Source organism: Okeania sp. (assembly GCF_035285525.1).
GTDB lineage: Bacteria > Cyanobacteriota > Cyanobacteriia > Cyanobacteriales > Microcoleaceae > Trichodesmium.
The window spans coordinates 1-57,671 of sequence record NZ_JAYKGW010000005.1 but is presented as its reverse complement, the minus strand read 5'-3'; the positions used below and the strand labels follow the sequence as shown (position 1 = coordinate 57,671).

The window sequence follows — 57,671 nt, the reverse complement described above, 5'->3', positions numbered from 1 at the left end:
GGAATTTTGAGTTTTTCGTGTTTATTAATGAGACCTTTTTTATAGCGTCTTAGAGAGTAATTCCAAAATAATTCCAGACCAGAAATTTGATTGTATAACCAGTCCCCAAAAGTATTAGTTAAATTAGTTGCCCAACCTTGTATAGCTTCTTTAAAAATAAACAGTATCAAAAATACTATTGCAGCAAACCAAGACAACCCATAAAATAAATCATCCTTTATTCTTTCCCAGAGATTACTATCTTTTGCCTCTTTGAGTTTTGTGTATTCTTCCTCATAAATTTTAGTAATTTCTGGAGTACTTAAACCCACAGAATTTTTCTCATATAAATCAATCATTAACCTACTATCCATTGCCTTATCATTTTCAACATGACGTTCAGCATAATCTTTAATTTCTTGAATTAAACTTTCCCGACTTTGAACATTAGGTGTAGGTGTCTGAGTGTAACTAGGTAATATCCAACTCCAAGACAATATAATAGTTAAAGTTAGTAAAAACAAACTAATCGAAACCAGTCGGTTAAATTTGTGTCTAAAAAGTTGAATGTAAGAGAAATTAGATTTAGACATATTAAATTAAAATCAGAACTTAGAAATCATAAATCAGAAGTTTAATTTTTACTTTTTTGTTCTGCTAAAGCTAGAAAAAATATTTAACTGATAACTGTCAATGCAGTTACTTTGTCAGAATTTAACTAATTAAAAAGCATGATTTTATAGCTAATTATGTTGATAATAAATTTAACAATTATGATTATAGAAAATTTGTAGCAAAATACCTAATTATTTAATTATTAATTCTTCGGTAAAAACCTGTTAACTATCAACTATTGCTTTTAGTAAGTTTAGTAAGTGATAAAAGCTTTATTGACTGAGAAACGAAAAATCTTACTACAAAAATCAACTCTAAAGTCTATATTCATTTAAACCCCATCTTTGATCAAAAGATTTTATCGCTGTTTCCATAGCATTCCGCAGGAATAGCTGATGGCTAATACCATTTCTCATGCATGAATGCTATATATGATTGGATGGAGAAGTGTGGGAGATGTGGGGAGAGAAAAAGCCGGAAAAATAATTACTAACCGACTAATAATTCTCAAAAAAAACTTTTAATCTTAGTAACTATTAACTGTTGAAGTATTGCTGAAGTATAGCATTATTTTTGGTAATTGGTATAATAGCTGTTTGCCCAGCATTCCCCAGGAAATGCTGATAATATTATCTTGAAGTCAGAAATTATTATTGATATATTTCAGATAATTTTTTAAGATAAATAAATAGCTTTTCAATTAATATAGTAATCTTAAAATAGCTTGTAATATTTTATCGTAGGGGTTTACTCTCCAAACCCAATCATAGAGAACAAACCCATACAGTTTTTATCACAAATCGTTGAGGATTATTATATGAATTTTCTTAAACAAATTTTGAATTAACTCATCAAAAAGCTGATAGCTGATTGCTAATAGCTAAAAGCTTTATTCAAACACAGGAGGCCAAAGTTCAACAATAGATAATTCCCACTCACCAAATAATTCAGGAATAGTCAAAATATCTCCATTTTTTAACTCTATTTCTTCACTATTAGGACGATAAATAATAACTATTTCTTTGTCAGGATCGATCAATATTCCTACTTCTACTCCTAACTCTAAATACTTCTTTATTTTCTGTTTTAAAGGTTTAATTCTATCACTTTGAGACTTAATTTCTACTACTAAATCTGGCACCAACTCCCCAAAATAACGAACACTTTTTTTCAAACGTTGGGCACGAACAAAAGAAACATCAGGAACCTTTAAATTAGTATCTGGAAGAATAAAAGCACCACTAGAATCAAACACACGTCCGAGACGACGCGGGTAAACCCAATTACCTAATAATCTAATTAATTGAACGCCAACTTCACTAGAAATAATATCCGACGGACTCATAACTAATATCTTTCCTTCATCTAATTCTAATTGATAATCTAAATCTAATTTATTAAGATTATCTTGCAGTATTTCTAAATCTTTAACTGTGAGATTTGACATATAATAATCCTATCTAAGTTGTAATATTTTGTGGGAAATCAGGAGTTAGAATTTTAAAAATTTTCACCTCAGATTAACTGTTATAAAAATTGTTAAAACCAATTTAGGAATGCTGTAAACATTCAGCTATTAGCTTTGAGCAATTTTATTCAAACCTAAAGGAGGAAGTTTAAGTTAATATATTTGAAGTCTACTTTTTTCGTCAAGATTAATTTTGATTTAATTAATAAAGCTTTGATATAAAACTAAAAAGTAAACATTCAGCAGTCAGCTATTGCTTTTAGTTTGAGATAAAAGCTTTATGATAACATTCCCGAAAAATCAGAAATTTTTCTGACTACAAAATTTAGCTTTTAAGCCTATATTCGTTTAAATTTCCTCCTTTAGGATTGAGGTTTTTCTTGCTAATAGCTGAATGCTTACACTAAAAAATAACTGATAGCTGTTACTTTTAGTTGTTAAACTTAGTTATTAAAAATTAAATCTTACTTAATAAAAAAGCCAACTTTCCAGTCTATATTCATTATAAACCTCCTCCTAAAAATTGAGGTTTTATTGCTGATAGCTGAATGCTTACTATAAAAGGGAATAGAAAACAAGTCTCTATTCCCTAATTAATAATTATAATTCCTCAGAGCTAATAGCTAATAGCTGATAGCTGATAGCTGATAGCTGAATACTTAATTAATTTGCAATTCTCAATAATTCCACATCAAAAATCAGAGTAGCATTAGGAGGTATTACCCCACCCGCACCGCTAGCACCATATCCTAATTCTGGTGGAATAGTCAACTTACGACGCTCACCAACCTTCATACTACCTACACCTTCATCCCAACCTTTAATAACTTGGCCGACACCAACTTTAAAAGAGAAAGGTTGATTGCGATCGCGAGAACTATCAAACTTAGTACCATTTTCTAAAGTACCAGTATAGTGAACCACAACTGTGTTACCTTTTTGAGGAGTAGCGCCATCTCCTTCTTGCAAAACTACATATTTAAGACCAGATTCAGTAGTAACTTCTTCGTTATTTTGAGCCATAATATTTTCCGTTGTTGTTGTTGAATTTAGTTTAGTATTTTCTGCTATTTGCTCTTGAGTTCCTGATGTATTTTGAGTAGCAACTACACCTTTTTCAGAACCTGTAATTTGAGCAATAAGCAAAATTAAACCACAGATTATTACTACTACCAAACTAATAATAATTGCTCGCAAAATTAATCCTCCTAATTTAAGTCAAAATTTAAAAGTGAAAATTCAAAAGTTATCAGCCGATCACTGAATACTTAAGATTATAGCTAGTATATTCTAGAGCTACAGTTTAGTAAAAGTATAGCCAAATATAGGCATAGTAAATTCCACATTTCACACCTCTCAATTTTAGTTCTCTGCTGAAAATCTAACTTTTAAATTTTGAATTTTGAATTAATCTAACGCCAGTTACGATTTTCCAAATCTCGTATTTGACGCTCCAAACGGTCTAAACGGCCTCGTAGTTCGTCTAATTCTGATTGACGAGGCACTCCTATATCCTGCATAACATTTCGCATTTGTCGCTGCATTTGAGCTTCCCAGTTTCCCTGTTCTGACTTAAGTTGTTCCATAATATCATCAACAAAAGTCTTAGCTTGTTCTGAATTGATAGTACCATCTTTAACCCATTGATTAGTTACTTCCTGTATTTTTTCTGCTACTAGGGAAGTTGTACCAATGCCTATCATTAAAAGTTGTTGAAGTAAATTTTCTGTATTATTCATATTTTTTTACCTGTTTTAATCTTGATTATAGTAATTATACTCTTTATCTAGGAAATAGGAAATAGGAAATAGGAAATAGGGAGTAGGGAGTAGGGATTAGTAAATTTTGAAGCAAAAAATATAGGATTGCTATATTACGAGTAAAAATATTTCTCTTTGACAACAAAGATAATTTATCGCCTAAAATCAAAAATGTTATTAAGCTATTTACTCTTAGTATGTAGGTAAAAAAAATACAACTACGTTATTGCTACTGGAGCGGAGTGGAAGGAAGCAATCTTAAAGGTTTTAATTACTTTAATATTTCCTTATATAGTGGTGTTTATTCGCACCTATATACTTAACTCCTGAGCTAATAACTAATAAATAAATCCAGATACTTTATCAACTAAAATCAAAAATGTTATTCAGTTATTTACTCTAAATATTAAGCTGATAACTGATAAATAAATCCAGATAATTTATCAACTAAAATCAAAAATGTTATTCAGTTATTTACTCTAAATCCTAAGCTGATAAATGAAGAATCCAGGGATTTTAATCCCTGGATCAAAGCTGAACTCCAAGGGACTTGAAGCTCTGAGCTGTGAAATTTATTTCAGGGCTTCTAATAACTTATTTTCTTCTGATACTGACTTTTCTTCAAATACTGCCAAATCAAACCAGAAAGTTGTACCAACACCAACTTCACTTACTAAATTAACCTTACTATGATGCTTATCAATAATATTCCTAACAATAGACAAACCTAAACCCGTTCCTTCCAAAGTATGAACCCGATTTTCTACTCGGAAAAACCTCTCAAAAATAGCTTCTTGGTCTTCAGGATCGATACCACTTCCCGTGTCAGAAATTTCAATTCTAACAAACCGATGAGAATTATTTTTAGGTTGTAAATGTAGTTCTATTGGTCGAGGTGGAGGAGGAGAAACTATCCATCCTCCTTCTTCAATTTGTTGAGCTTCAATATTAGTATTTTCTAACTCAGATTCTAACAAATAAGCCCTAATAACTATTCGACCTCCTGGTTCCGTAAACTTCATAGCATTGCCTACTAAATTAGCAAATACTTGTAACAATAAATCATAATGACCAACCACAAAAGGTAAATTAGGTTCTATATCATAATTTAACTCTATTCCTTTATCTTTAGCATTAAGTTGATAAGTTCTTAAAGTTTGTTCTATTGGTTGAGAAATATCAACAGCATTGAGATGATAAATCAAACAAGATTCTAAACGACTTAAATCTAATACATCATTAACCAAACGAGTCAAACGATCTGTTTCGTGATTAGCAGTTTCCAGAAATTCTCGTCTTTCCACTTCACTTAAATCTTCCCCATATTCATACAAAGTTTCAATAAAAGACTTAATATTAAATAGAGGAGTTCTTAACTCATGGGAGACATTACTAATAAACTGACTTTTAGCTTCATTTAATTCTACTTCCCTAGTAATATCTTGCACAGTCATCGCAATTCCTTTCAGACTGTTTCGGTATGGAGAAAAATGATCTTTTCCTAATTTATTTTCATAAAGTGTACATTCATTAACCACAGGAAAATCGTCAGAATTACAACCATTATAACCATCATAAATACAATTTTCACAAAGAGATTCTTTACCTGATGCTTTATGTAAAATAACAGTTGTTAATAAAATTCTAATAGTACGTTTATTCGGTTCATCTAAAGTACAACGATACTCACCTCCTTCTATTTTTCCTGTAGCTATTTGCTCAAGTGGTCTATTTAATTCTATTTGTGCAGTTACAGGCAAAATATCCGTTATTTTTCCACCAATAACATTTTTTTCTTCCCAACTAAAAATGCGTCGAGCAGTTGGATTAACTAAAATTAATTGTAAATTAGCATCTAATAATAAAGCACCATCAGCAATAGTCGAAACTAAAGTTTCCAATTTAGCTTTTTCGGCTGTTAATTGTTCAATATTTTGCTTCTTATAACTTTCTAATTGTTCCCCCATTTCATTAAAGCTAAAAATCAGTTCCCCTAATTCTCCTCCAAAGGGTAAATCTATCCTTTGTTTAAAATTTCCCTGAGCAATATTTTTCACACCTTCCGATAATTCCTTAATTGGTTTAGTAATAATCAAAGCATTAAATACTGCCCCTAAAATTACCATTGCCCAGATAGAAACAAATACTGCTAAAGTTACATCTCTAGTCAGATTTGAAGAAACAACAACCGTAGGATTAGGATTAATTCCAACTGCCAAAACTCCTAAATATTTACCATCATTAATTAAAGGAACAAAAACATCAGTTAATTGAGCATTAGGAGTCAAATGTTGTCGAATCAAAGGTAAAGCAGAAAAATTTTTGGCTTCTATATTGGCCATAAAATCTTCTGGCAGTTGAATCCGACGACGTAGAGTAAGGGACGTTTTTACCTCAGATTCTGAGAAGGGAAGACCCAAGAAAATTTTTCCTTCTTCATCGGCGTAAAGCATATAACGTACACTAGAGGTACTCTTGTAGAAAAGTTTGGAAAAACGGGCCACTTCGTTACGGTTGCCTTCTGCTAGAAGTGGAGCGATATTAGCTGCTAATAATAGACCCAGGTCTCGACCATAACGGGTATCATTGAGGCGAGCATCTTCTTGAATGGTATTTACTGCCCAGAAACTGAAGCTACTCATTAGCAAAGATACCATTAGGGTGATAACTGCCATGAGTTTAGTTTGGAGGGTAAACTCTGCCCACCAGTTAGCAATTATTTCTCCGATTTTTTTGAGGAGGGGAAGCATTTTTTTCAGTTATCAGTTATCAGTTATCAGCTTTTTTCAGTTAACAGCTTTTTTCAGTTAACAGCTTTAACAGTTAACAGCTTTAACAGTTAACAGTTGTCAGTTATCAGCTTTTTTCAGTTAACAACTTTAGCAATTAACAGTTTTTTTCAGTTAACAGCTTTTTTCAGTTAACAGCTTTTTTCAGTTAACAGCTTTAACAGTTAACAGTTGTCAGTTATCAGCTTTTTTCAGTTAACAGTTTTTTCAGTTATCAGTTATCAGCTTTTTTCAATTAACAACTTTAACAATTAATAGTTTTTTTCAGTTTAAGCTATCAAAAACAATATACTTTTCTATAAATTTCATTTTTTCTTGCAAAAAAATAAACCAAAACTTAAGCATAACTTGTATATTTTGTCAAGCTTTATCTTAAACAATATCTAAGTAATAGATAGCTTTCCAAGGGGAATTTAGGGATACTCCTAAATTAGTTATCCACTATCTATTATTAATTATCTATTATTCATTATTCAAAATATAGAAAAAGTGAAATGTCTGACCAAAACAAGACACCAATAGTTGATACTCTGAAAAATCTCACCCAAAAATCTCACGCTCCTTTCTATGCACCAGGACATAAACAAGGAAAAGCCATTCCCCGATCACTCACTAAATTATTAGGTAAAAAAGTCTTTTCAGCAGACTTACCAGAATTACCAGAATTAGATAACCTATTCGCACCAGAAGGTATAATTCAAGAAGCTCAAGAATTAGCAGCAGAAACCTTCGGCGCATTACACACCAGATTTCTAGTTAACGGTTCCACTACAGGAATTATCGCCTCAATTCTAGCTACTTGTGGAAATGGACAAAAAATCATCTTACCTCGGAATATTCATCAATCTGTAATTTCCGGCTTAATTCTATCTGGAGCAATGCCAATTTTTATCCATCCAGAATATAATCCTGATTGGGATATACCTCTTAACATTACTCCCCAATCTATAGGCCAAACTTTAGCCAAACATCCCGATGCCAAAGCAGTAATGATAGTGTATCCTACTTATCATGGTATTTGTGGAGATATTGTAGCGATCGCCCAAGAAGTCCATAAATATAACATTCCTTTATTAGTAGATGAAGCTCATGGACCTCACTTTGCCTTTCATCCAGAATTACCAATACCAGCATTATTTGGTGGAGCAGACTTAACAGTACAGTCAACTCATAAAACTCTAGGAGCAATGACTCAAGCATCCATGCTTCATATTGGTAGTAATCGTATCGATCTTTACCGACTTGAACAAGCATTACAGATATTACAATCTAGTAGTCCAAGTTATTTACTTCTAGCTTCCCTGGATGCTGCTCGACAACAAATGGCATTATTTGGAGAGGAACTAATGAGTCAAACTCTAGAATTAGCTAAAAATGCTAGAAATAGAATTAGTCAACTCTCGAATTATTCAATATTTGATTTAAAAGGAAGGAAAAAAAAGAAAGAAGAAATAAATTTAACTTGCTTATCAGGAGATTCTAATTTATTAGAAAATGAGGTGAAAGAAAAGATTGAAAAATCAGGAGAAATCTTTCCAAATTCTAACTTTTCAAGTGATAATTATTTTCACAAAGAATTTATTGCTCTTGACCAAACAAGATTAACTATTAAAGTCTCTGATATTGGATTAAGTGGCTATGAAGCTGATGAAATTTTGCATCAAGAATTAGGTGTAACCTGTGAGTTACCCAGCTTCCAAAATCTGACATTTATTATTTCTCTAGGAAATACAAAAACAGATATCAATCAATTAGTAACTGGTTTAATTAGTTTAAGAAATAAAAGTCAGATTAACTTACCTAATAAACAGAAAACAAAACTTAACTTTGAGGTGACAGATTTTTCCATACCAGTCTCTCCTAGAGATGCTTTTTTTGCCCAGAAAGATTGTTTGCCCATAGAAAAATCTGTAGGAAATATTAGTGCCGAATTAATTGCTCCCTATCCACCAGGAATTCCAGTATTAATACCTGGAGAAATTATTAGAGAAAAACATCTTCAAATACTTGAAAAAGTGCAGACATTAGGTGGGATAATAACAGGATGTAGTGACCCTAATCTGACAACTATCAAAGTCTCTAAATTTTAGTTTTAACTATAATAAATTATCAATTAATAGACATATTAGCAAATCAGAAATTAGAAGTCAGAAGTTATAAAGTTTGTTTTCTTAACTAATCACAGAAAAAATATGCCCTTTAAATGCAAATGCACAACGGCTTAACTACTTGAAAATTTCTAGGGCTTCCTGAATAAAGTCTTTTTGCTAAAGTTATAAGTCAGAAGTTATAAAGTTTGTCTTCTTAACTAATCACAGAAAAAATATCCCATTTAAATGCACAAACCCTTAATTATTTATTATTAATTACTAATTATTAATTATTAATTATCTATGCCTTCCCAATTTTGGCCTTATGTTACCCCAGGTATCCCAGATGACTTATTTGAACGTTTACCTGGCATTCCCATGAGTAAGCGAGAAGTCCGCTTACTGATAATATCTTATTTACGATTACAATCAGATTCAGTAGTATGGGACATTGGTGCAGGAACAGGAACCATACCAGTAGAAATTGGCTTGATGTGTCCTCAAGGTCGAGTTATTGCTATAGAAAGAGACCAAGAAGTAGCAAATTTAATTAGGAGAAATTGTTATCACTTTGAAGTAGAAAATGTCTCAGTAGTTGAGGGTAATGCTCCCGAATGTCTTGATAGTTTGACTGATTCACCTAACCGTGTCTGTGTAGAAGGAGGTCGTTATATCAAACTTATATTACAAGAAGTTTGGCAAAGATTATTACCCCAGGGTCGAATTATTGCTACTGCTGCTAATCTAGAAAGTCTTTATGCTATTTCGGAAAGTTTTGCTAATTTACAAGTTAGGAATGTAGAGGTAGTACAGTCAGCAGTAAATCGTCTAGAGACTAGGGGTATAAATCAAACTTTGGCGGCGATTGATCCTATATTTATTTTGAGTGGAGAAAAAATAAATTAATTTCTTCATCAACTTCAAGTTAAACAAAAATTAACTAAACTAATAAGATGGATAAAAATTTTTTGGGGGAATCAATCAGACCAAAAGTAGTTTGTTGTAGTAATGATTCAGTTCAAGAAACAATTCCGACTGATAACTGATAACTGAAATGACCCCAAGAAAATCTACAAATAGAAAAAAATTGAAGCGGTATTTCTGAAGTAACATTCACACTAAAAACAGCTATAGCTATCAAGTTTAGTTAAGTCTATAGCTGTTAATTTATGAGGATATTAAATTCGACACCACAATTTTTGATCAAACAAGTTTATAATATAAGGTTTAAGTTAGTAAAATTATGTCTTGGGCTAGAATAATTAGTGGATTGGTAGCGATCGCCCTAGCTTTGGGAATGATTATTTTTGGAGGTTGGTGGTTTACAGTAGGCATAGGGGTCATAGTTTGCCTAGGCCAGCTCGAATATTTTCAACTAGCTCGTGCTAAAGGTATTGCACCAGCAGCCAAAACTACTCTAGCACTAAGTCAAGTAATGATATTAGTAGCAGCCGTAAATCCGAATCTAGTAGATGCCACATTTACATTAGCAGGAACTATAATTTGTTTTTATCTATTATTTCAACCAAAGTTAGCAACTATAGCTGACATAGCATCATCAATCTTAGGTTTATTTTATGGTGGATATTTACCAAGTTATTGGATTAGACTCAGAGTTGGACTGGAAGCTCAATTACAAACATCCCAAATAACTTTAGAAAATTACAAGTATATTTCATGGATAGACCCTTTGAGTTGGCCTTCGAGTTTAACATTTACTCTACTAGGTTTTTGTTGTATCTGGGCTGCTGATATAGGTGCTTATTTTGTCGGCAAGTTTTTTGGTAAAATTAGACTTTCGGAAATTAGCCCGAAAAAGACTGTGGAGGGTGCAGTATTTGGAGTTTTAGGTAGTGTAGTAGTTGCTACAATAGGTTCTTGGTACTTAGATTGGCCGATTTATCCTTGGACAGGTACTTTCCTGGGTTTAGTAGTAGGTATTGCTAGTCTACTGGGAGACTTAACTGAATCTATGATGAAACGAGATGCGGGTGTTAAAGATTCTGGACAACTGATACCTGGACATGGAGGGATTCTTGACCGCACTGACAGTTATGTTTTTACTGCACCTCTTGTCTATTATTTTATTACTTTACTTTTACCACTTCTGAAAGTTTTAAATTAAGAGAAAGGCAAAGGACAGAAGGCAGAGGGCGGAAGGCGGAAGGCAGAAGGGAAATAAAGGTTTAAAGGAAGATGTTTTTTTATTAGTGATTATCTGGATATGATATTATAGATAGTCTGTCTATTTTGTCAAACTTTATCTTAAGAAAGATGTGGTTCATTAATTGATAATGAATAATAAATAGCTTTGAAATGGGGCGGTTTTATTATACTTTAGTGTTTTGCCAGAAAGTTGACTGAAAAACCCGCCCCTACGCTGTTGGTTTTCTGTTGACTGGAAATGGGGCGGTTTTATTATACTTTAGTGTTTTGCCAGAAAGTTGACTGAAAAACCCGCCCCTACGGTGTTGGTTTTCTGTTGACTGGAAATGGGGCGGGTTTATTATACTTTAGTATTTTGCCAGAAAGTTGACTGAAAAACCCGCCCCTACAATCTTTCTTTTGATATTTAAAAAATACTGAAATCACATTTTAGTTGAATTTATTTAGGGCTTGCTGATTAAATATAGAAGCATTAATATATAAAGGTTTCAGGGTTTTTAGGTGTCAAAAAGTGCCAATTTTTAGGCTATTGAAGTACGGTACGGTTCCCGATAAATCGGTGAAAAATCAAAAATTGAGCATTTTTGGCTGACTATGATAGAAAAATCACTCTTCCCCCACATTCCGACCAACTCCTCTGTAACTCCTATCCCTCTTAACTCCTAACTACTCCCTACTCCCTACTCCCTACTCCCTACCTCCACAAAAAAAACTTTCCATACGGAAACCCTATTTAGGGATTAACTATTAATTTACCTACACAAACAAGTTGACCAGAATCTAATTTTAATTCCTGTAATTCAACATCGGAACCTAAATCAACTTTAATATTATCAGAAAAGGAATTACTAGACTTTTGTGAAACTAAGAGATTAAAATTTTCTAGTAACAATTCACAGCTACTAGCAAGTTTCAAATCTGTATGTAAACTTAAGGGAATTTTAGCATTAAATTGAGACAAAAGATTAGCAAAAAAATTTAGATGACCTCTAGATATTTCAGCTTTCTGATCGTGTAAAGTAATAGGTGTTTCTAAAACTTCTATAAAATCAGGCACTAATAGTGGGGTTAAAAACTCCATAATAGCCTCAACTAAAAGATGAGATTTCAAACTAGCATTAAAGTCCGATTCTAGCAATTTAATATGACAAAATATCGGAAAAGACTTTAATATTTTTAATGGTTTACCTTTGATAACTTGACCAATATTAATCCTAATGTCAGTAGCAGACAAATTCACTTCAGTTAAATGTAATCCTTGAAAAATAACATGAGAAGCAACAACAGAAACTAGAGGAATTTTACCAGTCAGAATTTGGCGATCGCCACCTTCGATATTAACCTTTAATTTTTCTACCTGTTCTAGTTGAGACTTTAACCAAAATTTGCAGGCAGGAGAGAGAAATTTACTAACAATTCTACTTTTTATTTTAGTTGATATTTTATCTTGACTTTCAACAACATTAAAATTATGATTTTGATGCAATTCTGGTGATTTTTTATTCATCAAATAAACTATTAAATTAGTAATTAAAAAGTTGATACAGCCGACTCCACTAGAGATGAGGTAGACCTCCATAAGGGCTTTCCGGCCTGCATAAAAACATTTAATTCTGAATATCTGTACTTCATATACCTGGCATCTGTTGTAACTAATAGCTAATAGCTTTTTACACAGAATTTCCCAGGAAATGCTGACTTAAATTTTTACCAAATAATTAATAATTATTGCTTTGCTGATTAAATATGAAAGCATTAACATACTAATGGTTTTAGCAACTTTAGATAGATCGGGAAAAAGTAACAGCTTTTAGGTCAAAAAGGTTAAAAAAGTTAGCAATAAATGCCTCACCTTTGACAGAAAAATTAAAAGACAATTCTTCTGTACGGACGTTTCACTGCGCGATACGTTTGCGGAGCATTCCGGAACGGAAAACGCATTTTTGTTATGCAACGTCCTTACTATTCTATAACTCTGATTCATCCTAACTCTGTACGGACGTTTCACTGCGCGACATGTTTGCGGAGCATTCCGGAACGGAAAACGCATTTTTGTTATGCAACGTCCTTACGACTCCCTACTTCTATTGGTTGATTGGATGTGGTTAGGGAACCCATCCATCCCAGTATTCGGGAAACTCCGCTTTTTAGCGCAGGGTTTAATGTCGGATCAAGCGCCGAAAACGACCACTACTCCCTACTCCCTACCTTAAAATTATATAAAACTAATATCAAATAATACTCCTATTGCCTAAATATATAGACTATCATTTTAAACAGGCAGATTATTTTGAGATTTTCTCTGTTCCCTAAAATAGGAAATTACTTTTATTATGAACTCAGAATAACTTTTGGCGCTATCAGAAGAATATGGGTGAAAGATTACAAAAAATATTATCTCAGTGGGGGATAGCCTCCCGACGTCAAGCTGAACAAATGATTATAGCTGGACGAGTCAAGGTTAATGATCAAGTTGTCCAACTAGGTGCAAGAGCTATACCAAACTTGGACAAAATCGAAGTAGATGGTTTGTCTGTGAAACCGGAAGATCGGCCAGAACATATATACTTATTGCTAAATAAACCTATAGGAGTAATTTCGACTTGTGCAGAACCTAGCAAACGTAGTAAAGTTTTAGATATCTTAAGTATAGAACTGCGAAATGGAAAAGGTATTCATCCCGTAGGACGTTTAGATGCAGATTCTACAGGGGCATTACTTCTCACCAATGATGGCCGCGTAACTTATGCTTTAACTCATCCTAAACATTGTCTTCCCAAAACCTATCAAGTATTGGTAGAAGGTCATCCCCAAGAGTCAGTATTAGAATTGTGGCGTCAAGGTATTATTTTATCTGGTAAAAAAACTTTACCAGCTCAGGTTAAAGTTTTAAAAGAATATAATGGCACTCAAACTTTTTTGGAAGTAATTATTTCCGAAGGCAGAAATCGCCAAATTCGTAGAATTGCAGAAAGATTAGGATATCCTGTACTTAAACTACACCGTACTGCAATTGGCCAAATTAAGTTACAGCTACCAGGAGAATCAGTTTTACCTACTGGCCATTATCGACCCTTACAGCATTTTGAAGTTGACTTTTTGAATGCTCAAATTATCAAATCTCAATTCTGCTAAAAGTTCTCTTGATCACCATTCAGTTCCTCCCTATTAGCTATTAATTTATTGAGTTTAGAGCAGGGATTAGTATAGAGAGAATAAAAAGAAAAAAACTGATCTTGACCACGAGAAGTGTATATTTATTATTTATTTATACAATAGCTAAAAACTAACTACGAGCTAGCTAAAGGCTCTTACTTTTATATAAATTAATGAATATATGAAGGAGTCAATAAATGTCCATAGACAAAAAACAAACCATAAACGTTTAGATGCTGTATTTTCGGAATTATCAATCCTAAATAATAACTCTAACGTAATTTGGTAACCATTTCCTGAGGAATGCTGCGCCAACAGCTATTAGCAGTTAGCCATCAGCTCAAGTGCAATAAAATGAATGGCAAGCACTCCTTTAAATTCTACTTTTCAACCATATATATGGCTGGAAAATTATAGATTTACTTCAAAATATAATAGCTGATAGCTGACGGCTGAATGCTTAAGTAATTTGTAGCTAACTTTTTTCCAAAAAAGATAACTTTTACAACCAGACAAACTATAGTTTATATACAATTAAGTTAAAGCGATGGTGAATTTGACAGGAATCAAAAACTTGAAAAAAAGCTTTTCTTTACCCTTAAAACAAGATATTAATCAAACACCAGAATTATCTTTTGAAGAAGAACAAATTCAGGCATTAAAAGATATAGGGAATAAATTAAAAATGTTTAGAGATAAACATTCAATCAGTTTAGAAAAAGTCGCAATAATGACAATGATTAGAATCAATTTATTAGAAGCGATAGAAGAAGGTAATTTAGAACCACTGCCAGAGCCGGTTTATATCCAAGGTATGATTAAGCGATATGCTGATGCTATAGGGTTAGATGGAGAGGAGCTAGCTAATTTATTTCCGACTGTCAAAACTCAGGAAATTGCGAAAAAATCTATTCCGAATTTATCAAGACTTCACCTACGGCCATATCATCTTTACTTACTGTATATATTGCTTATTGTTTTGTCGGTTCGTTCCTTATCTTATGTAATTAATAATACTAATATATTAGTGAAAGAAGAGGAAGTTAATAATACTAATATATTAGTGAAAGAAGAGGAAATTATTAACACTAATGTATTAGTGAAAGAAGAGAAAATTATTAATACTAAGAAACAACAATCTGAACCAGAAAATCAAAAAGATTTGTTAGATAAAACTACAGCACAAAAGCCTGAAAAAACAGAGGAAAAACAACCTGTTTTGGTAAATATAGTTGCCAAAGAGGAATCTTGGGTATCTATAGAGATAGATGGAAAACTAGCATTTGAAGGAACTTTAACTCAAGGTACTCAGAAAACTTGGTCTGCTCAAAAACAACTGGTTTTCTTTACTGGTAATGCTGGAGGAATACTAATATCTGATAGTAAAGAAAAAAATATCCAACTGGGAAAAGTGGGTGAAATTAAAGAAGTTGTTTTTACTCCTCAATAATGCTTAAATTTCCCAGTCTAAATAGGATATTGTTGATTTTTGCAGATGTCTATTAATATGTAAGCGTTCAGCTATTAACTGTCAGCTCAAGCGCAATAAAAATCTTAAGCTTAAGTAAGGAGACTACTTAAACAAATATAAGCCTAAAAACTGGCTTTTGTAGTAATTTTTCGTTCTAAAATGAAAAAGCTTTGATCATAAACTCAAACCAATAGCTAATAGCTGACGGCTGTTTGCGCAGCATTCCGGAGGAAATGCGAAAATTAGTATACAAGGCTACTGAAAATTAAACAGTATTATGTATCTTTACTTTCATCTTGATTTTTGGGGGTACGGCCATAAATGTCTGTAACCTCTCTGAGGCGATCGCTTATCTCTGAGGTTAAAGCTCCTGCTTGGTAGCGCCAACACCAGTTACCATCAGGAATACCAGGCTGATTCATAATAGCCTCTTCTCCTAACCCTAAAATATCTTGTAGAGGAAAAATTGCCATACAAGCGACAGAAGACATAGCTAAACGAATTAAATCCCAATGAATGCCATTACCCCAAGTACCACCGAGAAAACGATGAACTCTTTCTTGTTCTTCAGCAGAACGCTTATTGAACCAGCCCACAGTAGTATTATTATCGTGAGTTCCAGTATAAACCACCCAATTAGGAGAATTATAGTTAAAGGGTAAATAGGGATTATCGCTATCTGAGTCAAAAGCAAAATGGAGAATCTTCATACCGGGAAATTCAAACTTATCCCGTAACTCTTCCACATCAGGAGTAATAACTCCTAAATCTTCAGCAATAATTGGTAGTGTACCCAACTTTTCTTTAATAGCAGTAAAGAAAGCCTCACCTGGAGCTGTAACCCATTCACCATTTCTAGCTGTAGTTTCACCTTGGGGTACTGCCCAATAAGCAGCCAAACCTCGAAAATGGTCAATTCTAATCAGATCAACCATATCTAACATAGACTGAATGCGTTGTACCCACCAAAGAAAATGGTCCTCTTCTAATTTTTCCCATTCATAAACTGGATTACCCCATAGTTGACCATCCTCACTAAAATAATCTGGGGGAACGCCAGCCATCAAATATACTTCGTATGTTTCTGGATCTAAAGAGAATATTTCTGGATGCGCCCAAACATCAGAACTATCATGGGAAACATATATAGGAATGTCGCCAAAAATTTCAATTCCTTGTTCATTAGCATAACTTTTTAATTTATCCCATTGCTGAAAGAATAGAAATTGTAGAAATTTATGGTATAGAATTTCATCAGCTAGACGTTCTTGCCATTCTGCTAATGCTGCTGGTTGACGATGGGCAATATTTTTATCCCAAGTATGCCAACTAGCTCCTTCGTGAGCTTCTTTCAAAGCCATAAAAAAAGCATAATCATCTAACCAAAAAGCTTTACTGGTGTAAAATTCTTTAAATGCCTCTTGCTGTTCTTCAGAAGCGTCTTTTTGAAAGTTTTGGTAAGCAGTTTTCAGCAAAGTTCCCTTAAATTGGACAACTGAATCAAAATCTACCCGATCGCTGGGAAACTCCGGTATGTTAGAGATGTCCTCCTCAGAAAGCAATCCTTGGTCTTTTAACTTATCTGGACTAATAAGTAGAGGGTTTCCTGCGATGGCTGAATAACACTGATAGGGAGAATTTCCAAAACCTGTTGGCCCTAGAGGGAGAACTTGCCAAATTTTTTGTCCACTGTCTTGCAAAAAACCGACAAAATTGTATGCTTCTTGGCCTAAGTCACCAATTCCAAAGGGACTGGGGAAAGAAGTTGGATGAAGTAAAATACCGCTAGCTCTTGAAAATGGCATAGTTAAACCTAGAAAATACTAATCAAAAAAAAATTGCTGACACTAGAGGCCAGCTTAGAATTAATTTTACGATGTGGAGAGTATTTTTTGATGGTTAAAATTTTTAGGACTTACACGGGAGGAACCCGGTTTCTGCGATAAAGCGGGTTTCTGGGTTCCTAATTTGAAGGAGAATTTTCTACATCGACTGAATATTTTTTACAAGAGTCAGAAGTAAATAATTCTTTTATATCTAACAATAATTTATCGCACATCTGATCTAAAGGTAAATCATTAGGGTCGTAACCAAAAGGATTTTCTATTTCTATTCCTATTTCTTCAATTCCTAATAGAGTAAAACTAATTACTCCTACAGCAGGAATAGTCATCCAAGATAACTGAGCTACTAATTGAAAAGGTAAAGCAAAGCAATAAAGAAATAATAAATGTTTTAAGTGTATTGCATAAGCTGGTGGGATAGGTGTCTTTAAAATTCTTTCACAAACACCCAAATCTTTTACCATAGAATCTAAGGTTTGGTTATAGGTAGAAAGCTGAATACTATCTATATAATTTTGGTCATATAGTTTAGAGAAATAATCTCCAATCCATTTAGCTATTCTCAAAGGAATATGATTAACTTCTTTCAGTTCTAAATATTGATGTTCGCTAATAACTGATTGAAGTTTTTCATCTAGAGCTTCACTTCTCAAGTGTAGTTTTGTACCGATTAAAAATCCTACTAGAAGTTGAATTACTGCTTTTTTTTCCTCTGTATCTGTTGGATTTTTTTCAGGAATATTTACCCATATTTGTCTTGACAAAGAGCGACTTGAAGTTATGGTGCTACCAACTACTTTTCGACCTTCCCAAAATCTGTCATAAGATGTATTAGTTCTAAAAACTAACAATAAACCCAATACGACACTAGGAATTAAAATACCTAAAGCTGATTGATTTATCCAAGTAAATCCATTTTTATAAAAGATAGTTATTATTGCAGAAAAAATCATTGCAATTACTACTCTTTGCCAAATTTGAGGTATAACGGAGCCTTTTAAGGTTAACAGTGATTGGAGCCAATTTTTTTGATCGACAGTCATTTTATTTATCAGTTATTAGTTATTAGTTATTAGTATAGCAATGTTCGCACCTAATATTTATAGGACTTACGCATAAAAGCTATTGGTAGGGTGTGTTAGTGGCAGCGCCACGCACCAATACTCTATATATAGTGGCTCCCGTCCAAGTCCTGATTTACACATAATTTTTTGTACATCTTTTCTAGACTGTACTTTGAGCTGGACATTATAAATACCTGAGCGCTCATTGCTATAGCTCTTCTTGAAGTCAGAGGCTAGAAATACTGAAGTTTATTTTCTCTTTTGAAGTAGTTGATTTTTCTTAAACTGTAAGCATTCTGGATCGTCAGCATTTAGCCAGCTATTTATTTTAGTTTGAGATAAAAGCTTGATTAGTTTAGTTAAATTTAATCTTACTATCAAAGCCGACTTTAAAGCTTATATTCATTTAAAAACATTTGTATAGATAAAAGCTATGAGTTATTAACTTATCCTGTTTGGAAGGATAAATTAATATCCAAAAAGTGAAATCTAAAGAAAAAGATCGTCTAATAGCTGAATGCTTACCTCTCATATTAATGAAAACTGCTATAAATATTCTTTGGGAGATTTAGAAATCAATAATTCTTCAATATCAAACAATAGTTTATCACACATCTTGTCTAATGGTAAATCATTAGGATCGTAACCAAAAGGATTTTCTATTTCTAATCCTATTGCTTCAATTCCTAATAGGGCAAAACTAATTACTCCCACAGCGGGAATAGTAGTCCAAGATAACTGAGCTACTACTTGAAAGGGTAAAGCAAAACAGTAAAGAAATAATAAATGTTTTAAGTGAATTGCATAGGCTAGTGGTATAGGTGTATTTAAAATTCTTTCACAGGCAGTTTCATCTTTTACCATTGAGTCTAAAATTTGATTGTAGGTAGAAAGCTGAATACTGTCTATATAATTAAGGTTATATAACTGATGGAAATAATCACCAATCCATTTAGTTATTCTCAGAGGAATATGATTAACTTCTGTCAGTTCTAGATATTGATTTTCGCTAATAATTGACTGAAGTTTTTGATCTATATTTTCATTTCTCAAGTGTAGTTTTGTACCAATTAAAAATCCTGCTAAAAGTCGAATTACTGCTTTTTTTTCTTCTGTATCTGCTGGAGTTTTTTCAGGAACATTTACCCATATTTGCCTTGACAAAGAGCGACATGAAACTATGATGCCACCAACAACTTTTCGTCCTTCCCAAAATCTGTCATAAGATGTATTAGTTCTAAAAACTAATAATAAACCTAAGACGACACTAGGAATTAAACTAACTAAAGTTGGCTGATGTATCCAAGTTAATCCACTCTTATAAATGATAGTAATTATTAAGGCAAAAATCATTGTAATTAATACTTTTGGCCAGATTTGAGGTATGACAGAACCTTTTATAGTGAGCAGTAGTTGAACCCAGTTTTTTTGACGAAAAATCATAGTTATTTGATTTAGTGCAATGGAATAAAGAATAAAAAAATATGTAAGCATTTCCTACGGAATGCTACGCAAGCAGCTATTAGCTGTCAGCTATCAGCAATTAGTGATTATTTAGTGGAAAGAAGCAATTTACTTCTTACTTCTTACTTTTGAATTCTTACTTCTTACTTTTGAATTTATTTAACCAGGGCTGAAGCAAGTGTATTTCTGATTATTTGATTCAACTACTTGTTTGACTTGAATAATATGTTTATTAATCACTTTCTTTACCTCATTTTTGACATTATCGGACATTGAAGATAACCATTGATCAATATCAACATCCATCCATTTTTCATCGGAGTTATTGGTAACAACAAAGTCAAGAAAACGACTCATATTTGCTGCACCTGCTGTTTCACTAACTTCTTTCATCATCAAGTAACTTAAACCATAAAAAGGTTCGTAACCTTGTTGAAAATATTGTTCCCATCCATTCCAATTTAAGTTATTACGGGTTAACATTTTCTCAGCAAAAACAGTAGCTAAACCTTCTGCATAACAATCAAGTAATTCTGCATTTAATAGGTGAAATATTTCGTGAGCTAATTGACCGTGGAAAGCATATTCAGATGGTTTACGACTTAAATATATAGTAAATTTTGCTTGATTTGGATCATCAAGTGAAGTTAAAGCAGTTGTATTTAAGTTTAAATTAACCTTTTTTACTGGTATTTTGGGTTGACCGTAAAGTTCCTGACTATAATTAAATCCTGATTGGACAAAAGAATAAATTTTAGGATTATCAAAAATAGGATCTAATGCTGTTATTTCGGGTGAGGAAATAAGTTGAGCATAAACTTTGGAAAATGTGAAATTAGGAAAGTATAGAAAAATTATGAGGGAAAAAGTTAATATTAATAAAAATTTGATCCGGGAAATAATTAACATAGTTTTTATTAAATATTTTTGTGCTGTAATACTGAACTGGAAGAGAACTTAATTCCTCTGTCGGAGCTGGTGCTGCTAAATCTCCTGGTAAAAATATACGAGCGCTGACTGCAACCATAGCTAGTAAAAATATGATTACTACGATTAATGGAGCAATATATTGACGAAAAATTTGCATGGTTATTTTTGACCCATATTGAATATTTCAAAATTAATTAAACATTCTACTATAAATCTCCAATCTTATCCATAAATTATCAATTATTTCTCCCTATTCCCACCTTCTGTGTTCCCTGTTCCTTATTTCAATAAAAACAGGACTTACGCACGCGCAAGGTATTTTTATCATGGCGCGACTCGCAGTGCAAGCGACAGCGTTATGCGGAGTGCAAAACCCACGTTAACGGTCCGCGACATGTTTGCGGAACATGACCTCATGAAAGCAATCCCAAATGGCTAAAACTCCTCGATCATGGGTAAGTCCTGAAGAAATTAATTTGGCAAGATTATCGCAATGTGCGCACTTAATATTTACAAATTGCCGGAGGTGTCCAATAGCTAAAAACCTTATATTATTAAGCTATTCATTCTTCCTCCATACCTGTTCCCTGTTCCATGCGCGCAGCGCTATACTGAGTGGATTGAGATTTGGAGACTAAACCCTATGATAAAATGTTAAAACCAATTTAAGATTGCTATAGTTTAAGAGGAAGAAAATAATCAATGGCAGGTGCTAATCTGAATACAAGTTTGTATTTTGTTGAACAAATTACACCCTGGGATGTGTATAAACATGGTATCGACAAAATGCTTGTTCATCAAAAAACAAAATATCAGGAAATGTTTATAGTCGAAGGTGTTTATGGCAAAGCTTTAATATTAGATGGTAAGTGGCAGTCTTGCACTGAAGATGAATTTCTTTACCATGAATGTTTAGTGCATCCACCTATGATTTTTCATGGTTCTCCACGGAAAGTCTTAGTGTTTGGAGGAGCAGAAGGAGCAACAGTACGAGAGGTTTTACGCTGGAAAACTGTTGAGCAAGTAGTTATGGTTGACATAGATGGGGAAGTTGTAGAAGCTTGCAAAAAGTATTTTCCGGAAATGCACCAAAATGTTTTTGAAGATCCCCGTTTAGAATTAATCATTGATGATGCTCAGAATTTTTTAGAGTCTTCTTTAGAAACTTGGGATGTAATTATTTCCGATCTGACAGATCCTATTGAAGAAGGTCTTTCTTTTCCTTTATTTACTCAGGAATACTTTCAAAAAATTCGCAACATTTTGTCTGCTGACGGCTTATTTATAATACAAGCAGGTTCAATATCTCCTCCTGAAATGTATCTTCATGTCCGTGTAGTCAAGACTTTACAAACTGTGTTTAATTATGTTCATTCGGTAGCGCCTTACGCTACAAGTTATGGTTGTCCACTGGGGTTTGTGGTTAGTTCTGATCGAGAATTTTCTCTTCAAGTAAACCCAGAAAAAGTAGACAGTTTATTGTTAGAAAAAACTACAGGTGGTTTTAAGCTGATGGATGGTATTTCTTTATTGGGTATGTCACGAATACCTTTGAATTTACGACAAGCGATCGCCGCAGAAACTCAGATATACACTTTGAAAAATCCACCGCAAGATATTAAGGTTTGAGATAGAACCGAATTTGGGAGACGGGGAGATGGAGAGATGGAGAGATGGGGGGATGGGGGGATGGGGAGATGGGGAGATGGGGGGATGGGGGGATGGGGAGATGGGGAGATGGGGAGATAAAGAAACCCGGTTTCTTTAAGAAACCGGGTTTCTAGACCTAGTTTCTAGACCTATATCCATCTATCTCTGTGTCACCGTGTCTCCCCTTCCCTGCGTCCTCATTTGCTATTTCCTAAAAAAATAGATAACACTCAGGATGAATTAACTGTGGACTAACCGAATTAACATTATTTGGAGTAGATGTCAGAGTTACTTGACCAGATTCATTTATCACCCAACCCATTGCCTGACGAATCTCTGGTAACTGCTGATTTTCTTGCCGACGGTAAACCACCACTGGTTTTTGATAATGAGAGATGCCAATGTCTTCTGGTGTATTAGTTTCCCATTCGACAATTCCCCTCAATATTGTCAATGGTTGAGTAGGATCTGGGGGTAGACCTCCTTTACCTGTAATCACAAAAGAACTTCCTTCGGTTGTTGCTCTACATAAATTATTTGCCACTAATGACTCAACATCTATCACCGTCGTCGATAATTTTACTATTCCTTGAGTCGGATCTACCTGGGTATTTAATTCTACTGAACCATCAATACCTAAATCTGAAGTGGCAGTAATTTGACTACTGTTATCAAGAAACACTCCTTCTCCACTAATAAAAATATTACCACCTTGACCTTCTATCGCATTAGCACTAATATTGCTACCGTCTGAACTAATTAAAAATTTACTCTCAATCTGAATATTTCCACCTGTCGCCGTATTCGTAGCATTAGTGGTAATTTGACTTTGATTTTGCAGATTAATTTTTGACCCTTGGATGCTAATGTTGCCTCGGTTTCCAGCAGTGGTTTCTGCACTCAGAGTACCGTTATTGAGTTCAATAGATGAAGCATTAATAGAAAGGGCACCTGCTGCTTCACTACCAGAACTGCTGACAGTAATGACAGCATCATTACTAAGACTGAGAGTCGGGGTACTAATATTGATATTTCCTCCTGCTCCCGTAGCTCCTAACTCACTGCTAGCAGTAATAGCACTCTTGTTACCAAAAACAGAATTAACTCCAGAAAGGGTAACGTTATCAGTGGCATTAATAGTAAGATTACCAGCTCTACCACTGCCTTCAGTAGTTGTACTAACTTTAGCTCCATCTAAAATTGTTAAGCGTTCTGTTTGAATCAGAGTATTACCCCCATCTGCTTGACCTTGACCTATAGAGAATATGGTTAAATCCTCGACACCAGCAAGTATACTCGTTGAGAGAACCCCACGATCATCACCACCATCCAGCTCAATATCTTTAGCTATTATAGTCAAGTTTCCACCTTTACCTTTACCTGATGTACCTGCTCTAATTTGGGCACCGTTGCTCAGATGGAGGCGTCCAGTTTCAATGTTTAAGTTACCACCATTGCCACTACTAACAGACTCAGGAAATAGATTAAATAAATCTTCTACAGATACTTGAATACTACTAGGAAATGGTCGATTACCAGAACTTCCTTGTAAATTAATTTCTGTTGCTGTGATTTTTATATTCCCACTGTTTCCTACTCCAGATGTTCCAGCTCTGATTTGTCCTCCGTTTTCTAGGTTCAGACTTTGGGTCTCAATTATGAGATCTCCTCCTTTACCTCCAGTTCCAAAAACAGAAGTAAAAAAACTACTGGGTCCATCTTCAAAGGTTCCTTTTATTGTTATGTCTGTGGCTTTGATTTTCAGTTCTCCACTATTTCCTAGACCAAATGTTCCTGTTCCTATTTGCGCTCCATCTTCTAAAAGAATGCGATCGCTATCGATAGTTAGTTTCCCACTATTTCCTGTTGCATCTGGTACGACGATAGCTAAAATTGCACTGGGATATTGATCGTTTAAAATTTGCAGTATTAGTTGTTGTTCTGGTATCGGTGAGCTTCCTGGTATTGTACCTCTGGCTTCTATTTCTTCAGCATTTACTGTCAGATTTCCTCCTTGTCCTGCACCTGATACATTTGCTCCTATTTGTCCTCCGTTGAATAGTTGCAGTTTTTGAGTATTGATGGTGACATCTCCTCCTTTCCCTTTTGCTCCTGGTAAAACGTCTGTAAATAAACCACTTAGGTTTTGACCGTCTGATGATGCTCCGATTATTACTATTTCCTTGGCGTTTACTGTGAGTTCTCCACTTGTTCCTGCATAAAATGTTGCTGTACTGATTTGTCCTCCGTTTGTGAGTGTTAAAGTTGGAGTTTCGATTGTGATCGTTGCTCCATTGCCTGTTGCACCTGGTTCAACATTGGCATCTACTAGGCTATCATTTACTTCTATTGATTCGGTGGCAGTTAATGAGACATTGTTTCCTGGTTGAGTTCCTAATGTGTTAGCGAGGATTGTTGATTTTTCTGTGATTTGTATTTGTTTTGCTTGTATTTGTATTGTGCCGCTTCCTTCTCCACTGGCATCAACTATTGCATTATTTTTGAGTTGAATATTATTAAATTTTTTTACTTCTGAATAGTCAAAAATATAATTATTTTCTGTATTTTCTAGTTGAATTAAACTCTGATTATCGACGCTACCGATTTCGATTCTGCCTTGTTCTGCGCTTAGTTTTCCACCATCAATTATGACGTTATTTCCTACTAAACCTAGAGTTTTTCCTGTGGGAATTTCTAGCCCTGTTACTGCGGATTGGTTAGTAATATTTCCTCTATAATTTGTTATTTGATTAAAAAATAAAGCTGATGGTGCTACAGATAATAGGTTAGTATTTTGAGGGTTGGTTGAACTGAATCTACCATTTTCTCCTAATTGAATTTCATCGGCTGTTGTGGCGATAAATGAACCTCGAATATCTAGGGTAGAATTAGGTCCGAAAAAGATACCATTGGGATTGACTAAAAATAAATTTGCTACTCCATCTACTCCTAATTTTCCTAAAATATTGCTAGGATTATTACCTGTAATTCTAGTTAATATATTTTCAATTCCAATTGGGTTAGTGAAATAGACACTTTGATTTTTTTGTATGTTAAATTCTTGCAAACTGTGGAATAAATTCGAGCCTCTAATCGCGCCACCTTCTATTTGTTTTTTGAATCGTTCGACATTTCTGATTTTGGTGTTTTCTTGACCTAATGTTTGGTCTGGTATTATTTGAGAATTAACTGGTTTTTGAAGCCAAAAAGTTGATACAATTAACCAGATTCCAGATGTAAAACTAATTTGTGTGAATAAAGATTTTAATTTCATGGTTATCAGTTATTATACATAGGACTTACACAAAGAAACCCGGTTTCTAAGACAGGACTTACGCAGCGACCCTAGATATAGTGCCTAAAACTATTGCGCAATAGTTTTTTAACTCTACATATAGCACCTTTGCATAAGTCCTGTAAGATAAATCGTTGTTTTGAGCAGTAATAATCTACCCTCGTACCGGGTTTCTGGATTCAGATGGCTTTAGCCCTGATACAGTTTTACAGCGATTTTCATTTCAGTAAACCACAGTAGGGACGCCCTGATGCAACGTCCCTACAAGATTTTGGTTATGGTGATGTGGTTCATCGAGAGTGAAAAGCGCTGTAAAAAAATCAATAGTTACGCAAAGCGACCAAGAAACCGGGTTTATTGCCGCGATCTTGTTGCTCCAACCAAAAACTTCGTTAATAAACCCGGTTTCTGTGTAATTCCTAATTCTATCAAATTTGTTGGCAATAGAAGTCTTATAATACAGCGGTTTTGATATCGGCAAACCACAGTAGGGACGCCCTTATGCAAAATCCCTACTGGATTTTGGTTATGGCTCCGGTGGTTCATCAAGAGTGAAAAACAACGAGAATCAAAACCAATAGCTGACGGCTGAATGCCTACATATTTATGCACCCTAAATATAGTATTTTAAAAGTAGAAAAGCTCTAATATTTTAATGTAGTAGATGTTGGTAATATAAAAGATTAGGAATTGCTTAATTAACTAATTATTGAAATTAATCTACTAACTTGATCGAGTTTTTTTCACATCAATTTTCCAGAAAATTTAACTCTTTTTCTTATCTTTGACTAGACTGTATTTCTTCTGAAAAATCAAATATTTGGCTATCTGCAATTTCTCCTAATCCTATTGACTGAAAAAGTTTTTTCCAAGCCTGAGGATAAGCTGAACGAGATTTTTCTAAAGTAGTTATTGTTTCACTCCAGACCGATAATTCAGCATATAGTTTAGCTTTTTCTAATGGGTTTTCTTCAAGCTTTTGTAGTTTAACTTTAACTTCAGAAGTTAAAGAAGTACGTTGTAACCATCCTTGAATATAGTAATCTAAGCTAGGTTTGTCTGGATCGCAAGTTATACCAAAATACCAAACATAAGTATTGTCAGGTTGTAGCTCAACAGTTTTTGGCAAATTTACTTTGATAATTCCAGCAGATTGGGGCAAAGATATATTAGTTTCATATATTGGATCTATGTTTTCATTTGTCAAATCATACAGAACAAATTCTGCGTTTTGTTTATTAGTTTTGGGAACATATAGATAAACAGTTGGGTGAGAACTAACTGTTGTACCTATATTATTTTCTGGCATTACAGCAGTTAAACCTATTCCTAATTTTTCTGTGATTATAGGACTACATGGACCCCGAGACCCACCAGCTCTCTTTCTAGCTGGCGCCCTTTTTCGACTTGGGGGGGTTGGAAATTCTACTGCAAGCAATTTCTCATTTAATTTCACCTGAGTTTTTAATGTAGGTTGCTGGAGATTAACTGGAGGAGATAATACCAGAAAACTTAGGAAGGAAAGTCCGAAAAAGCATTGTAAAAACATTGCAAGAAATCACTACCTTATTAATTAAAATTATATAAATCTTAGCATTTCCCTAAGTAATTCTAATTAGGGCTTGCTGAAAAAGTCTTTTAGTAGTGAGGAGGATCCAGAATCCAGCAATCCTGCAATCCAGGAGGAATAGGAATCATAGAAGAAGTAGCCAGAAGAATTTTTAGAGTGATTTTCTACCCCTCGAAATGCCCAAAATGCTCTCCTGAATTTAACTTGAGACACCTAAAAGCTGATACTTTATTAGTACCTGAAAATGCTACAACCTTTACCTATCAAAACTTTGATATTTTTATACGAAAACCTTAGCTATAGCATATAGTTTTTTACTAGACCCAGAAACCTGGTTTCTTATAGAAGCAAATAAATAGTCTGTCGGCGCTGAAAAAGTCAAAAATTATCACGAAATAACCCTAGTTTTCTTTATGCATTATCACCCTCATCTTCTCCCTGTTTTAATGCAGTTATGACTGCTTGTTGACTAATATTTTGATAAATTTTCTGGAAATAATCCATAACAATATCAGTCGATGCACCTAAAGAAATTTTTCCTAAAACATCTAAAATTGTTTCATTACTTGGAGATGGTGTAATTACTATTAAGGAAGAATCTAATTGTTGATTATATTCCCATATTTGCTCAAGTTTTATATTTTCTGGAATAACTGAAGTTGCATATATTGAGTTAGTAACTGATTGCTGTTCTTGAGTTTTTTCAGATTTTATTTGTTCCGTTTCTGTGGCTTTTTCATATTCACTTTGACCACGTTTTTGACGAAGTTCTGCTAATATTTTTTCTTGGGTACGACCCCGTAATTGAAATAATAAAAATGGGTCGTCACTGAAGCGATCGCCTAATAAATAATATACTGCTGCGATATGTTTACAAACTCTAGCTTTGTCTGGGCAATCACATCGAGAATGAATTTCTTCTAAGGTAAAAGGAAATAATCTTAAACCATTAGCAGCAAAAACTTCTTCTATATTTTGAGGCATTTCTCCTGCTAATAATTTGGCAGTAAAAATTGCTCTTTCTGACAAAGTTTGAATGATATAATTCCAATCTTCATCAGAGAAAGTATCTAACCATAAAGATAGTTTGTATGGTTCGGGTGCTGTTCCTTGAACTTGAGCAATAATTCTTTGTTCTTTAAATTTTAGACTCAAAACATTACCTTGTCTGGCATAATTTCTGGCTCTTTCTAATCGTTTTTTAAAGCGATAAGAATTTAACAAGTCTATCCATTGTTGAGTCCACCATTCTTTGTCACTTTGTAAGTTCATTTCCGTTATTAGTTAAAAAGCTATATTTTCTGGTAGGGGTTTGGTCTCCAAACCCCTACTCTTCTTCAATTACTTTATTTCTATCAAATATTAATAAATTTCTCAACTGTTCTGTATCTAGTTCAGTTAACCATTGTTCACCTGTACCAACAACTTGCTCTGCCAACTCTTTTTTACTTTCAATTATATCGTGTATTTTCTCTTCTAAAGTTCCGGTACAAACAAATTTATGTACCTGAACATTCCGAGTTTGACCAATTCTAAATACCCGATCTGTTGCCTGATTTTCTACTGCCGGATTCCACCATCTATCAAAGTGAAAAACATGATTTGCACGAGTCAAATTTAAACCTGTTCCTCCAGCTTTTAATGATAAAATCATTATCGGCGGACCTTGAGGATCTAATTGAAATTGGTCTACCATTTCTTCTCTTTTATTTTTGCGGGTAGCTCCATATAAATACAATATTTCTCTACCTAAAATTTTCTGTAAATAAGGTTGTAAAATTTTTCCCCATTCAGCAAATTGAGTAAAGATAATTGCTCGTTCTCCTTGAGACATTATTTCTTCTAACATTGCTCCTATTCGTTGTAATTTTCCAGAATTTTCATCACTTATTTCTACTTTTTTCTTACTGCCTTTTTTAATTTGTAAAAGTACAGGATGATTACAGAGTTGTTTCAGTTTTACTAATAAGGCTAAAATTTTTCCTTTTCGTTGAATACCATCAGCAGCTTCAATTTCTGCTAAAGAATTTTCCACTATATTTTGATATAGTTTTGCTTGTTCATTTGCTAAAGGGCAAAAGATAGTATTTTCTTGTTTTTCTGGTAAATCTTGAATAATATCTTTGTCAGTTTTGAGACGACGCAAAATGAAAGGTTGAACTAAAGAACGCAAAGTTTGTAATGAATTTGTATCTCCATATTTTTCGATAGGAATAGCAAACCGACGCTGGAAAAATTGCTTTTGACCTAAATATCCAGGATTCAAAAAATCTAAAATTGACCAAAGTTCTGAAAGACGATTTTCTACGGGAGTTCCTGTTAAAGCCATTCTAAAAGATGCGTCTAATTTTCTAACTGCTTGAGATTGTTTTGCATCTGGATTTTTAATATTTTGCGCTTCATCAACTATTACTGACTGCCATTTTATTGTCTGTAATATTTTCTCATCTCGATGCAATAAAGCATAACTGGTTATAACTAAATGTTTGTCTTTTACTGCTTTAGCAAATTCTTTACCTTTAGCACGTTTATCACCATGATGAACTATTAATTTTAAAGTAGGTCCGAATTTTTTTACTTCTCTTTCCCAGTTACCTAATACGGAGGTAGGGCAAACTAATAATGTGGGTGATTCGAGTGCTTCTTTTTCTTGTTGATTGAGCAAAAATGCTATAGTTTGAATAGTGTTATGACAAAGAATATTATTTGCTACAAAGTTATGATGTTTACTTATTTCAAAGTCATAAACCCATCCCTCATATTCTATATCTTCGATAGATTCTATCTGACAATAATAGACTTCTTGATTGAGTAATTTTTGTAGGCGAGTTTTCTGAATTTCTAGTTCCAAAATATTCAATAAAGAATAAGCTTCTAAAGTTTTAGTCGTCCATTTAGAAGGTTTAAGTTGACGATATTCTTCTTCCGCAGTTCCACTAATAATATGTTCGATACTGTTAATAACTTTCTCTAAACTAGCAGGAGAAAATTCTTGGGAACCGTCAATATAAATTTTACTATGTATTCCTAAATGTAGCAGTGGTAGTTTAGTTTTATTGGCTACTTCGGCGACTATATCCGAAGCAGGGATTCCTTCAACATTTGAGTTAGCTTTTTTATCACAGATTGACTTAAGTTTTTCTTGTTTTTCTAGTTGATTAAATCCTATTTCTTGTAAAAAACGACGTGCTGAGTTACCGCTAAATGTACCAATATAATAAGTACGAAAAATTCCAGTACCATTAGTAGCTCGTTTTTGTTTAGGAGATATTGTCATCCAAATTCCAAAACGTCTAAGTAGGATAGATAATTGTTGAATAAGTAGAGATGATGCTGTAGAAATTTCAACATTTCCTATAGTTTTATTTGCCGAACCTTCCGCATCAAAATAATTCCTGAGAAAAATTCTAATACTTTCTAAGTCAGCTTGCATAATAAATGAAGGAATAGTTTTATCAAGCGATCGCTTCCCCCACTTATATCCTTTTCCTTCTAAAAATTTCCGATATTCTACACTATGTATGATAAGTTGGTAACAATCTTTTTTATCACTATAGGGACGAATAGCAGGACGATTTATTTTAATACCATATCTTTTACTTAAGTTTTCAAGAGTCTTTAGTAATTCTGCCAAAAGTGGTTTATTTTTTTGGGAGATAACTACTCCTCTCATATCAGGTGCTTCATATCCTTCAGCTATTTGCCAAGCAAGAAATTTGACTAAATCTTTATCCTGTGCTTTCCCATCCCAAACCAATTTTGCAGGTACACAAACATAATCTCCCACCTGAAAATCATTTTTCCAACTATCGCGAATAAATAATTTATGACTTTTCGTAATAACAATACTGCTCTTATCTTTCAACCTCACCCTTCGTAACTTTTCTCGTACCTGCTGCCTATATAACCGCCGAATAGGAGCCACCACAATTTTTCCTGTTGTCTCATCCAGAGAATTTACCAATAATTCCCGATTTGGTTTTGCCCAAAACCCTTCCCCATCAAATTCGGCCTCACCCGCATAAACTTGCCAAATTTCCTCCGCTTGCAATACCATACTATTTATATTTAATTCTGTATCATGCGATACGCATTTTCCCAATCCCATGCTATCCGCCAAACAAGCACCTAAACCCCAACGTTCCAGAAAAGTTAGCCAACTAACACCCCGTGCTTGATATTCCCGCAGTTCGCCCTGAAAATTCTCAGGTGTAGGAATCTCTTCCAAGGAACGATTATTAGTCAAAGTATCCAAAAGTTCCTGAAGTTGTCCCCCAGTTTCAAAATTAACAACAGGCAACTTTTCCACAGTCTGAGTATCCCCAGTCGCTAACCGTAAAGCATCTTCCAAAGATAAAGCCATTTGGTCTTGACGAGTAGCAAAGAAATTTTGTGCTGCTCGGACATCTTGAGGTTGCAGTTCCACCCATTCCCCATTAACTTCTACCAAAGGACTATCCTTAGCCACTAATTTGTCAAATTCAGCCTTAGTTAATTTCTGGCCTCCAATAGATAATTGCCACTGAAAATTGAGAAGACTTTTCAACCCCAGTCTTTCAGTTTTTTTCGTTTTTGGAGCAGTGGCCTGAATACTGAGGCCCAAACGAGACGCCCATCCTTCTCGGTTCGCCAAACTAGGCGGTAAAATTACCCCCAGTCCACTGTCAGTAAACCGCGAACTTCCACTTTTAATAAATTCATAAGCTTGTTGTGGAGTTAGTAGACAATATTGGGGAGTTGCTTCTTGTAAACTAGGTTCAATAATTGGATAAATTCTTGATGCTAAACCTAAACCTTTTAGCAGAGTTTCTTGAGGAAGTTCAATTGTTTTTCCTTGATAATTTAAACTTGCTACAGGATTTTCCCAAATAGTTTTCGCATCAACAAAAAATTCTGGGTTATCGACTGCTTGGAGACAATATTCGAGTTGCCATTTTTGGGAATTATTAGATGGAGAGTAGAGACGGAAACAAGTAATAAATTTCTTTTCTGTAGTTTGAAATTCTTGTAAAGGAGATTTCCAATTATCAAGTATTCTGCTAATTTGTTGTGTTTCTTTGGTAGCAGGTAATTTTAAACTAGATTTTCCTAATAAGGATTTCAACCATTGTCTAATTGAGGGATGTAATGAAGTAGTTTTTATTAGAGATATTTCGGTTGATAGTTGTCGAATTTGTGTGTCTATTATATTTTTTAAGAAATCTTGAATAATTTCTTGACTAGATTGAACTAAGGGAAATTTTGCAGAATTATTTTCAGTAATTATTTGTAAATTTTGGAGATTTTCTAGAGAAAGATGTGATTGCCAATCAAGGTTATATGTACGACAAACCAGAGGCATTTGTAGAGTAAAATTTTTCAGTCTAGTTTGGTCTTTAGAACTATCAAGTAAAGGTTGCCAAGTTGCAATAAATTCTTGATTTAATGTTTGTTCAATAGAAGGTAAAAATTTACATCTTGCTAATAAATCGAGACTCCATCGAGCCACATGAGACCAAAACTTTAAATCTCCACCAATGAAAGATTCAGTAGTTTTTCCCAAAGGAATAGATTGTAAAAATTTGATTGCTTCTAGAGGTTCTAGACAAATTCCTTCTATTTGCCAGGGATAAAAATATAACTTTTCGGAAATTTCTGATAAATTAGTGCCAGAATGAATAGGATATATTTTTTGGTTAGATTCTGATAATTTTGTAGGAATAGCTAAAGTTTTAATTGTAGATTTTTTATCCTTTTTCAAAGAGAAATTGGTATTTTCCTCAGATAATTTCAACAGTTCATCCAAAGTTATTGCATAAGGATTATTAGTAATATTTTCTATTTCACCAGCATCATCTTCTGTGATTTTTTGCCAAGCTTCTCCCCAAACAAATAAAGAACTAGGTTGTTGATTTTCGGTCAGCCAAAAACTATGTAAAATTGCCATCTTAAAAATTTGTAAAAAAGGTTATATTCTGAATTTATGCAAAGAAACCCGGTTTGTACAATAAATCATTGTTTTTAACAATAAACACTTAGGAGAAACCGGGTTTCTGGGTTCGCCTCCGTCAGCCCTAAGTGTAAATCTTTGAAAATAAAAAACGGCATCCAAGTTAAAATAACTAGATGCAAAATTCATCATTGGCGATGAACAGTAAGTAGGATTATTATAGCGGTTTATTTTTGTAGCAGAGGCATCTTGCCTGTAATAGCTGATTTGAGGCGCTCACAGGGATTATGCCATGGATACACGGATTAATAGGCATAACGAAACTAAACAACAATCTTTCTCCCCTACTTCTGACTTCGGCAATATTACTTAAGTAGGATTTTTAATGCCATGAAAATCCATCCACATTTCTGTGGATGGCCTCCTGGGTTTATTTTTCTTCTATATGGGTTTAAGATTCAGACGATTCAAGAATAAGCGCCTGTATCTCTTCTTCTAAAAACCGTATTTCTTTCTTGATCTTGGTTTTATGTTCATGATTTTCGGCTAACAGCTTTTCTAGTCTTTTGCCCTGAGTTCCCACATAATCCAAGTGTGATTTTTCTAGTGCTTTTAAGCGCTCAAGAATTTTCCCAGTAGTTTTTGGTTCGCTTGATTTGCGAGCTTCCGCAGCCCACGTCTCCACAAGTTCGCTTTGACTCATTCCCAACGACTTCCCTATCTGTTTTAAAGTTCGTTTCGTTGTAGGAGTTACTGTCAAGTGCAGACCTGTCTTTTTCTCATCTCTTAAAGGTTTTCCAGCCATTATTCTGTCCTATGTTGTCCATTTGTACGTTCGTAGAATTATTTTAATCGAACCCCTTGACATATTCATAAAACGCCTGTAAGATATAAAAATCAAATAACAAGCGTTTAATTAAAAAGGGGGTGAGGCCAAAGACAGTCATTACTATATTTTGTAGATTCCAAATCTTGATAAAAGCCATTTTGAACTGAAAAATTTCTTACCAGCAGTCTAGATTTTTAGTCCCAACTCTCTGAGTGCGGATATACTGCACACCGGGATTGGAACGGCGCTCGTAAAATTATGCTACGAGCTTTGCAGGCAACAGCCATCACTTTAACTGGTGATGCTTACAGATTCAAGGTGAATAGCTTTGAGTAGGTTAAATGTTGCACATAGACTGTTTTCCTTGAAGCTTATGTGTTATGAACAAAAATTTAGTTAAACCAAATTCCATCTACTTTCCAGATCCAGGAAAAGAAACTCTCGATCGCTTTCCTACCTGGACTAAATCGCTGGTTGATATTTACCGAAAAACAAATACACCTAGTTTTTCTTTAAAGGATAGTTTCCAGGACATTCAGTCCATGATGTTTGCTGCTGCCCACTCTTATCTTATTGAGGGGTATTTGCTTGCACAACTTCAACTTGATACTCGTTTTGAAGAAACTAAGGGCAAAAAATGGAATTTTCGGACTTACTGCAGAGAACATTATCCTAAGAGTTGGAGGTATGTTCAGCACGTCATTAAAGCTGCTAGGATTGGTTGGGAACTACTATGTCATGGGTTTAAAAACATCCCATCTAACGTTAGTCAATGTTCTGCTTTAGCTTCAACTTTCAAGAAAACTAAAGAAGGTCTTCCAGACATTATAGGAAGTTGGGAGTGGGTCATAGATTATGCCAAAGCAACTAAGAAGAAAATCACGACTGAGATAATAGATTCTTTGGTGAATCCTAATCACGAGAAGAAAACTACAAAGGTTCCATTGCCTTGGGATTTATGGAATAAGTTCGCTGAGAAGGCAGCTATTGAAGAACATAATGGAGTAAAACTGCTAGAAAGTTTAGTAAGAGAGTATGTAGAAAGTTCTCCAGCTACAACAGCAGAAGAAATAGATTCAGAGACTAAAGACGAGAAGAAGAAGGTTTATCGAACTCTTCAAACTCCAGAAGAATATGTCAAATGGGAACGGGAAGTCATAAACCGTATAGAAAAAGCTAACGAAGAAGCTAATGATTACTACCACTACAACACAACCTAGAACACTTCAGGACTTTAAGCAAGCTAGCGATCGCTTCTCCTCCTAGAAAGGGTTAGGGGTGGGTTGACTCCTGACTCCTCCCTAACTATTCAATTCATGCTACATTAAAAGATGAAAACCTAAAATGGGCGGCTAAAAATGATTACAGAAACATCTCCCAAAGCCGAGTCACTCACCGAGGTCACTCCAGAGTGGGAACCACCGATGCCACCTACAGACTTAATCTTTGATGATGGAGAAACCTTGGAAAGCAACCGTCACCGTATTGCCATGAATCTTCTGATAGATTCATTATATCAACATTGGTCAGACCGTAACGATTTTTTTGCGGGTGGCAATATGTTTATTTATTACAGTAGCACTCAAGCCAAAAATCGTGACTTCAAAGGCCCTGATTTCTTTGTGGTCTTGGATGTTGATGGCAAAACAGATCGTCAAGGATGGGTAGTTTGGCAAGAACAAGGGCGTTATCCAGATGTGATAGTTGAACTCACGTCTCCTTCGACTGCTAGTGTAGATATTGGCGAAAAAAAGGATATTTATGAGCGAACATTCCATACCCAAAATTATTTTATCTTTAATCCATTTGAACCGAGTTCGTTACAGGGATGGCATCTGCAAAATAAGCAATATCAAGATTTACAACCTAATGAACGAGGATGGTTGTGGTGCGATCAATTAGGGTTATGGTTAGGTACTTGGGAAGGAAATATTCTGCAAGAGTCAGGAGTATGGTTAAGATTTTATGATTCCCAAGGAAACTTAGTATTAACCGCTGCCGAACGAGAGCATCAACGGGCTGACCAACAACAGCAACTTGCTCAACAAGAGCGTCAACGAGCTGACCAACAACAGCAAATTGCTCAACAAGAGCGTCAACTTGCCGAACGTCTGGCTGCTAAACTAAAAGAGTTAGGATTAGATCCGGATTCTGTTTAATTCCAGAAAACATGGGTAATATCAAATCCGGTAGTATCGCTATAATTCGCTCGCAGTAGGGGTTTGGTCTCCAAAGCCTCTACATACTGGGCTTTTCGATCTTTTCTGATGCTATAATTTTATTCTCCAAAGCCAGCGGATTTGATATAACGACTAGCTCGATGGAGACCTACGCAGAAACCGGGTTGATTAAGGAAATTTGTTGGTTTGAATACCAAAAATTATGATGATCAACCCGGTTTCTTATTTGGTTGGCATAATTTTGGTAATGAGAATCTAAAAGTAGAAATAAATACCCGATGACTCCTCAAGGATTAAAATCCTTGGCTCATAGCTGAAGTCATCTGAAGATGACTAAATTATCAGAAATTATGCACAACATGAAACTATGCACAATTTATGAATTTATGTAAATTTTTGAGATGGTACTTGACAGCGGAGAAAACATTAGCTAGATTTAACGATATCTACTACCTGCAAAATATACAATCTTAAATCTCTAATGTTTAACGGAAAATTAGTCTGCGTCACGGGTTTGCCCCGCGCAGGCTCAACTTTAACCTGTCAACTCCTGGCAGAACACCCAGAAATCTACTGTGATGGTATGAGTTCACCCCTGTTGCCGACTCTGCAAGCTATTAGGGCGCATTTGAGTGATAACAATTTTTTTCTGGCTCAGTTAGATGGGGAATTTGAAACTGTATATGCAAGATTACAATGTGCTTGTCGTGCTTTTGCTAAAGCATGGTGGTCGGAAATCGACTCTCAGATGGTAGTAGACAAACATCGGGGTTGGTTAAATCAAGTAGAATTAGCTTTAGAATTAGACCCAGATGTAAAAATGGTGGTGTGTGTCCGGGAGTTAGGACAAATTTTAGCATCTATTGAAACCCAACATCAAAAAACAGTATGGTTGGATTTCCCAGATGACTTGGCTTCTCTGTCTCCCTACGGACGTGCTGATGCTTTACTGGGGAAAAAAGGGGTGGTGGGCGGACCATTGCGATCGCTGCAAGGGATACAAGATATGAACCAATCTTGCCAACAACGAATGTATTTTCTGGTATTCGAGCATTTAATGTCCGAACCAGTAGCAACAATGAAAGATTTGTTTACTTGGTTGGGGGTGGGAAATTATGAACTCGATCCGAATAACTTGGTAGTACAACCAGGGGAGGCGGATAGTTTCTATCGGTTTAAATATCTTCATCGTACTTATACTCAGGTCAAAGCACCAGAACGTCATTGGGTGTCACCGCGGATTGAAGCGGAGCTAAGGAGTAATTACCGATGGTATTATGAGTTGTTCTATCCGGGATTACTTCAGAGTTAACCTCCCAACCCTACAACTATTCCCCCCAACCCCACAACCCCACAACTATCCCCCCCAACCCCCCTTTGAAAGGGGGGAGTTAGGGAAGGGAGAAGAGAAGATTGCTCCCCTCTCAAAAGTAGGAGAGGGGTTGGGGGAGAGGTCTTCCCTAGCATCAGTAAAATTTCAGAACGTAAACGTAGGGTTGGGAAACCAAACCCCTAGAGACGTTACCTTCAACGTCCCCCTAAGTACAACAATTAATTACTCAGGAGAATTAACACAAATGGCTATATTTCAAGTAACAAAAGCCAAAGATAATGGTACAGGAAAAACTAAAGGAACTCTCAGTAAAGCAATTTTGGATGCCAATAACAGCCCAGGGGACGATACTATCGTTATCAAGAAGAATGTCACATTATCTGGTGAAATGATTCAACTCATTGATAGTAATATTGCCATAACAGGGGACGATCCAAAGACAGGTAAGGTGGAAACAGCTACTATTAGTGGTGACAATAAATACCGTCCATTGTTCGTCAAGTCAGGAACAGTGGATATTAACAACTTAACTCTAACTAAAGGTAAAGCACAGGGGGGAAACAGTAAGCTAGGAGGCGGTGGCGCCGGAATGGGTGGTGCCCTATTTATCTATGATGGTAATGTTTCTGTAGATAATGTTAAATTTAGTAAAAATCAGGCAATAGGTGGAAATTCTGGTGATGAGACTGCTAGCAATGTAGGTGGCGGTATATTTACTACGAGGTTGTCTGAGAATAATGGTGCTGATGATATAAGTGATTACGGTGATGGCTATGGTGGCGACGGTGGCTTCCTTGGCAACGGTGGTAAGGGTGTAGGTAGCAGCTACGGCGGCTACTACGGCTTGGCTGGCAGTGGCTTCGGTGGTTCCGGTGGCTTCGGAGGCGACGGTGGCGACGGTACGGGTGGCATCGGCGACGGTGGCTACACCTACGGTGGCAGTGGCTACGGTGGCGACGGTGGCTTTGGTGGTGGCGGAGGCCGTGGCTTTGGTGGCTACGGTGGCTACGACTTCGGCTATTACGGCGGCTATTACAGCTATTACGGTTACTACTACTACGGCTATTACTACGGTGAATACAGTGGCTACGGTGGCAGTGGTTCCGGTGGCGACGGTGGCTTTGGTGGTGGCGGAGGCGGTGGCTTCGGAGGCTCAGGTAGCTACGATGGTGTTGGCGTTGGAGGCTATGGTGGCTACGGCGGTGGCAATGGTGGTAACTCCAGTGGCTACACTACCTATGGTGGCTCCGGTGGCGATGGACTGGGTGGAGCTGTATTCATCCGTTCCGGCAGTCTAAATATTTCCCAAAGTACCTTGAGTAATAATAAGGCAAATGGTGGCTCTGGTGTAAGCAATGGAGAAGGTCTCGGTGGTGCAATATTTGCTATGAAACTCACTGATGAAAACCCGGATGGTAGCGACCAAGGAATGCCAACTTCTCTGCCTACTGTTACTATTGATGAGGCTACTACATTCTCTTCTAATAATGCTGTTGATGCTGACAAAAATGGTTCTGCTCCAGACAACATTGCATCAGGGGATGACCAAGACAACGATGACTTATTTGGCAGCACAATAACTCGCGGTAACGGTGTCAGTAACGAACCAGTCCGTTTTGATTTTAATGATGATGGAGTAGCAGACATTCTCTGGCGGAATGGAAAAACCGGAGGTAACGAGATTTGGTTCCTGGATGATGGCGAAACCAGCGATACAGCTAATCCAGGAAAGCAAAGTAAAGCTTGGGATGTCGCTGGAGTTGATGATTTTAATAATGATGGAGTAGCAGACATTCTCTGGCGCAATGGCAAGAAAGGAACTAACCAAATTTGGTTCATGGATGATGACGGGAAAAAGAGCTATACAGCTAATCCAGGAAAACAAAGTAAAGCTTGGGATGTCGCTGGAGTTGATGATTTTAATGATGATGGAGTAGCAGACATTCTCTGGCGTAATGGCAAGAAAGGAACTAACCAGATTTGGTTCATGGATGATGACGGGAAAAAGAGCTATACAGCTAATCCAGGAAAACAAAGTAAAGCTTGGGATGTCGCTGGAGTAGAGGATTTTAATAATGATGGAGTACCAGATATTCTCTGGCGAAATGGCAAGAAAGGAGCTAATCAAATTTGGTTCATGGATGATGATGGCAAAAAGAGCTATACAGCTAATCCAGGAAAGCAAAGTAAAGCTTGGGATGTCGCTGGAGTAGAGGATTTTAATGATGATGGAGTAGCAGACATTCTCTGGCGCAATGGAAAAACCGGAGCTAACGAGATTTGGTTCATGGATGATGACGGGAAAACAAGCTATACAGCTAATCCAGGAAAGCAAACTAAAGCTTGGGATGTCGCTGGAGTTGCCGATTACAATAATGATGGAATAGCAGATATATTGTGGCGCAATGGAAACAATGGAGCTAACCAAATTTGGTTCATGGATGATGACGGTACATTAGACAGTAGTGTTGATCTGGCAAATCTAGGTACAGCTTGGGATGCAGTCGGAATGTAATTGACATTTGACTTCTGAACTTTGACAGTGGTTTTCTGACACGGTAAACCACAGTAGGGACGTTCCATGGAACGTCCCTACAATATTTTGGTCATGGCTCCGGTGGTTCATCAAGAAAGAAAAGCGCTGTAATGAAAATTGCGATATGGAAATTACCAAATCAGAGCTTATATCAAATCCCTTGGCTTTTGAGAAATGGTATTATACCATCAATGTTGGCGAAAACTCATAGGTTGTAGAGGGTACGGTTCCCGAAAAATTGGAGACTAAACCCCTACGGAGAGCGAATTTTACCGATACTACCATACCTGATTTTTGACATTTGACATTTTATTTGTGATATTTGACTTCTGATTTATAATTGCCCCATTAAGAATCCCCAAGAATGCTACGATTTCCTAAAGAAGCGAAAGAATAAGGAAAAAAAATTGGATGGAAGAGATAAACAAATCCATATCCTTTGATGGAAGGGACATTCGACTAAAAGTCGGTGTATTTGCGCCTCAAGCTGGTGGTGCTGTGATGATAGAATCAGGAGATACAGCAGTATTAGTCACAGCTACTACAGCCAAAGCCAGAGAAGGAATAGACTTTCTACCTCTTTTGGTGGACTACGAAGAAAGACTCTACGCTGGAGGGAAAATTCCGGGCGGCTTTTTGCGTCGGGAAGGTCGTCCTCCAGAAAAGGTGACTCTTACAGGTCGTTTAATTGATAGACCTCTACGCCCCCTATTTCCTAGTTGGTTGCGGGATGATATTCAAATTGTGGCCACAACATTGTCTATGGACGAGGAAGTACCACCAGATGTCCTAGCTGTTACAGGTAGTTCGGTGGCCGTATTGTTGGCCAGATTACCATTTTATGGCCCAATGGCTGCGGTACGGGTAGGTTTAGTGGGAGACGATTTTATCATAAATCCTACTTATCGTGAAGTAAAAAATGGTGATTTAGATTTGGTGGTTGCTGGTTCTCCCCACGGAGTAATAATGGTAGAAGCAGGGGCAAATCAATTGCCAGAACAAGACATCATTGAAGCAATTGATTTTGGTTATGAAGCAGTTTGTGACCTGATTCAAGCTCAACGAGAAATTATTGCGGAAATGGGTATTGAACTAGCATCACTAGAAGCACCCAAAGTAGTAGACCCCACTTTAGAAGACTATATTAAGGAAAAAGCAACAGAATCTATTAAACAGATTTTGTCTGAATACGATTTGGATAAAAATCAGCGGGATGAGAAACTTGATGCAATTAAAGAAACTCTGGCAGAAGCGATCGCTGAACTTCCGGAAGAAGAAGCACTCAGAGTAATGGTTGAATCTGACAATATGGCTTTAGGTAATACTTTTAAGGGTGTTACTAAAAAGCTGATGCGTAAACAAATTATTGACGAAGGTATCCGAGTTGATGGTCGGAAATTAGATGAAGTTCGTCCGGTTTCTTGTCGGGTAGGAGTCTTACCACCAAGAGTTCACGGTAGTTCTCTATTTAATCGCGGTTTGACTCAAGTAATGTCTGCTGTGACTTTGGGAACTCCTGGTGATGCTCAAGAATTAGCAGATGACTTACATCCCCAAGACGAAAAACGTTATTTGCACCATTATAACTTCCCTCCTTTTTCCGTCGGAGAAACTAAACCATTGCGATCGCCTGGTCGTCGGGAAATAGGTCACGGTGCTTTAGCAGAACGTGCATTATTTCCTGTCATACCTGCAAGCGATATTTTTCCTTATGTGATTCGGGTGGTTTCCGAAGTTCTGTCTTCCAATGGTTCAACTTCTATGGGTTCTGTTTGTGCTTCCACTCTTGGTTTAATGGATGCAGGAGTTCCTATTATTAAACCTGTGAGTGGAGCTGCAATGGGTTTAATTAAAGAAGATGAGGAAGTTCGTATCCTGACAGATATCCAAGGTATAGAAGACTTTTTGGGTGATATGGATTTCAAAGTTGCTGGTACTGATAGTGGAATTACAGCATTACAAATGGATATGAAAATCACAGGTTTATCCATACAAATTATTGCTGAAGCTATTCATCAAGCTAAACCAGCACGGATACATATTCTAGAAAAAATGTTGAGTGTTATCAACGAACCTCGTCCGGATATGTCACCTTATGCACCGCGACTTTTAACTTTCAAGATAGATCCAGAAATGATCGGTTTAGTCATCGGACCTGGTGGTAAGACTATTAAAGGTATTACTGAGGAAACCGGAGTCAAAATTGATATTGATGATGATGGTACCGTAACTATTGCAGCAGCGGATGGTGAAAAAGCTAAACAAGCGTGCAATATTATTCAAGGAATGACCAAGAAACTGAATCCTGGAGATGTTTATGTTGGTCGCGTGACTCGAATTATTCCTATCGGTGCTTTTGTGGAAGTATTTGCTGGCAAAGAAGGAATGGTTCACATATCTCAAATTGCAGATTATCGCGTGGGTAAAGTAGAAGATGAATTAGCAATCGGAGATGAAGTCATTGTTAAAGTCCGAGAAATAGATGCTAAGGGTCGAGTAAATTTAACTCGCTTGAATATTCACCCCGATGAAGCTGCTGCTGCTCGTGCTAATGCAATGAATTTATAGTTAACAAGTCATTTTAGTTATCAGTTATCAGTACCTCATATCATGTCCGGTAGCATCGGTATTGTATAGAGAAGGTCTTTTCAGTTATCAGTTATTCTCCTAGGTCGGTGCTGCGCTTTTCATGTCGCGCAGCGAAACAGTAGAGAGTGAACCTCCGACCAAAGTCGGAGGCTTGAAATACTGATTTCTCGGCAACCGTGTTAAAATTTTTTCATCCCCAAACAAGGGGAGGCTTTATACCTCTTTTTTGATTAAGAAGGAAGGAAGAAGGAAGAACCTTTAAGAGAAGAAAAAACTTGATCAGGACTTACGCAAGGCAACGCAATTTTATCATTGCGTCAGCGCAGCTTTGCGATAACAAGCGACAGGGTTTTGCGCTTCCCATTACCTCAGAAAATGGGGGGCATTCTGGACTGAAAGCAATCTCAAATGCCTAAAACTTCTTGATCATGGGTAAGTCCTGCTTATATGACGGTAGATATTTTTCCAACTTTTACACGCACGGTGCGTGTATAAAATCAAGGTAGAAATGGCATAAAAGCTTCTTTCTGCTTTCCTTCCACCAAAGTCTAATTATTTAACTGGACATGATATAACCCACCCCTAACCCCTCTCAGGAGGGGAAAAGGTAAAGCTTTTTTTTGATTACACATGTAATATTATTGAAATATAGCAATTATAAATTAATTGTGATAGGTTTTAATGATGATTAAATTGAACTAAAGATTTTATAATTTCTGTAAACTGCCAATCTAACGGCGTTCCTACCCCAATCTCAGACTCTGATAGCTCCTATCTCTAACTCCTTTCATTTGGTGGCGTCCCTACCTAAATACCACCAAATTAATATAACTAAAATCTAAGCTGCAGAAGTAAACTGAATAATATAATATAACATTCACTTAGTTTGGAAAATTAGGATTCTACCATTAGTATTAACAAAAACTCTCAGCTTGGTGGAGGCTTAGAGACCAAACTTCTACGGTATGGAATTAAATAGTACCGATACTAGATGGATTTGATATAATTAATTAAACCTACTATATACTCGTTACATTTACTTATGATCACCTACTTAGGAGAAATATTATGCCATCAGAACAAGATGAACGAATTAAGCAATTATTTATAATGGAAGCAGAAGAACATTTAGTAACTTTAGAAAATGGGTTGGTAGATTTGAAGTCTACTATGACAGATTCTGAAACTATTAATGATATGTTTAGAGCTGCTCACTCTGTCAAAGGTGGAGCTGCTATGTTGGGAATGCACAGTGTACAAAAAGTAGCTCATCGTTTAGAAGATTGTTTCAAAATAATTCGAGAAAATCCGGTTGATATTGACCAAACAATAGAATCTCAATTTTTAAAAGGATATGATACTCTTAAAGATTTAGTAGAACGCCTCCAAGGTCCTTATGGTTTAAGAGAAGAAGAAGGAGAAAAAATAGTAGAAAATGCTTTACCTATTTTTACAGAGTTAGAAACTAATTTGAATAGTCTCGTTAATGGTAGAAATATTCCTAAATCTACTACTACTTCTATTGGAAATAAAAATATACCAGCTAATTTTGCTCATCAGGTCAAAGAGAAATTAAAGGAAATGTTGGAGTTGTTTAAGAAAGGTGATACTCCAGAGACCAGAGAACAATTAAAAGAGGGTTGTAATGGTTTGTTGAAGTTGAATGAAAATACAGAAATTTGGCGGACTTTGGTTACTGCTTCTCAAGCAGCTCTGACTAATTCTAAGTTATCTTACCTGGTGTTAGCACCTATAATTATTAAAGAGCTGAATACTGCTGGTGAGTTAATTGCAGCCAGAAAGGTTGAAGAAATAGTTTTAAGTAAAGATTTAAAAGAAATTGCAACTTGTCCAGAAGAGACAACTTTTGAAGAGGAAAAAATAATATTACCACAAGACCCGAAAGAGGTAGTGAAGTTAATTATTAAAAATTTTGATAGTAAGCAACAGGAAGCGATCGCTAGAATATTAGTTAAGCACGTTAAGTCGTCTAAAAAGAATGGTTAATGATCATAAGTTTTAGGTAAGCAAACAGCCGTCAGCTATTAGCTAACAGCTATTTTTTTTAGTTTGTAATAAAAGCTTTATTATTCAGAATAAAATATTCTCAAATTGAGGTATTGATAACTGATAACTGTTAAATGAAATGACCTTTTTATTATTGTCAAAAATTACCAAAAAAAGAGGTATAAAGCCTCCCCCTTTTTCGGGGATGAAAAAATTTTAACACGGTTCCCGAGAAATCAGTATTCCGATAAATTCGGAGGTTCACTTTCTACTGATAACTGATAACTGAAATGACTGTTCCTGTACTAATAACTCTAACAATAATGGTGGATATGCCGATTTTTAACCACTGATGATTTTTAGCTGACATTCCGCACGTCAAAATGTACTACGAATCCAGAATCCAGGAGTCAGAATCCAGGAGTCAGAATTTCCTACTCCATGAAGAGCAAACAGGAGAAAGTTATATTAGTCAACAATTAAGTAGGGTTGGCTGAATTATTTATCAAAGTTTTTACGGGCATTGGTTTCAGCCTTTGCAGATACTAATAAAGTACCAACTTTTAGGTAATTCTAGTTCCAAAATGTAGGATTTTGGGCATTTCGAGAGGTAGAAAATAAAGGGAAGATTCTTCTGGCTACCTCTTTTATGATTCTTCTTCACATACGGATTCTGGATTCTGGATTCTAACTCCTAATTTGATACTACATCTTGTCGTGCGGGATATGGGTTTTAGGGTAAGATTTTGATACACAAATAAAATAGGATTGCTATATATATGTCTGAAAATCAACTTTTATTAGCACCGGGTACTCTCTGGGAAAGACTCAAACAACAAACTGAATATGCTCTGGAATGTGGCGCACTCCAACCGATACCCACAGAATATGAATTTGTAGAACAAGATAATATTCGTTTCTTGGTGCGTATTTTATCTAATTTATCCCGTAAAGATGAAGCTAAAAAACAGCAGGAAAAAAAGAAGGTTGTCACTGGCAAAAATTTTAATCCTTTTAAACCTTATGAGGAGGATTTATTTGTTGCAGATATTTCTCAAACTCATCTGTGTCTGCTGAATAAATATAATGTTGTTGATTATCATTTGCTCATTGTTACTAGAGAATTTGAAGAACAGGAAAATTTACTTAATTTGTCAGATTTTCAAGCTTTGGGTTCCTGTATGGGGGAGTTTGAAGGTTTAGCTTTTTATAACTCTGGGAAAACTGCGGGTGCGAGTCAACGTCATAAACATTTGCAAATGGTTCCTCTTCCTTTGGTATCAGATGAAGAAAAAGTGCCGATAGATAAAGCGATCGCTACTGCTAAATTTAATAACGGAATAGGTGTTACGTCTTATTTTCCTTTTCGACACGCTATAGCAAAGTTAGATCCTGGTTGGGTAAATTCTCCGTTTGAATCTGCTGCCAAAATATTAGAATTTTATTTCTGTTTACTTAAAGCAGTCGGGATAGAAGGTAGTGATGGGATGAGTGGAAAACAGTCTAGTGATTATAATCTTTTAGTGACACGAGAATGGATGTTTGTTGTGCCGCGCTCATATCCAGATTTTCAGTCTATTTCTGTGAATAGTTTAGGTTTTTCTGGTGCTTTGTTAGTAAAAAATCAAGAACAAATGAAAATTCTTAAGGAGCAAAAACCTTTAACTATTTTGCGTCATGTTGCTCCTTTGTAAAAATACAGTGTTTTCTGTTGTTATGAGCATACATTCTAAATAAGGTTCTATGACATCTTTAATATTTTCTATAGGACTTACGCAAAGGGACTATATATAGCGTACCGATGGGTGACAATGACGTTAACTCACCCTACTAATAGCGTTTATGCGTAAGTCTTGTTCTATTAATATTGTCATGGCGAGGTGGTCAGAAATTAGTTAAACGGTTCAGGAAAATATTAAGTTAGCCGCAGCTATCTCTTTCCTGATATTATCAATGACAAAATAGAGGCAATTTATTCCTAGAAATTTAGGGTATTGAGATGGCTTCAGGGGGATGCTTGAAAAAACAACTCAAACAACTTTTTCCACTCTCCCTTCGCCATCACAAATTGGTAAATCAACATTACATTTTTTTCGACCCACCTCCCAATGACGAATATAGATGAAAAAATCCATTCAAAATTTTGTTAATAACTGATAAATGAAATAACTTTTTTTCAATTATTCATGTACCACCACAGGAGTTCCTACAGACGCCCATTCAAATAACCATTTTGCATGATTGACTGCTACATTTGTGCAACCGTGACTAACTGGAGTACCGAACTTATTATGCCAGTAAGCACCATGAATAGCCATTCCCCCATCATAATACATAGTATAGGGAACGTCAGGCACATCGTAACCTGGTCCTGTCATTCTCGTAGTGCGATATTTTGTTTGTACTTTAAAAGTACCCAACCGTGTAGGGGTTGACGCTTTACCTGTGGAAACTATGACTGCATAAACCGCTTTATTTCCTTCCCAAGCTATTAATCTTTGGTTAGATAAATCAATTGAAATCCAACGTTTGTCAGATTCTTGTAACTCTAACATTCTGGTGGCAATTAAATTTTCCCATTGACTAGCTTCTGTTGTTATTGAGTAGGAAAAAAAACTTGTAATAGTTAGTGCTGCACTAACAAAGACTTTAATTATTAGTCTGGAAGTAAGTAAATTTTTCATGTTTATACCTCTCTTAAAAAAGAAAAATTTTGGTCTAATTTTGATTAATATTATTTTAATTAGTGTTCTCGACTAATTTCAGCAGTCAGCTCATCCTTGGGAATGCTATGCAAACAGCTTTTTAATGAATTACAGCAATTTCGGAGGCGCGTGAGGTACAAAATTTTATTATTTGTTAAAGACTTCCAGTCTCCTAGTAACTCTGGTAACACAACCTTCCAGGTTGTTACAGCCTTCAAGGCTGTGTTACCAAGACTGTTAATTCTACTAAATTTTTAACTAAAGAGTTGAAACCAGAAACACAAGTTTGAGTTGTCAACTCAAGGTAATTAAGCTAAGAGCTGAATGCTAAATGCTTACCAACTAATTATTTTTTGAAAGTTGTTTAACTAGAAGTTTCGCTTGTTGAGCGATCGCTTCCCAATCTTCAGTAATTATTAAATTTTTCGGAAATAGCTTCCCTGATAAACCTACAGCAATTGCACCAGCATCAATAAATTCTTTAGCATTTTCTAAAGTTACTCCACCAGTAGGAATTAAGGGAATATTTCCTAAAGGGCCTTGTAAACTTTTAATATAATTGGCGTATCCAACTGCTGAAATTGGATATACTTTAACACAAGTAGCTCCAGTTTGCCAAGCAGTAACTATTTCTGTGGGAGAAAGAGCGCCGGGAATGATAGGTACACCAGCTATTTTTGCTGTTTGAATCATAGCATAATTAGTATGTGGAGTAAAGAGAAATTCACAACCAATTTTAACTGCTTTTTGTAAATCTTCTAGAGTTAATAATGTACCTGTGCCAATGGTACAATTCGGTAATTCGGAGCGGAGCAAAGTAATTAATTCAATTGCTCGATCAGTATTCCAAGTAATTTCTATTATCCGAATACCTCCAGCAGCAACAGCTTTTGCCATTTGCTGAGCCAGCTCCATTTTGGAAGTGCGAATCACCGCAATTATGGGATTTTTTTCTAATGTTTTTAACCAACTATCCATTATAACAATCCTATTTTATTGTAGGGGTTTGATTTCCAAATCCTTTTGCACTTGGAGAAAGGAGACTAAACCCCTACGTTTTTTCTCACTAATAATTTTTGATGACTATGTCAATTATTAATTATTTTGCACTTGGGGAAAGGAGACCAAACCCCTACAGTTTTTTCTCACCAATAATTTCTGATAGCTATATAAATTATCAATTATTAATTATCCATTATCCATTATTAATTATTAATAATTAATTATCCATATTGCTAATCCACCTCCTCTACCTCTAGCAGCAATAAATTTTTCTTGAATTACAAAGTAGGAAAAAAAAGCTTGTTTGCTAATACTTTCTGTCGGAAATTTATTTTCACTTTTTTGACCACCCCGAATATATCCAGAATAAAGTTTTATCCCAAATAATTTGACTGTAATTTTGGTAAAATCAAAAGCTAGAATATTTTTTTTATCAATAAACTTAGTGAGTCCGGAAAGAGATAATTTTAAACCAGCAAATTCTACAGTATTTTCTACTCTACCGATTTCTAATTCTTGAGGTATTTGAGAATTTTTGAGAGGGGAAAAATAGGAAAGTGTAATTTTGATAAGATTAGGAATATAGCGTCCATCTCCTAATAAAACACCAGCTCTTTTTTTAGTTTTTTTCGTACCAGTAATAAAACATAATTGCCAATTACCTGATAGTTGTTCAATTTTATAGATATGCTTCTCCTTTTTTGAGAGTTTTTCAATTTCAAGCAGTGCGGACACAACAGCATCAGGAGACGGTTTATCAGAGGAATTTTGGATGAATGAATTAATTGCTGTTTCTATTATGAATAAATTTTCCATTATATTAATTAATAGTTAGTTTTATAGGACTTACGCACGCGCAACGTATTTCTGTCATTGCGGTACTCGAAGCACAAGCGACAGCGTTTCGCTCCGTGACATGAATGGGTCGCATTCCCTCATGATAGCAATCTCAAGCCAAGAAAATTGCGTTCCTTATGGCTTTAGTCCTCTTTTATTTATTAGGATTTACGCAGAAGCACCATATCTAGCAGGGGGAAATGCCATTTGCCATCTACAGATAAGGTATTGTCTAAGAGTTTGCATAACTCCTGATCTTATCAGGACTTGCGCAAATAACCAAGAAAACTAGTTTATTGCTATGATTATTAGATATCTTCAGAAAAGAGGGAGTAGAGAGTAGAGGGAAAGAAGTGATAATTTATATACTAGAATTAATTTGATTTTTGATTATCACCAGATGTCTATTGTTGTTCAAACCAAGAAATTGCGATTATGGCAGCGAACCCTTAACTGGAAACAGTTGGAAAAGTGTTTCCAGCTCTAACAGGACTAAAGCCATGAGGAACAAAATTTGAAGGCTTGAGATGGCTTCGCTCCTCGCGAGCAATGACAGAAATACGTTGCGCATGGGTCAGTCCTATCTAAGATTCATCATCAGTCTATGTCCTAAGCGCCAAGGCGGTTGCTATACAGCACATTGTAGGGCAAATGATGTACGCAGTAAATAGTGAAAAGATTGTAGTGGACTGTTTCATCTAAATAAAACTGTGCAGAGCGATTGTCTCCCCGGTCTCCCTTGTCTCCCCCTACTCCCTACTCCCTCTTTTTTGACTTTTTACTTGCGCTACGCACAATAGCCTCTAAAATAGATTATAGTATATTATAGGAGGGTTAACTTTGATTGAAAATAATAACTATTCATCCCCTTCGGTAGCAACAATTTCTCGTCAAGAATTACGAGAATTAGTTCGATCACAACTTCAAGCTCTATTAGAACAAGATAACTTATCTGGAGCTAAAGCTATGTTAGTTCCAGTGCAACCACCGGATATTGCTGAAGCCATCGAAGGTTTACCAGAAACAATGCAAGTCATTGCTTTTCGGTTACTTTCCAAAGCAGAAGCGATCGCCGTTTATGAACAATTAGACTCCAGTGTACAACAGTCTCTATGCGAAAAATTCAAGCGCCAAGAAGTCATAGATATTGTTGATAAAATGTCCCCTGATGACCGCGTTAAACTATTTGAAGAACTACCAGCAAGTGTTGTTCGGAGTTTATTAGGTCTACTCAGTCCTGCTGAACGGAAAGCTACCGCCCAACTTTTGGGTTACAATGCGGGTACTGCGGGACGAATAATGACCCCGGAATATATCTCCCTCAAAGAAGAATATACAGTTGCCCAAAGTTTAGAACGTATTCGCTCATTAGCTCACGTTACCGAAACAGTTTATTCTCTCTATGTCACTGATACTAACCGTCACCTCACAGGTATTGTCTCACTGCGAGATTTAGTTACCTCCCAGTTAGACCAAACTATCAGTGAAATCATAAATCGTGATTTTGTCTCCGTGCAAACTGGTACTGACCAGGAAGAAGTTGCCCATATTATTCAACGTTATGATTTTTTGGCAGTACCAGTGGTAGATAGCGAACAACGACTGGTGGGTATCATTACCGTTGATGATGTTCTGGATATTTTGCAACAGGAAACCACTGAAGATATTTATGCTTTGGGTGGGGTACAGTCTGATGGTGATAATTATTTCCAGGTAAGTTTGTTTACTGCTGCTCGTAGAAGAGTAGTTTGGTTATTTGTGTTATTGTTGACCAATAGTGTCACAGGTGGAATCATTACAGCACAAGAAGATGTTCTGCAAAGGGTAGTTGCTTTAGCAGCGTTTATTCCATTATTGACTGGTACTGGTGGCAATGTGGGGGCCCAGTCTTCAACCGTTGTCATTCGGGGTATGAATACTGATGAAATCTGGAAAATAGGACCATTAAAAGTGATTCTGCGTGAAGCTGCTGCTGGTGCAATCCTGGGAATTATTCTGGGTTTATTGGCAACAGTTTGGGCGTACTTTTTTATTATCAATGGCAATTTAGAAGTATCTGTGACGGTGGGAGTAAGTTTAGTTGCTATCTCAATTTTAGCTTCTGTTGCTGGTTCTTCTTTACCATTCCTGTTTCGTTCTTTTGGGTTAGACCCCGCATTAATGTCAGCACCATTTATTACAACTGCTGTTGATGTTTTGGGTGTTTTGATTTATTTCAATTTGGCACGAATAATTTTACAAATATGAACAAGTTTTGCCGTGGGTGGAAAGAAGCGATCGCTAACATTACTGATAAATAGGAGCGAATATATAGCAATGTGCGCACTGACAGCAATTTCGGAGGCGCGTGAGGTACAAAATTTTATTTAGTAATTTTAGTAACACAACCTTCGGTGGTTGTTACAGCAAAGGAAGGCTGAACTGCAGTAAGTGTTAAGTGTACCTCACCATCCTCATGCATTGCTATAATATTTACAAATTGCAGGAGGTGTCCAAGCAGTTCATAGTCTTATATTATCGGCAATTTATTCTCCCTATTGCCAAATGAGCTGTTGCCTGCGCACAGAGCTATACAGCATATTTCGCACAAATGATCAAATTATTCTAGTGCGGGCATCTTGCCCGCGATGCTTGCACCTCACAAGTAATAGGAAGCGCTGAATCACTAATAGACATTTCCAGAAAAGAGGGAAGACTTAACTGGGAACAGGGAAGAAGAATTGATTTAATTTTTTATTTTTGCAAATATCTAATAATTGAAAATATTAGGACTTACGCACCCGCAACGTATTTCTGTCATGGCGCGACTTGCAGCACCAGCGACAGCGTTTTGGGCTTCGCATAACGCATGTTAACGCTCCGCGACATGAATGCTACGCATTCGGGACTGAAAGCAATCTCAAGCCAAGAAAATTGCTTTCCTCATGGCTTTAGTCCTGATATGTTAGGATATCTAATCAGGACTTACGCAGAAACTGGGTTTATCAACAAAATCTCGTGGTTTGAACTGAACCCATAAACCCGGTTTCTAGGCTCGTACCGGGTTTCTTTGCATAAGTCCTACTAATTAATTTTGCTGATCAACTCATAACTGACAACTAACAACTACAGGACTTACGCCAAGGTACTATATATAGAGTCAAAAAACTATTGCGTATGGGGTTGCACCATATTTAGGGTTGCTGCGTAAGTCCTGAACTAACAACTAATAACTGATAACTGATAACTGAAAATGCGTCTTTTAGAAATCTTTGAATATATTTTTCTTGCTGCTTCTGCCTTCGGAATTTTTGCTAATTATATGTTTAATAAATCAATTATTTATCCAGTAGAATTTATTTTTATATCTTTAGTTTTAAATCTCTTTAACAGACGAAAGTTGGCAGCACAAAATCAAACTATTAAACTTGATAATTCTCGAAAATTAGAGGAATATCAGCAGTCAATTTCTGAAACTATTTTTGAGCTACAAAATAGTATACATTCTTTTGGCTCGATCACTAAAGGATTAGAAATTGTTCAGGAAGAAGAAAAGTTAAAACCTTTGTTAACAACAATTAAAAATTTGTCGAAGCGATTAGATATTCAAGAACAAACTTTGAAGCTATTGCAAACAGAATTAGAATTAACTTCTCGACAGTTTAAACAACGACCAGAATTGCAACAAGTTCAGGATTTAACCAGTGTAATTATTGATTTACAACAGTTTATTAATAAGTTGCCAGAATGGAGTAGTTTAAAACAAAAACAATTTCAAAAATTGGAGGAAAAAGTTAATCAAGCTTTGTCTAAAATTGAAGGAAATATAGCAGTAGAAAAAAAAGAACCTGAATAATTGTCGAGTATGCCCAGTGTTCAGCAATTAATAATTAATAATTATCCCTTCTTTAAAGAAGGGGATTGACAAACCCCATGAAAATTTTTGATTTATCCCCGAACAAGGGGAGGCTTCAAGGCGCGAATTGTTGAATGAATAATTATTGACTATTAATTATTAATTATTAATTATTAATTATTCGGTAATTCCTTAATACTTGCGTTCAAGACTGAATGCACTTTTAGTCCTTTGGCATACTTGGTGTCAAGATATACAGTTCCAGATAGTGCTTTTTGCAATGCAATAGTTGAGTTTTATAGTATCTTGTATGGCCAATACTACTTTAGTGGTGAGTAGAAAAATTAACGCCTGTAACTATTAGACATTTCCAAAAATAAAAAATTAAATCAATTCTGGTACATAAATTATCAATTCTTTCTTCCTATTGCCCCCATACCCATTCCCTCCTTTCGCCAACAGACTTTTTTTAGCAAACTTTACAGGACTTACGCAAAGGCACTGTATATAGAGTATTGGTGCGTTACACTACCGCTTTACATGTCCCGTAGCGTTTCGGCGCTTGAGCCGACATATAAAGCGGAGCTTTGCGGAACGCAAAACACACCCTACCAATAGCGTTTATACGTAAGTCTTACTTTATTTATATTTATAATTTTAGAGACAAAAGCTGATTCCAGCAAATATACATACTTGACTCTTTTTGTCAAGTTTTATGTGAAAAAGGATGTTGATAAAGCATAGCTTTCTAAGGAAGGGGATAACAAAAATTATCCCTTTCTCAAGGGGATTATAAATGTACCTCATAACTGCAGAAATTGCTATAATATAAAATTGAAGAAAAGATAAAACTCTTATTCTCCAATAAAATCATCCAATATTGATGAAATGGCTATCAGAGAACTCTATCTTTGAGTTTTCAGTTGACAGAAAAGTTAATAATACTAACAGAAACTATATTAAATTAGGAGAGAAAAATGCGTAGTAAACGCTCTAAACCTTGGATTCATCGTAACTCACGTTTTATTATTGCTGGTATCGCAGCAGTTGGTGTTGCGATCACAGCTTATCTTACTATAGAAAAATTAACCGGAGGAACAGTAGTTTGTCCTGTGGATGGTTGTGATAATGTCCTCAATAGTGAATATGCCACTATTTTAGGTTTACCTTTGGCTTTGTTTGGCTTTTTAGCTTACGTTAGTATGGGCACAATGGCGATCGCTCCTTGGTTAATTAATTCAGACTCCCAAAAGCAATTACGTTCGCAACTAGAAAACTGGAGTTGGTTATTTATGTTTGTGGGTAGCGTATCCATGACCATCTTCAGCAGCTATCTGATGTATATCATGGCATTTGAGATTGAGTCTCTTTGTCTTTACTGCACAGGTTCAGCTATTTGTTCTCTCAGTCTATTAATTTTAACATTAATAGGTCGTAACTGGGAAGACATTGGGCAGTTAATTTTTACTGCTATTATTGTCGGGATGGTTACTTTGGTAGGAATATTTGCAGTTTATTCTCCAATTTATAGCGCTACTGCTAGCACAGAAAATACTTATGGAGTTACAACTGCTTCCACTCCAGCAAAAGTTGCATTAGCAGAACATTTAACCGAAGTCGGTGCAAAAATGTATGGCGCTTATTGGTGCAGTCATTGTCAGGAGCAAAAGAATTTGTTTGGTAAAGAAGCTGTTAGTAAAATCAACTATATTGAGTGCGATCCTAAAGGCAAAAATTCTCAAACCCAACTATGTGTTGAAGCTAGTATTAAGGCATATCCAACTTGGGAAATTAATGGTAAAGTTCAAGAGGGAGTGGTTTCTATGGAAAATTTAGCCAAGTTATCAGGTTATAAGGGACCTACTAATTTTTAATCATCCTTTATTAAATAAACATTTGGCCTGTAATAGCTTGATTACAAGCTTGATAAAATTTGTTATTAGAGTTTATATTGTAGGGGCGAATGGCTATTTGCCTCTACTAGACTGACGCACCTAAAATGGTGCATGGGGTAGGGACGGGTTAAAAATTAATGAATAATGAAATCAGATTTCCTACTTGCTTACTATTTCTCAGTTTTAACCAGAAGTAATTATTAATTATTAATTATTAATTATTAATTACTTCCCCTTGTTCCCTATTCACTACAATTTAGATGTTTAATTCCCCATTCGTGCAATTGATTAATCATAGGTTGAAGACTTTTGCCTAGAGAAGTTAAAGAATATTCAACCTTCGGAGGAACCTGCAAATAAACTTCCCGATGAACAATACCATCTGCTTCCATTTCTCGTAATTGTTGAGTCAACATTTTTTGAGTAACACCTTTGAGAGAGCGATGCAGTTCATTAAAACGTTTCACTCCATTAAATAGTTCTTTAATAATCAAAAGTTTCCAACGTCCATTAATCAACTTAAGAGTAAGTTCTGCTGGACAATTTCTCTTCTTCTTTGCAGTTTGGACATTCATAGTATCTTTTTGGGTACTATCTTACTTTAAAGTGCGTACTATACATGATAACCCGATTTAAGCTATAATACATCTGTTGAAACAAAATCTATTAAATAGAGATTTTGTATCCAGAGATTAATTTCAGAGAGAAAAACATCATGGCCGAACCCGTTATTGCAGACAATAAACCAGTAGTTATTGAACAACTTGAAGTGGGCACTTACTATTGGTGTGCCTGTGGTCAGTCCAAAACTCACCCGGATAAACCATATTGTGATGGTTCCCATGCTGGAACTGAGTTTACTCCTGTAGCATTTGAGATAACAGAGTCACAGACAGTAGCACTTTGTAATTGCAAGAAAACTGGTAATCCTCCTTATTGCGATGGGACTCACGCTAAACTATAAGTAAAATATTTATTCGTTAATGCTGCATAATCAGACAATGATTTTGACTGAAAAATTTCTTCTGCAAAATCAAGATTTTGCAGCATTATTTTTATAGGAAATAAACAATTAGATATCTCCAAAAATAAAAAATTAAATCAATTATCGGACAGAAATCATCTATTCTTTTCCCCTACTCCCTACTCCCTATTCCCTACTCCCTCTTTTCTGGAGATGTCTATTAAATATAACAGCGGTTTTCATCAAATATTTGGTACAGATATTACCCTAATTATCCAAATTTTTTCAGGTAAACTATAAGATAAATAACTAAAATTTCATCCATACAAAAAAATCAAAAATTATAACAGGAGCTAATAATAATGTCTCAATTACAACAAGTAGAAAACGTGAAAATCCGAAAAGCTGAAGCAAGAGGACACGCAAATTATGGCTGGCTCGACACTCATCATACATTTTCCTTTGCCTACTATTTTGACCCTGAGTACATGGGTTTCCGTTCCCTAAGAGTAATTAATGAGGATACAGTTACTCCTGGTGATGGTTTTGGAACTCATGGACACCGAGATATGGAAATTATTACTTATGTTTTAGACGGAGCATTAGAACATAAAGATACTATTGGTGAAGGTGGTGTATTGTACCGAGGAGATATACAACACATAACTGCGGGTACGGGAATTATGCACAGTGAATATAACCACTCAAAATCAGAGAATGTTCACTTTTTACAAATTTGGATACAGCCAAATTCTAAGGGTTTAAAACCAACATATAATCAACATTCTTTTGAAGTAGAAAAAAACTCTGGCAAATTAAATTTAGTTGTTGCTAAAGACGGTAGAAATAGCGCAATAAAAGTCAATCAAGATGTGGATTTATTTGCCAGTGTTTTGAAAGACGGAGATAGCATTGATTATGCTTTTGAAAATAACCGTTATGGATGGATACAAGTTGCTCGTGGAGAAGTAGATATTGAGGTAGATAATAATGATAAATTCTCTCTAAAAGCTGGTGATGGAGTTGCTTTAAGTGAAATTAAAAAGGTATCTATTTCAACTACTTCAAATGGAGAAATCTTGTTATTTGATTTAGCATAATATATGTGAAATGAATAGGATTTACCCATGAACGCTATTTGTTTGTAGGGTGTGTTTTCTGCGCTTGAACGGACATGGAAAGCGGAGCATTTCCTATAGAAACCCTAAACGGATCTATAAAATTAGCTGGGAAGTAGGGGAGTAAGGGAGTCGGGGAGTCGGGGAGATGGTGGATAATGGGGGATATTTTTATACTTTTTTCTCTATTCTATTTCTTTAAATTCTGACTCCTGACTCCTGTCTTTCAATTCTTGCTTTTGCAAAGATATGGTTAGGGTGATGGGGGTTCTATAAATACTCTTACTAAGCCAAAGATTATTTCTGACTTTATTTATTCTTAATTTTGAATGCATGAATTCTACAATTGGAATCCTTAGCTTATAGCTAAGAATTTCAACTTAGTAAACTTTGTCATCTGCTATAAATACTCTTACTAAAACAAAGATTATTTCTGACTTGGTTTAATCTTAATTTTGAATTAATTAATTCTATTTCCACTCTCCTTGCACTACAAATGGTGCCCAATAAAAGGGTGCTTTCCACTGTTGAGAACTCAACATTTCTAACTGAGTTTCTCTCATTGCCTCTACAGGATTTTTCCCTTTTTCTAACATTTTCT

39 protein-coding genes (1 of these 39 running past the window's edge) are annotated in these 57,671 nt (G+C 35.6%); 18 read left to right on the top strand and 21 right to left on the bottom strand.

The genetic code is table 11. From position 1 onward, the window contains the following. The 5 genes from VKJ25_RS00455 to VKJ25_RS00435 all read right to left on the bottom strand — a co-directional run. Positions 1 to 572, bottom strand: partial view of a hypothetical protein gene (locus VKJ25_RS00455; RefSeq protein WP_324234664.1) — the 5' portion only. 31 nt of this gene lie to the left of the window's left edge; only the first 572 of its 603 coding nucleotides appear in the window; its start codon is at positions 570 to 572; its stop codon lies beyond the left edge, outside the window. A gap of 911 nt (positions 573 to 1,483) precedes the next feature. Continuing rightward, entirely contained in the window at positions 1,484 to 2,041 is a 558-nt protein-coding gene (locus VKJ25_RS00450) for a Uma2 family endonuclease (protein WP_324234663.1), read from the bottom strand. A 684-nt stretch (positions 2,042 to 2,725) separates the two neighbouring features. Further along, positions 2,726 to 3,259: an FKBP-type peptidyl-prolyl cis-trans isomerase gene (locus VKJ25_RS00445; protein ID WP_324234662.1), complete on the bottom strand. Its 534-nt coding sequence runs from the start codon at positions 3,257 to 3,259 to the stop codon at positions 2,726 to 2,728. Positions 3,260 to 3,474: 215 nt separating this feature from the next. Further along, a complete protein-coding gene (locus VKJ25_RS00440) occupies positions 3,475 to 3,801 on the bottom strand; it encodes a phasin family protein (RefSeq protein ID WP_324234661.1) in 327 nt (108 codons plus the stop codon). A 593-nt stretch (positions 3,802 to 4,394) separates the two neighbouring features. Beyond that, the gene (locus VKJ25_RS00435; protein ID WP_324234660.1) at positions 4,395 to 6,572 is read right to left on the bottom strand and encodes an ATP-binding protein; all 2,178 of its coding nucleotides are present in this window, start codon (positions 6,570 to 6,572) and stop codon (positions 4,395 to 4,397) included. 533 nt (positions 6,573 to 7,105) lie between these two features. Here VKJ25_RS00435 and VKJ25_RS00430 point away from each other — a divergent pair. The 3 genes from VKJ25_RS00430 (at position 7,106) to VKJ25_RS00420 (ending at position 10,826) form a co-directional block, all read left to right on the top strand. Further along, positions 7,106 to 8,701 carry an aminotransferase class I/II-fold pyridoxal phosphate-dependent enzyme gene (locus VKJ25_RS00430; RefSeq protein ID WP_324234659.1) on the top strand — a complete coding sequence of 532 codons (1,596 nt, stop codon included), beginning with the start codon at positions 7,106 to 7,108 and terminating at the stop codon, positions 8,699 to 8,701. A 303-nt stretch (positions 8,702 to 9,004) separates the two neighbouring features. After that, positions 9,005 to 9,607, top strand: a complete 603-nt coding sequence (cbiT, locus tag VKJ25_RS00425) for a precorrin-6Y C5,15-methyltransferase subunit CbiT (protein WP_324234658.1) — start codon at positions 9,005 to 9,007, stop codon at positions 9,605 to 9,607. A gap of 337 nt (positions 9,608 to 9,944) precedes the next feature. Further along, positions 9,945 to 10,826, top strand: a complete 882-nt coding sequence (locus VKJ25_RS00420; RefSeq protein ID WP_324234657.1) for a phosphatidate cytidylyltransferase — start codon at positions 9,945 to 9,947, stop codon at positions 10,824 to 10,826. Between the two features lie 774 nt (positions 10,827 to 11,600). On the opposite strand, the gene VKJ25_RS00415 is transcribed toward VKJ25_RS00420, so the two are convergent. Then, entirely contained in the window at positions 11,601 to 12,374 is a 774-nt protein-coding gene (locus VKJ25_RS00415) for an LmeA family phospholipid-binding protein (protein ID WP_324234656.1), read from the bottom strand. 863 nt (positions 12,375 to 13,237) lie between these two features. Between VKJ25_RS00415 and VKJ25_RS00410 the strand changes: the two genes are divergently transcribed. Then, positions 13,238 to 14,002 (top strand): pseudouridine synthase, encoded by a 765-nt coding sequence (locus tag VKJ25_RS00410; protein ID WP_324234655.1) that lies wholly within the window; start codon positions 13,238 to 13,240, stop codon positions 14,000 to 14,002. 568 nt (positions 14,003 to 14,570) lie between these two features. Further along, positions 14,571 to 15,473: a helix-turn-helix domain-containing protein gene (locus tag VKJ25_RS00405; protein ID WP_324234654.1), complete on the top strand. Its 903-nt coding sequence runs from the start codon at positions 14,571 to 14,573 to the stop codon at positions 15,471 to 15,473. Between the two features lie 296 nt (positions 15,474 to 15,769). Here the strand turns inward: VKJ25_RS00405 and malQ are convergent, their stop codons facing one another. From malQ to VKJ25_RS00380, 5 genes are all read right to left on the bottom strand, one after another. Then, entirely contained in the window at positions 15,770 to 17,299 is a 1,530-nt protein-coding gene (gene malQ, locus VKJ25_RS00400) for a 4-alpha-glucanotransferase (RefSeq protein ID WP_324234653.1), read from the bottom strand. A 158-nt stretch (positions 17,300 to 17,457) separates the two neighbouring features. Continuing rightward, entirely contained in the window at positions 17,458 to 18,381 is a 924-nt protein-coding gene (locus VKJ25_RS00395) for a bestrophin family protein (RefSeq protein WP_324234652.1), read from the bottom strand. A 567-nt stretch (positions 18,382 to 18,948) separates the two neighbouring features. Continuing rightward, positions 18,949 to 19,845 (bottom strand): bestrophin family protein, encoded by an 897-nt coding sequence (locus VKJ25_RS00390; protein ID WP_324234651.1) that lies wholly within the window; start codon positions 19,843 to 19,845, stop codon positions 18,949 to 18,951. A 180-nt stretch (positions 19,846 to 20,025) separates the two neighbouring features. After that, positions 20,026 to 20,775, bottom strand: a complete 750-nt coding sequence (locus tag VKJ25_RS00385) for a hypothetical protein (protein ID WP_324234650.1) — start codon at positions 20,773 to 20,775, stop codon at positions 20,026 to 20,028. Continuing rightward, a complete protein-coding gene (locus VKJ25_RS00380; RefSeq protein WP_324234649.1) occupies positions 20,702 to 20,953 on the bottom strand; it encodes a hypothetical protein in 252 nt (83 codons plus the stop codon). Before VKJ25_RS00380 ends, VKJ25_RS00385 begins: the two co-directional genes overlap by 74 nt. Before the next feature lie 545 nt (positions 20,954 to 21,498). On the opposite strand from VKJ25_RS00380, the gene VKJ25_RS00375 reads away from it, so the two are divergent. Further along, on the top strand, positions 21,499 to 22,425 hold the full coding sequence (locus VKJ25_RS00375; RefSeq protein WP_324234648.1) for a spermine/spermidine synthase domain-containing protein: 927 nt from the start codon (positions 21,499 to 21,501) through the stop codon (positions 22,423 to 22,425). A 232-nt stretch (positions 22,426 to 22,657) separates the two neighbouring features. On the opposite strand, the gene VKJ25_RS00370 is transcribed toward VKJ25_RS00375, so the two are convergent. From VKJ25_RS00370 to VKJ25_RS00350, 5 genes are all read right to left on the bottom strand, one after another. Beyond that, positions 22,658 to 25,720 carry a two-partner secretion domain-containing protein gene (locus tag VKJ25_RS00370; RefSeq protein WP_324234647.1) on the bottom strand — a complete coding sequence of 1,021 codons (3,063 nt, stop codon included), beginning with the start codon at positions 25,718 to 25,720 and terminating at the stop codon, positions 22,658 to 22,660. A gap of 799 nt (positions 25,721 to 26,519) precedes the next feature. Continuing rightward, positions 26,520 to 27,290 carry a DUF928 domain-containing protein gene (locus VKJ25_RS00365; RefSeq protein ID WP_324234646.1) on the bottom strand — a complete coding sequence of 257 codons (771 nt, stop codon included), beginning with the start codon at positions 27,288 to 27,290 and terminating at the stop codon, positions 26,520 to 26,522. A 432-nt stretch (positions 27,291 to 27,722) separates the two neighbouring features. Then, positions 27,723 to 28,583, bottom strand: coding sequence for an SWIM zinc finger family protein (locus VKJ25_RS00360; protein ID WP_324234645.1), 861 nt, complete (start codon positions 28,581 to 28,583; stop codon positions 27,723 to 27,725). A 55-nt stretch (positions 28,584 to 28,638) separates the two neighbouring features. Then, a complete protein-coding gene (locus VKJ25_RS00355; RefSeq protein WP_324234644.1) occupies positions 28,639 to 33,237 on the bottom strand; it encodes an SNF2-related protein in 4,599 nt (1,532 codons plus the stop codon). Between the two features lie 454 nt (positions 33,238 to 33,691). Continuing rightward, entirely contained in the window at positions 33,692 to 34,045 is a 354-nt protein-coding gene (locus VKJ25_RS00350) for a hypothetical protein (RefSeq protein ID WP_324234643.1), read from the bottom strand. Between the two features lie 404 nt (positions 34,046 to 34,449). Between VKJ25_RS00350 and VKJ25_RS00345 the strand changes: the two genes are divergently transcribed. From VKJ25_RS00345 to VKJ25_RS00315, 7 genes are all read left to right on the top strand, one after another. Then, entirely contained in the window at positions 34,450 to 35,289 is an 840-nt protein-coding gene (locus tag VKJ25_RS00345; RefSeq protein ID WP_324234642.1) for a hypothetical protein, read from the top strand. Between the two features lie 138 nt (positions 35,290 to 35,427). Continuing rightward, complete coding sequence (locus VKJ25_RS00340; RefSeq protein ID WP_324234641.1) at positions 35,428 to 36,228, top strand: Uma2 family endonuclease; 801 nt, start codon at positions 35,428 to 35,430, stop codon at positions 36,226 to 36,228. Between the two features lie 502 nt (positions 36,229 to 36,730). Then, the gene (locus VKJ25_RS00335) at positions 36,731 to 37,561 is read left to right on the top strand and encodes a sulfotransferase family protein (protein ID WP_324234640.1); all 831 of its coding nucleotides are present in this window, start codon (positions 36,731 to 36,733) and stop codon (positions 37,559 to 37,561) included. A gap of 265 nt (positions 37,562 to 37,826) precedes the next feature. Further along, positions 37,827 to 40,097 (top strand): FG-GAP repeat domain-containing protein, encoded by a 2,271-nt coding sequence (locus VKJ25_RS00330; protein WP_324234639.1) that lies wholly within the window; start codon positions 37,827 to 37,829, stop codon positions 40,095 to 40,097. A 432-nt stretch (positions 40,098 to 40,529) separates the two neighbouring features. Further along, entirely contained in the window at positions 40,530 to 42,686 is a 2,157-nt protein-coding gene (locus VKJ25_RS00325) for a polyribonucleotide nucleotidyltransferase (protein WP_324234638.1), read from the top strand. A gap of 1,089 nt (positions 42,687 to 43,775) precedes the next feature. After that, on the top strand, positions 43,776 to 44,714 hold the full coding sequence (locus VKJ25_RS00320; protein WP_324234637.1) for an Hpt domain-containing protein: 939 nt from the start codon (positions 43,776 to 43,778) through the stop codon (positions 44,712 to 44,714). A gap of 779 nt (positions 44,715 to 45,493) precedes the next feature. Next, positions 45,494 to 46,408 (top strand): ATP adenylyltransferase family protein, encoded by a 915-nt coding sequence (locus VKJ25_RS00315; protein ID WP_324234636.1) that lies wholly within the window; start codon positions 45,494 to 45,496, stop codon positions 46,406 to 46,408. Positions 46,409 to 46,894: 486 nt separating this feature from the next. Here the strand turns inward: VKJ25_RS00315 and VKJ25_RS00310 are convergent, their stop codons facing one another. From VKJ25_RS00310 to VKJ25_RS00300, 3 genes are all read right to left on the bottom strand, one after another. Beyond that, entirely contained in the window at positions 46,895 to 47,398 is a 504-nt protein-coding gene (locus VKJ25_RS00310) for a L,D-transpeptidase (RefSeq protein WP_324234635.1), read from the bottom strand. A 363-nt stretch (positions 47,399 to 47,761) separates the two neighbouring features. Then, complete coding sequence (locus VKJ25_RS00305; RefSeq protein WP_324234634.1) at positions 47,762 to 48,397, bottom strand: bifunctional 4-hydroxy-2-oxoglutarate aldolase/2-dehydro-3-deoxy-phosphogluconate aldolase; 636 nt, start codon at positions 48,395 to 48,397, stop codon at positions 47,762 to 47,764. 234 nt (positions 48,398 to 48,631) lie between these two features. Further along, positions 48,632 to 49,237 (bottom strand): hypothetical protein, encoded by a 606-nt coding sequence (locus VKJ25_RS00300; RefSeq protein ID WP_324234633.1) that lies wholly within the window; start codon positions 49,235 to 49,237, stop codon positions 48,632 to 48,634. Between the two features lie 861 nt (positions 49,238 to 50,098). On the opposite strand from VKJ25_RS00300, the gene mgtE reads away from it, so the two are divergent. From mgtE to VKJ25_RS00285, 3 genes are all read left to right on the top strand, one after another. Continuing rightward, positions 50,099 to 51,505, top strand: a complete 1,407-nt coding sequence (gene mgtE / locus VKJ25_RS00295) for a magnesium transporter (RefSeq protein WP_324234632.1) — start codon at positions 50,099 to 50,101, stop codon at positions 51,503 to 51,505. 985 nt (positions 51,506 to 52,490) lie between these two features. Then, positions 52,491 to 53,093: a hypothetical protein gene (locus tag VKJ25_RS00290; RefSeq protein ID WP_324234631.1), complete on the top strand. Its 603-nt coding sequence runs from the start codon at positions 52,491 to 52,493 to the stop codon at positions 53,091 to 53,093. A 977-nt stretch (positions 53,094 to 54,070) separates the two neighbouring features. After that, positions 54,071 to 54,967 (top strand): vitamin K epoxide reductase family protein, encoded by an 897-nt coding sequence (locus tag VKJ25_RS00285; protein WP_324234630.1) that lies wholly within the window; start codon positions 54,071 to 54,073, stop codon positions 54,965 to 54,967. A 263-nt stretch (positions 54,968 to 55,230) separates the two neighbouring features. On the opposite strand, the gene VKJ25_RS00280 is transcribed toward VKJ25_RS00285, so the two are convergent. Then, the gene (locus VKJ25_RS00280) at positions 55,231 to 55,563 is read right to left on the bottom strand and encodes a winged helix-turn-helix transcriptional regulator (RefSeq protein ID WP_324234629.1); all 333 of its coding nucleotides are present in this window, start codon (positions 55,561 to 55,563) and stop codon (positions 55,231 to 55,233) included. Between the two features lie 140 nt (positions 55,564 to 55,703). Between VKJ25_RS00280 and VKJ25_RS00275 the strand changes: the two genes are divergently transcribed. After that, the gene (locus VKJ25_RS00275) at positions 55,704 to 55,952 is read left to right on the top strand and encodes a CDGSH iron-sulfur domain-containing protein (protein ID WP_324234628.1); all 249 of its coding nucleotides are present in this window, start codon (positions 55,704 to 55,706) and stop codon (positions 55,950 to 55,952) included. A gap of 362 nt (positions 55,953 to 56,314) precedes the next feature. Further along, complete coding sequence (locus VKJ25_RS00270; protein WP_324234627.1) at positions 56,315 to 57,052, top strand: pirin family protein; 738 nt, start codon at positions 56,315 to 56,317, stop codon at positions 57,050 to 57,052. A gap of 488 nt (positions 57,053 to 57,540) precedes the next feature. Here VKJ25_RS00270 and VKJ25_RS24395 read toward each other — a convergent pair whose 3' ends face one another. After that, complete coding sequence (locus VKJ25_RS24395; RefSeq protein WP_375340287.1) at positions 57,541 to 57,666, bottom strand: CHAT domain-containing protein; 126 nt, start codon at positions 57,664 to 57,666, stop codon at positions 57,541 to 57,543. Between the last annotated feature and the right edge of the window lie 5 nt (positions 57,667 to 57,671).

Excerpts from the sequence above, each read along its gene's own strand:
- VKJ25_RS00450 (WP_324234663.1), bottom strand. The coding sequence starts at position 2,041 with ATGTCAAATCTCACAGTTAAAGATTTAGAAATACTGCAAGATAATCTT.
- VKJ25_RS00440 (WP_324234661.1), bottom strand. The coding sequence starts at position 3,801 with ATGAATAATACAGAAAATTTACTTCAACAACTTTTAATGATAGGCATT.
- VKJ25_RS00435 (WP_324234660.1), bottom strand. The coding sequence starts at position 6,572 with ATGCTTCCCCTCCTCAAAAAAATCGGAGAAATAATTGCTAACTGGTGG.
- VKJ25_RS00430 (WP_324234659.1), top strand. The coding sequence starts at position 7,106 with ATGTCTGACCAAAACAAGACACCAATAGTTGATACTCTGAAAAATCTC.
- cbiT (WP_324234658.1), top strand. The coding sequence starts at position 9,005 with ATGCCTTCCCAATTTTGGCCTTATGTTACCCCAGGTATCCCAGATGAC.
- VKJ25_RS00420 (WP_324234657.1), top strand. The coding sequence starts at position 9,945 with ATGTCTTGGGCTAGAATAATTAGTGGATTGGTAGCGATCGCCCTAGCT.
- VKJ25_RS00415 (WP_324234656.1), bottom strand. The coding sequence starts at position 12,374 with ATGAATAAAAAATCACCAGAATTGCATCAAAATCATAATTTTAATGTT.
- VKJ25_RS00410 (WP_324234655.1), top strand. The coding sequence starts at position 13,238 with ATGGGTGAAAGATTACAAAAAATATTATCTCAGTGGGGGATAGCCTCC.
- VKJ25_RS00405 (WP_324234654.1), top strand. The coding sequence starts at position 14,571 with ATGGTGAATTTGACAGGAATCAAAAACTTGAAAAAAAGCTTTTCTTTA.
- malQ (WP_324234653.1), bottom strand. The coding sequence starts at position 17,299 with ATGCCATTTTCAAGAGCTAGCGGTATTTTACTTCATCCAACTTCTTTC.
- VKJ25_RS00395 (WP_324234652.1), bottom strand. The coding sequence starts at position 18,381 with ATGACTGTCGATCAAAAAAATTGGCTCCAATCACTGTTAACCTTAAAA.
- VKJ25_RS00390 (WP_324234651.1), bottom strand. The coding sequence starts at position 19,845 with ATGATTTTTCGTCAAAAAAACTGGGTTCAACTACTGCTCACTATAAAA.
- VKJ25_RS00385 (WP_324234650.1), bottom strand. The coding sequence starts at position 20,775 with ATGTTAATTATTTCCCGGATCAAATTTTTATTAATATTAACTTTTTCC.
- VKJ25_RS00380 (WP_324234649.1), bottom strand. The coding sequence starts at position 20,953 with ATGCAAATTTTTCGTCAATATATTGCTCCATTAATCGTAGTAATCATA.
- VKJ25_RS00375 (WP_324234648.1), top strand. The coding sequence starts at position 21,499 with ATGGCAGGTGCTAATCTGAATACAAGTTTGTATTTTGTTGAACAAATT.
- VKJ25_RS00370 (WP_324234647.1), bottom strand. The coding sequence starts at position 25,720 with ATGAAATTAAAATCTTTATTCACACAAATTAGTTTTACATCTGGAATC.
- VKJ25_RS00365 (WP_324234646.1), bottom strand. The coding sequence starts at position 27,290 with ATGTTTTTACAATGCTTTTTCGGACTTTCCTTCCTAAGTTTTCTGGTA.
- VKJ25_RS00360 (WP_324234645.1), bottom strand. The coding sequence starts at position 28,583 with ATGAACTTACAAAGTGACAAAGAATGGTGGACTCAACAATGGATAGAC.
- VKJ25_RS00355 (WP_324234644.1), bottom strand. The coding sequence starts at position 33,237 with ATGGCAATTTTACATAGTTTTTGGCTGACCGAAAATCAACAACCTAGT.
- VKJ25_RS00350 (WP_324234643.1), bottom strand. The coding sequence starts at position 34,045 with ATGGCTGGAAAACCTTTAAGAGATGAGAAAAAGACAGGTCTGCACTTG.
- VKJ25_RS00345 (WP_324234642.1), top strand. The coding sequence starts at position 34,450 with ATGAACAAAAATTTAGTTAAACCAAATTCCATCTACTTTCCAGATCCA.
- VKJ25_RS00340 (WP_324234641.1), top strand. The coding sequence starts at position 35,428 with ATGATTACAGAAACATCTCCCAAAGCCGAGTCACTCACCGAGGTCACT.
- VKJ25_RS00335 (WP_324234640.1), top strand. The coding sequence starts at position 36,731 with ATGTTTAACGGAAAATTAGTCTGCGTCACGGGTTTGCCCCGCGCAGGC.
- VKJ25_RS00330 (WP_324234639.1), top strand. The coding sequence starts at position 37,827 with ATGGCTATATTTCAAGTAACAAAAGCCAAAGATAATGGTACAGGAAAA.
- VKJ25_RS00325 (WP_324234638.1), top strand. The coding sequence starts at position 40,530 with ATGGAAGAGATAAACAAATCCATATCCTTTGATGGAAGGGACATTCGA.
- VKJ25_RS00320 (WP_324234637.1), top strand. The coding sequence starts at position 43,776 with ATGCCATCAGAACAAGATGAACGAATTAAGCAATTATTTATAATGGAA.
- VKJ25_RS00315 (WP_324234636.1), top strand. The coding sequence starts at position 45,494 with ATGTCTGAAAATCAACTTTTATTAGCACCGGGTACTCTCTGGGAAAGA.
- VKJ25_RS00310 (WP_324234635.1), bottom strand. The coding sequence starts at position 47,398 with ATGAAAAATTTACTTACTTCCAGACTAATAATTAAAGTCTTTGTTAGT.
- VKJ25_RS00305 (WP_324234634.1), bottom strand. The coding sequence starts at position 48,397 with ATGGATAGTTGGTTAAAAACATTAGAAAAAAATCCCATAATTGCGGTG.
- VKJ25_RS00300 (WP_324234633.1), bottom strand. The coding sequence starts at position 49,237 with ATGGAAAATTTATTCATAATAGAAACAGCAATTAATTCATTCATCCAA.
- VKJ25_RS00290 (WP_324234631.1), top strand. The coding sequence starts at position 52,491 with ATGCGTCTTTTAGAAATCTTTGAATATATTTTTCTTGCTGCTTCTGCC.
- VKJ25_RS00285 (WP_324234630.1), top strand. The coding sequence starts at position 54,071 with ATGCGTAGTAAACGCTCTAAACCTTGGATTCATCGTAACTCACGTTTT.
- VKJ25_RS00280 (WP_324234629.1), bottom strand. The coding sequence starts at position 55,563 with ATGAATGTCCAAACTGCAAAGAAGAAGAGAAATTGTCCAGCAGAACTT.
- VKJ25_RS00275 (WP_324234628.1), top strand. The coding sequence starts at position 55,704 with ATGGCCGAACCCGTTATTGCAGACAATAAACCAGTAGTTATTGAACAA.
- VKJ25_RS00270 (WP_324234627.1), top strand. The coding sequence starts at position 56,315 with ATGTCTCAATTACAACAAGTAGAAAACGTGAAAATCCGAAAAGCTGAA.
- VKJ25_RS24395 (WP_375340287.1), bottom strand. The coding sequence starts at position 57,666 with ATGTTAGAAAAAGGGAAAAATCCTGTAGAGGCAATGAGAGAAACTCAG.